Below are 42,076 nucleotides of genomic sequence, written 5' to 3'. Positions count from 1 at the left end.
ATTTAGGGTTCAGTTATAGTCTTTGAGTCTTGAAACTACTTTTGCAAGAGGTCTACTATACTCCATTTAGTATATATGGGGTTTGATCTAATATCACTCTGTATACCGATGACCTGTACTATAATAGGCTTTTAAAAGTAAATCATGGATCAAAAACGGATAGTTATATCATGAAACAAATTGCATTTATAGATATTGGGGCAGGGTTTAAAGGCGCTCATAATACAGGTTTTCTAGACTTATTATGCAAGTATAGTAAAACTCAAGAAGCCAATATAACAATAATAACTCATCAAGCACTGTCAAAAGAATGGGAAAACAAGCTTAACAATAAAAAAATTTCTTTCGTAAGAGTTTTTGATACTGATATATTTGGGCTGAGTATTGACTCATCAACATCTACTCAAGTAAATGACTATATATTGCAACTATCTCAAGAATATAAGCTTGCTTTCAAGGCTTTAGTGGATCTCTACCCAGAGGGAAAAGTACAGTTAATTTTTCATACAATGTCTTGGGAGCATTTAATGGCTTTGGGGCTAGCTATCAAAGGCTCCCTTAATGAACGCTTTATATGTAATGTATTTTTGATGTACTGGTGCGGTATCAATGAAGCTTTAGAGTATGAAAACCCGAAGCTTGCATTGAATTATAAAGTTGCATTGAAAAGACTAAAGAGTTGCGAAAATGTAAAGCTATACACTAGCAACCAAGAATATCTTTTAGCATTTCAGGAGCTTATGTCAGATAGGACTCATATAGATCTTCATCCTTTCTTCTTAGGAGATTGGCAGGCTGACGGAATTAGACAAAGACAAGACAATGATGGTTCAAAAAACAATATACTACTTTACTCTGGAGAGATTAAAAAAGAGAAAGGTTTTTATGAATTACCTGACATACTATCAAAATTAAAAAATAAATGGTATCAAGATAATATTATAACTATCCATTTAAGTAAAAAAGACCTCAATAAAAAACAAAAAGATATTGTCTCAGAAATAAATGAAATAAACCCTACTACTAAAACTATTGCTAAGTTTTTAAGTACAGAGGATATGCTTACACTTTATGATCAATGCAATTTGGTTGTATTAAACTACGATAGCACCTCTTATAAGAACAAAACATCAGGGGTGATGTGGTTAGCCATACAAGCAGGCGCTACTTGTATAGTAAGTGAGAATACATGGATGCATCGTGAGTTATTGGCCTTAAATATAGATCACTTTATTATTACGGAATCTCAAACACTAGCTTTTTCTGCAATACCCAACTTAATAGAAGATAATAAATATGCACGAAAAATCTATCAACCTTTTTGGGGTTGGATTGTTAAATTAAGATGATAACCAGACAACTAATTTACCTGAAGTTCGACTCTTCATGTCAATATTAGGGACTATCCTATATAACTATAATCTAATCCAAATAAAACCGATACAATATTTATAACAGTCTTAATTAATGAAATACACAATGACTTAATATGATTCATCTATAGTCAATTCTTTATAAATAAGATACAATCGTTTTAAAACAGATGAAATGCCAGAAGAACACATGACCTATTCAGCAGATTTTCGAGCACAAGTGATTAAAAGTGTCAAAAACAAAGATATGAGTATCCGTGAGGCTTGTACTTTCTATAATGTTAGCAAAACTGCATTACAGCGCTGGCTGAAAAACCCAAGTATCAAACAAACTCGAGATAAATCATCAACTAAAATACCTAATGAAGCACTCTTAAAAGACGTTGAACAATATCCAGACGACTATCTGTACGAGCGAGCTAGGCGCTTTGACTGTAGTAAGACCGGCATGCACACTGCTTTAAAACGTATAGGTATTAGCCAAAAAAAAGACCTTAGAGCATCCAAAAGCCTGTCCGATAAAAAGATCGATATATCAGAGTAAGCTTGATAGCTTTACACAGCAAGGTTATCCCATAGTGTATATGGATGAAAGTGGTTTCGAGGCTGAAACCATTCGTCCTTATGGCTATGCACCGATAGGCAAACCCTGTATTGACAGCTACAACTGGCAAGCAAAAAAGCGTACTAATGTCATTGGTGCTCTGTATGAAAAGATGCTGTTTGCACTTGATTACTTTGAGCAGAATATCAACAGCAGCATATTCTATGAGTGGTGCAAATACACGCTAATTCCAAGTCTCAAGACTAAATGCATGATTGTCATGGATAATGCACGCTTTCATAAAAATAAACGCATTCAAAAACTACTAAACAGAAATGGCTATCGTATTCTATGGCTGCCACCCTACAGCCCTGATCTAAATCCCATTGAAAAGAAGTGGGCACAAGCAAAGTTTCTACGCCAAGGCTGGATGGAGAATAATCTGCCTAAACTGTTTCATGATATGGGCTGTATTTCTTTTATAGTGAACTGACTATACTTTGATTTCGCCTTCGAATAAACCAGGGTCTTGGCTATTTTCGTAAATCAGCATTCGTAGCTTATGAAAGTAATAACTGGCTGTGGGTTTATTAACACTGGCTATTCTTGCTGCTATTCTTGCTGTAGAATCTGCAACAAATAACTCGATTAGTCTGTTTTGTTTATACCAACTTAGTTTACTCTTTCTCATAGTGCTATCCTAAATAGTTTTACTTATCTAGGATAGCCCCTAACTTTAGTATCAAACTGACTCCTTTATTTCAAAATCTTTATAATGTGGTTGAAAAGCAAGGCCTTTTGATTCAATCAAGTTTTTAAAATCCCTATAAAGATTAATGTATTTAGAAACAGCAAGATCTACATCATAACTTTCTAAAGATTTTAAAAGTAATGTTCTAGCAGAGTAGGATCCAATTTCTTTCATATCAAAATTGGGTAACATAAAGAAATCGGCTATCTCTTTAACTCTCACATCATTATATAACAGAACAGAAGGGACTCCAGCCTGTAGGCTAACTAAGCCACCATGAAGTCTGTCACCAATGTAAACATCATAAGAAGATGCAGCAAATCTCCACATATTTGCGTCTGTAAAAAATAGGAATTTATCGAAATTAGCAGTAATACCATAATAATCGAAAAAATAGTTACGAATAGCTATGTCATCAACTTCGTTACTAACTGGATCGTAGATGACCGTATTCTTTAGATGATAATACCCTCTAAACTCACTCTGAAAAACATAATCTGCTTTTTCGCCTTTAAACAGATTACATAAACCTTCAGCTCTCCACTTAAGCTCGGGCTTAGCTAATATAGGTCTTTCAAAATGCCCTGCAGATAAAAACTTTAAAGGGGCATTTCTAGAAATCTTTTCTGGAATATCACGGAAGGACCGGATAGCACTCAAAATTTTATGCGGATAAACATACATACTTGGACATCCAGTTACATGAAAGTTATGTATGCCTGCCTTACTTAGCCAATCAGCGGTTCTTTGTCCTCTTACGGCGAACAGTTTAGCTTTAGTATTAGCTATTTCTAAAAATTTTTTAGTTCCTGGTAGAACACTATCTAAACTAGCATTAAAATCTTCTTGTAGACCCAACCCAAACAAATAAACATCGACATCAACTTTTTCAATAAAGTTTGCTAGTCCACCATGATCTGCATCAGGGCGTAACGAGTTAGCCTGGCTAATAAGAACTACATCAAAATTATTATTTACAATTTCTATGAAAGTTTCCCAATCATCTTTACTCATTTTAGATGGTTGGAAGTAGCATGAGGTTTCCCCATCGTGATCAAATATTTTGTTTGTGGCATCCCAATGTATAAGGTTACCACTATTAGTTTTTAATCTATCAACAAAATCTTCAAAATAAAAATACTGATTCCCAAATGCATTAGAAGAACCTTTAAAGTTAATACTAGGTGCTTCAATACGTGGCCATGACCAAAATAAAATTCTCACTATAAACTTTCCTTATTTAGAATATTAATTAATGCACAAACGATTTTCCCACTCGAATCCGCTTCAAAGAGTGCATGATCATTTAAAAAATTTGAGACAGCATTTGAGTCTACCTTTGTTTCAGCTATTTTTCTAACTTCTCTATTCAAACAATCATAGCTTTTAGCATAGAAGTATGCACCATTGGGTTCTTGAAACTTATAAACACTTTCAAACCCATTATTATAATATATGACTGGTACACCAACTACAAGCGACTCAATAATACATGATGAAAACCGACTAATTAATAGGGTAGATTGCTTAAGTTCATCATAAAAAGAACTTTCAGAAACATTAAATTTTGAGTAATCTCCTTGATCTGCATTATGCAGCGAGATAATATAATCTAATCCATTGTTTACACAAGCGTTTACACAATCTTCTATCCAACTATACCTATACTCCTCTAAGACACCATAAGTAAAGTTAGCATTTATGAGAACTCTCGAATTTGATTTTACACCAATCTTATCTGGTATTATTTTACTTAGCCTAGGTATCCCAACTACATACGCCCTATCTTCGAGGTCAGAAAAATAATGTCGCCTATCAAAATCCCCAGGAATTAAAACATAAGATACTGTACGATATGCATAGCGATTACGACCCGTATCGATATCATTATAGTCATTTATACCTTCTATTAGGCCTATAGTTTTCTTACCTAGTGCATTGAATCTTTTTACTAATGGATTAGAAACTTTTGAATCCCAATCATTGAATACTATAAGGGCTAAACTATTAATTTCCAATTCTAGAAACTGTACAACCCTCATAAAAGGAATACTATTATCTAAGCAGAATTTTTCCACACCTTCATCTTGATAATCTGGTAATGGTGATAACAATATAGTCCTAAGTCCTTTCTTTTTTAATTCAGGTAACAATATTTGATACGTCCAAGCATGATAGGAATTATGTGCTAGAAAAACAACATCATATGTGTCTGTGACCATTTTATCTGAGATAGTTAAGCCTTTATTGTAGTTGCTTTTGTAAAGCAAAGGAAACTCACCCCATTTCTTTTGTATTTTAAAGTTGGAATTTAAAAGCCTATCTTCTAATAAACTCTTATTTACATCTCGATTGTCATCTCCTGTTCTAGTATTATGTGAGAAATGTATAACAAACATACCTGGACGCTGACTTATTGAATCAATAATTTTTAACCCATAAAGACTAGTCATTTTATATTGAAAATCACGATCCTCAAATCCATGACCTATATATTCTTCTGAAAATCCTCCTGCTTGCTTTGTCAGCTTAGAGTCTACCATCCACATATATCCATATGGACTACCTTTAGTATAAACCTGTGCTCCCTTAAAATGATTAGATGATTCAATACAGTTAACTACAAGTATATTTTTCTCAAATTCAAAGTTAAGAATACACTCTTCAGCTTCAAAAAAGAATTGGTCATGGAATAAAAAATCAACATCGCAAAAAGCAACTATATCTCCACTAGATCTTTTAATGCCATAATTCAATGTTCCAGACCTTGTCCAACTAAGACCTGTATTTATTACATAATGATAGATTTCACCCGAAAACTCAGATACATTAAAGTCATTTATTAAATCAATACCAAAGTCTTCAACAATAACAATTTCAATTTCAATATTCAAATTAACCTTAGAATACTGATTATAAGAATTAATCAGTGATTGTATTGATAGCATTGCTCTTCGAGACCTATTCTTAATACAGTATACGAAAGATAACTTAATGCATTTTTTTATGCTAGATGAAGGAGGTTTGCTGGAAAAATCAGACAAGTATTTATAAGGAAAAAAATCTATAGGATCTTTATTAATGTATTTATATTCTGAATTGTATCTTTTTTTGTATAAATCTAAACACTTACTTATGAACTTATAGAGCTCTATGTTTTCGTTAAGAAATTTAATCTCAAGTTCATTTATATCTTCATCGGACAGTATAGCTTCTGAGTTTATCTTCTCAATAAATTTTTTTGTATTATTTGAGAAAAGAAATCCATAAGAAGCTAAATACTTCCAGTCAGAGAATTTTCTTTCTAACCGAATTGTCGTAGAATGCCTCTCTGCATTTTTAAGCAGCTTAGAAATTGATTCATTATCATTATGGCGTCTCATTACAATATAAAAGTTAAAAAGGTGCAGGTTAGTAAAATCTGAGTCTTTAAAGTTGAAGTCAGAGAATAACGATCTTACTAACTTATAATCTGTGGACAATAAAGTTTTAACACTTAGCGATTTCATAGAATAACTCTCAATCTGGATCATGCAAGCAACTACTAATACCACCACTGATATCAATACAACTGCCATGAATAAAATGTGACTGCTCACTAGCTAAAAATACTGCCAATCGTGCAACTTCGTTTGGCTCACCAATAGTTTTGGATGGATGATAATCCTTAAGCTGCTGATACTGTTCAGGCTTACCTGAAAACCCTGCTTTTAACATATCAGTCGCAATGGCTGCAGGTTCAATAGCATTCACTCGTACACGTTCGCCTAAATCAAGAGCCATGGCTTTAGTCATACCCGACAAGGCAGCCTTACTAGTTGCATAAGCAACGAAATTTGGTTTGCTAAGCTTGGCATGGATACTACTGATATTAACTACCGAGCCTTTAGTGTTTTCTAATTGTGGTAATAATGCTTGTGTTAAAAAGAACGGAGCTTGCAAGTTTACAGCCAGTGTTGTATTCCAGTCAGCTCTAGTGAGTGAGGTTACACCACCTAATACTTGTATAGCCGCATTATTTACCAAGCAATGCAGTTGATTCTGCGATAGCACTGCTGTTATTTCTAGATTCTTATCAGCTGCATACTTTTCATTCTGTATATAATCAAACAAGTTCAGAACTATATATTTTTTATAAACTAAGTCTGAGTGCGGTGTCTCTTGTCTATCAAGAGCGATAACCTGGTATCCCTCATCGTTGAAGGCCGAGCACAAAGCTCGACCAATTCCACCATTTGCACCCGTAATAACAGCGTAACGTTGCTTATCCATTTGCATCTAACTCTTTAAAAAACCCAGATAGCTCTTCTAGCGCTTTATAACTGGCTCTTCTGACACCTTCTACCGTATTAGACCCATTATGCGAGCCAAAGATACACTGTGGCATAGCTCGTAATGGCGATGTTTCTGGTAATGGCTCTACCTCAAACACATCCAGAGCTGCTGCAGCTATATGCCCACTTTGTAAGGCAGCAACTAAAGCAGACTCATCAATTAACGGGCCACGGGCTACGTTAACAATTCGACTACCAGGCTTCATTAACGCAAGAGTATCTTCATTCAGCATATGGTAGTTATGTTTATTTAAGGCGCAAGTAAAGATTAAAAAATCCAACTCACCCAAACCCTCAGGCCAAGGCTTACGTGTGACATAACTTAGGTCGCGGTTGCCTTCGATACCTGGATCATAAGCAGTGATAGATACATCAAAGCCCATAAGTCTTTTGGCCGTGTTATAACCAATATCACCAAAGCCAACAATACCTACTTTTTTCCCACTGACACTCATACCTGCTGGCTTAGGCCAGTTAAAGTTTTGACGGATTTCACGATCTATATAAAAGGTATGTCGTGCCAAACCTAGCATTAAGCCGACAGCTAGATCTGCCACTTCAGCGCCAAATACATTAGGAGTATTGATAATAGGAATACCTAATATATCACAAGCAGAAAAGTCAACATTATCCACCCCTATACCCCATTTGACAGCAGCAGTCAGCCTGCCAGCTTTACCCGCACTGAATACTTGGTAAGTTGCTGGGTCATCTCCAATAATCCAGCCATCGTAAGCTGGTAACGACTGCATTAATTCTTTTTCTGATAATACTTGTGTTGTTTTTGCTGCCACTAATTCCAACCCTAATTGCTTTGCTGGTTCGACAAACTCGTCAAACAAACCTAACATAGGAGGACATGTGACTAATACTTTTTTCATAAGATTTTCCTATTGAGCTTTGATTAGACCTTGTTGGATTAAATACTGTACTGTGATGACGGCCTTATCCCAGTCGTCGGGAGTATCGATATCAGAGGATTCAATAGCAGGTGTCACCATCATCATTGGCTTTTTACCAATCCTAGCTTGTGTCTCACTAAAGCTTTTTTTATCAAATAGATATAAGTTAGAGTTCTCTTCATACCACGGCTCTAGATTCTGAGTAGGTATAAGATTATCAGGATCATGATTAATAGGAGAGCAGTCTTCACGATAAAAACGAGTTTGAATTTTATTTACCGTAAACAATGAATCAGCCGTACCTTTATCTTGACTTTGAGAATACTTAGCAATTGCTTCTCTTATCGTTTCTGAGCTTAAAATAGGATTAGTAGTGTGCGTCATAAGATAGATATCCGCTTCAACATTAGCGACATCGTCAGCTAACACTAAATTCATAGATACATCATCACCACATATTTCTGGCTTACGCTCACGAATCATGACACGGTCAGTATCTGTCAATCCATTTTCCGCCAAAATATCTTTTGCATCAGTATTGATAACGATCAAGTCAATTTCGTCGACTGCAAGCAAACTATCTAATATCCATCGAAATAAAGGCTTACCACAAAAGTCTCGAAAATTTTTACCTTTCACTCTCGTACTATTTGCCTTCATGGGCAGTAGGGCAACTATCTTTTTGCTCATAGAACTTTCTCTCTATATCTTTAGGATAAAAATAGTGATACTTCATTTCGGTTGATAGCTTACGTGTTTCATGATTGCCTTTATAGGTTCCCCAATAGTGCATTAAACGAAACATTACTATCTCAGGAAACTTTCTTAGAAGCTTTTTTTCTCTAATTGCAACGGCAGAGTCAGAAAACACACTTGATGTAAAGAATCGAAAGAAGTCACTAGCAGTAAAATGAATTTCAGGCATAATATGATGCAAAGCATAAGCTTCCCTTTCATATCTAGTACGCACCTGTTGCCAACTCTCATCATGAATATGATAGACAGAAGCACGGGAAGCATAAGCAATATCATTGCCTATTTCTTTAAGTTGTTTTGCTAGGTACATGTCTTCAAGCCCAGTAAGCTGCTCATCAAACTTAAATAACTGCCAAGCTTTTCTGGTTATTGCAGAGTTAGCATTATTACAGAAATAGCCTTTCTGTGGGATTTTATCGTAAGTTGGAAAGTATTTTTCGAAATGCTGATATTCAGAAAACTTAGTCGTATCTCTCCCTTCTTGCCTACCATAACTATAGCTTGCTTTACTCTCGATAAGTGGTTTTACAAGCTCATCTAACCAGCTATTGTTAACCGGTAAACAGTGACCACTAATAAACACTAAAAAGTCCCCTTTAGCAAATTCGCAGCCTATATTCAAAGACTTGCCAAAAGTAAACTCAGATTTTTTGATATGAGTAATACGGCAGGGGTATTTGTTTGCTATGTCTAAAGTAGAATCAGTAGATCCAGAATCAACGATAACCACTTCCATATCTACGAGCTCACATTTTTGTGAGAACAATAATGTCAATAATTGATCAAGATATTTTTCTTCATTATAAGTACGAATTACTATACTCGCTAACATACTAACTCCAAGCTAAAATCATTCATAGGTTCTCCTCTCACTGACAGCTTAATACAGAAAACTTTACCAGAATGCGGATACTTCTGTATCTCTGCTGAAGTAAGCCCCTCTCTTGCAGTGGTAATAAATAATATATCGTTTTCTATCCCACCAAAACAACAGCTTGAAGGCTGAGGCACTGGTAGACTTATTTCCTGAATCTCTTTACCTTCTGGTGAGTAGCAAACAACTTTACCCAATCCCCATAAGGCAATCCAGATATTCCCTTTTTCATCTACAGCACCACCATCAGGAGTTCCTAAGGTATCAGACAAGTCCAAGAAAGCATCTCCCCTATCCAAACTAGAGTTACTCTTGTAAAAATAGCTTTTTTGAATGAGTGAGTCACTTAAAAGCAAGCGGCCATCATTCAGCCAGTTAAAAGTATTGGGAATGGCTATACCCTCAAGCTCTAGCTTTATAACTCTATCCTTATCAATACTAAAGATATTTCCCTTATTAGGCTGTGGTTGGTTCATCATTGTACCAAACCAGTACTTCCCATCAGGTCCTACACTACCATCATTAGTTCTATAACCTTTCGGTAATGCTATAGAAAGAACATCCCGACACTCACCTGAAGTAATGTCAAAATAAAGCAAAGCTTCCTCTGATATAAGCCATAATACATTCGGATTGGATGAATCACTTGCCATGGAGGTGGTAGTATACGGTAACTCCCAAGAGCTAATTTCATTTGTGACAAAGCTTCTTTCGAATAGTTTCTTATTAATTATATCTAACCAATAAAGGCTCTGGCTTGAATGCTTCCATAATGGCCCTTCTGCTAGTTCACTCACTTCATTAGAACAAACTTGCAACCTATCAGACGATGGTTGCAGTATGGAAGTTACTTGTATCTCTCTAACTAAAGTTCTTTTTGAAATATTCATCATAATCCACCTTTTCAAAAATGGTACATTTACCTCCGATAGTGGCGTCTAATATACTACGCCCATCTGCCTCATAAACCCTTCGTGCCAGAGCATATGATTTTTCAGACTTCTCTAAATCAGGATTATCCCATTTTTGTCCATAGCCAAAATAAGCACTGCTAAAGTGATTTGGATCTGCCTCTTTTATCGTATGAGTTTCATTAGGATTACCAGTAAAAGCGAAGTTATGATCCATTCCGACGATAATTACGGTCTTAAAGCCTAGATAATAAGCAATTTGTAGAGCAACGTAGGTAACTGTACCGCCTTCATTGACTCCATCTTGAATATCTTTACAGAACTTTGCTGGAGGAAAGCAAGTGTTAATATGGTATGTAAGAGCATCTTCAGGTATAACTTTTGAATTACGTTTACTAATAAACTTAACACAATTCAATCGCTTTATTTCAGCTTCAGACTGCTCTATCACAAGATCATTCACTGCAGCATAGTAACGAGGATAAAACCCAAGATCATTGAACCCTAAGAAAATCTTATTCAAACCAATGATTGGATAGCTTCGAATAAGATTTAAATCTGTTTTATTCAAAGAAGGACCATTAGCCACTATGATAGCGGCTTGATTCCTATGGTAATTATGAAAACTTGCAAAGCGATTATTTAACATAGTACTCAGTTTTTAGGAAAGGCTCTAAAAGTGACGACTGTTAAGTCTTTTTCTTATTCTTATAAAACCCAACTACTTCCTTACTAAGGTTTTTTGGCAGAGTTACCATCTTTTTAGGTGATTTCGTACTATCCACCAAAACTTTACCTACTTTGTAAGATAAGTGTTCCTTCACCTTATCTGCTTCATACGCATCTTTGTATAGCTCAATAGGTGGTAGCTTTTCAACACTTAATTCATTTTTTTGAAAATCACTATACTCTTTGGCTAAAACAAAAGGCAAACTAACTATGTGTTTTGGCTGTTTTGCCTTTAAAATTTTTTCACCTAATCTGTAAGGTAAGTCTTGCTTGATTCTTTCTGCTGCTCCATAGTGAGTTGGCTGTTGCTCTAAATCTGTTATCGTTTGCTCACTTTTGCTAACTTCACTACTTTTCAACTTTTTATTTTCAATATAATATCTTTCTAACTCTTCTTGGAGCTGATGTATCTGAACAATAAGGAGTTCATTTTCTTTTTCGATATCAGCAATATTAGCTGAAGAGTTGACTTGACTATTTATTGATGTCTTTTTCTTTAGTTCAGCTTCCAAAGACTGAATATTATTTTTTGCAGTTTGTAAGCGACTCTCTATCGAGACTACTTTATCTTGCGATTCTTTTAAACTATCTTCTGTAGAAGCTACTTTCATTTTTAGGTCTTTAATTTTTTCATCAGAAACCACTTTGAGGTTATCAGATAATAAAACTAAATCAGATTTTTCTTGTTCTAGTACGTTTAGTTTCAACTCATACTGATCTAAAATAGATTGAGTATCTGACTGTAAACAGCCTAACGACTCGACTAAATCCACAAGCTTTGGGCGTTGTGTTTTATAAATAGGGCTACTACTCTTTAAGTCTGCTTTACTTAATAAGTTATTGAAAATATTAATTGCTTCTGGATAGTTTTTTAGTATTTCGTCTATAATCAGTTCTGACACAAAATTTGAGTCTTGTGCTTTTTTAATATCTAAGTCTATCGGTTGAGTGTTAACAGTTTGCCAACCACTCTTTAATTTGATATTACTACCAATTCTTACTAACTGAGTATTTACGTTAGGTATACCCTGTAAGGCACTCTGACCCTCAACTAAAATAGATCTACTATTGTCTGCTTCTAATATTTCTAATACACCTTGGTGATAAGATACCCACTCGTCAACTATTTTATTGATACTTTCAGTAGTTAGCTTTTCAGTTTCAATATTATCAAACAACCTCTTAGGATGGTCAAATACAAGAATAAATCTAACATCAGGCTCAATCTGCCCCCAATATTCTAAACTAGCTAAATTCTTATCAGACTCCCAGCCCCAGTTTTCAGAGTCCAAATTAGCCAAAAGAAAATCAATCATGACATTATCAGCCATCTTTTCATTGGCAGATGACATATCTTCTCGTACAAGCACCTTATAAAGATTCTCTGAAACTTGCTCAGGCGTCATTTTATGAGTGTAGCTATCGTTAGGTCTACTCAAGCCTCTCTCATATAGTTTTTCCATCAACTGCTTGGATTTAGAAGTTTTATGCCCAGCTTGAACGATAATACTCATGTAGTTTTCCTTTATAAGTAACGAAATTGATAGAGGTAATAAGTTTATTTATTCATAACCATTCGGATTCATGCTCTGCCAACGCCAGGTATCTTGACACATCTCAGTGATAGACAGCTTGGCTTCCCAGCCTAATAAATCTTTGGCTTTGTCCGCACTGGCATAGCAACTGGCAATATCCCCTGCACGGCGGGCAGCGAATTGATAAGGAATAGGCTGTTTAGAAACTTTGGTAAACGCTGCCACCAGATCTAAGACCGAGGTGCCTTTACCCGTTCCTAGATTAATAGGTAGAAAGCCTACGGAGCTTTTTTGATCTGAAGTGATTTTCGAGCCAGCTTGTTGCTGTAAATAATTTAGCGCGGCCACATGACCTTGCGCCAGATCAGTGACATGGATAAAGTCACGGACACCCGTACCATCGACGGTAGGATAGTCATTACCAAAGATGCTGAGCTTTTCAAGCTTACCGACTGCCACTTGCGAGATATAAGGCATGAGATTATTTGGAATGTCATTCGGGTCTTCACCGATCTGCCCTGATGGATGCGCCCCTACTGGATTGAAATATCTAAGAGGGATTAGATTCCAGCTAGCATCTGATACCGCTAAGTCTTCTAAGATATGCTCGACGGTCAGTTTGCTTTGTCCATAAGGATTGGTACAAGAGCGCTTTGATGTTTCATCGATAGGCAGGGTTTCAGGATCGCCGTAAACCGTGGCAGACGAAGAAAAGACCAGATTTTTGACGTCATATTCTGCCATGACTTCCAGTAAAGTAATGCTGCCACTGACGTTATTATTATAATATAACAAGGGCTTGGCGACGGATTCACCAACGGCTTTTAGTCCAGCGAAGTGAATGACGCCGAAGAAATGATGAGATGAAAATACTTGTCTAAGTGACTCAGCATCGCGAATATCGCCTTCGATAAACTCAATAGGCTGACCAATGAGAGTAGAGACACGATTGATTGCTTCACGGCTACTATTAGATAAGTTATCGTATACGACCATGTCGTAGCCAGCTTCATGCAGTGCGATACAGGTGTGTGTACCAATATAGCCCGCACCACCCGTAACTAGTATCTTGTTTTTCATAAATTTATTTTCGAGACAAAAAAGACACCCCATTGTAGGGGTGTCTTTGTTTCTTTGCAATGCAATTTTGGTAGTTAAACTGTAGACTTATGCCTATCTTACCAACCAGTAACTTCTTTTAGCTTTTCGCCAAGCTTAGATGGGTCACGTGTATACGCGATACCAGCATCTTCAAACGCTTTGAATTTCTCTTCAGCAGTACCTTGACCACCAGAGATAATAGCGCCAGCATGACCCATACGCTTGCCTTCTGGAGCGGTAACACCAGCGATATAACCAACAACTGGCTTAGTCACATGGTCTTTGATATAAGCAGCAGCTTCTTCTTCAGCAGTACCACCAATCTCACCGATTAAGATGATCGCTTCAGTTTGTGGATCTTCTTGGAACAGTTTCAATGCGTCAATTTGGTTCATACCAGGGATAGGGTCACCACCGATACCGATACAAGTTGATTGACCAAAACCAAGCTTAGTGGTCTGAGCAACGGCTTCATAAGTCAATGTACCAGAGCGTGAGATGATACCCACTTTACCTGGCAAATGGATATGACCTGGCATGATACCAATTTTGCACTGACCTGGCGTGATAACACCTGGGCAGTTAGGACCAACCATGCGTACGCCTTCAGCTTCTTCGATATAACGTTTTGCTTTCAGCATGTCTAAAGTAGGCACGCCTTCAGTAATAACGATAATCAATTTAACACCAGCATCTACCGCTTCAACGATAGAATCTAGTACGAATGGTGCTGGTACATAGATAACAGAAGCATCAGCTTGGGTCGCTTCCATAGCTTCTGCCATCGTGTTGAATACTGGTAGGCCTAAATGCGTTTGACCGCCTTTACCTGGGGTTACGCCGCCGACGACTTTAGTACCGTATTCGATGGCTTGTTCAGAGTGAAACGTACCATTTTTACCAGTAAAACCTTGTACCAATACTTTGGTATCTTTATCGATTAATACACTCATTATTTATTCCTTGTATTCGGTGGTCTTGCAATAGCCACTTGATGATGTGTTACCCATTAAATGTTAATGATAAATTTATACCAACAAGCTGCTATTACGCGTTGACTACTATGCTTAAGCACATATATTTAGAGGACTATGCCTCAAATATATTAAGCTTTAACAGCATCGACAATTTTTTGTGCCGCATCTGATAAGCCTTGGGCAGAAATCAATTTCAGACCAGACTCTTCTAAGATTTGCGCGCCTTTTTCAGCGTTGTTACCCTCTAGACGGACAACAACAGGTACTTTTACGTCAACTTCTTTGATAGCAGCGATAATCGCTTCTGCAATCATGTCACAACGTACGATACCACCGAAGATGTTGATTAGAACACCTTCAACGCTGCTGTCTTCAAGAATGATCTTGAATGCTTCAACAACGCGATCTTTAGTTGCGCCGCCGCCAACGTCCAAGAAGTTAGCAGGCTTGCCGCCGTACAATTTGATGATATCCATGGTCGCCATAGCAAGACCAGCACCGTTAACCATACAACCGATATTGCCTTCTAGAGCAACATAGTTTAGGTCAAACTCAGCCGCTTTAAGCTCACGCTCATTTTCTTGTGACTTGTCTTGTAGTGCTGCAATTTTAGGCAGACGATACAATGCGTTTGAATCGATACCAATTTTGCCATCAACACAAACGATTTCGCCATTTTCACGAACGGCTAATGGGTTGATTTCTAACAAGGCAAAATCGTTATCGATGAATGCTTGATAAGCGCCCGTCATTAATTTAACGAATTGATTGATTTGCTTGCCTTCTAAACCTAGTTTGAATGCCACATCACGTGCTTGGAAAGGCATCAAACCAACTAAAGGATCAACGTTTACTTTAAAGATTTTTTCTGGTGTCTCATTTGCCACTTCTTCGATATCAACGCCGCCTTCGGTTGATGCCATGAACGTTACGCGACGCGTAGAACGATCAACGACTGCACCAAGATATAGCTCAGTTTGTACTGGATACATATCTTCTGCAACCAATACGAAGTTAACTGGTTGGCCATCAGCGTCAGTTTGGAAAGTAACCAAATTGGTACCGATTAGCTCTTCAGCAACTTGCTTGGCTTCTTCACGAGTTTTAACCAGCTTTACGCCACCCGCTTTACCGCGACCACCAGCATGTACTTGCGCTTTAATAACCGCAATGTCTGTTGGCGTTTTATCAAAAGCAGCAGCAGCTTCGTCGCCGTTATAGGCAATAATGCCTTCTTGAATCGGCAAACCATAGCTTTTTAATAGCTCTTTTGCTTGATACTCATGTAAATTCATTGATTGTATCCTTTATTTTTTACAATTAATAAAAAGTGAAAACAAGTGCGCGTATATACATATTAGACAGGCATATGGCGCACTCATGACCGTGGTGGAAGCCATAACGACCCCACCGCGATCAGGTTATAAGTTGGTACTGATCAAAATAACGACTTATTTCTTACGCTTTTTACGCTGAATGGCGTGAATAGCACGGCCATCAGCAGACAGAGCAGCTTCATGCACGGCTTCTGAAATGGTTGGATGAGCAAAGGTCATCAACTGCAAATCTTCGATACTAGAGACAAATTCCATCGCAATCATACCCTGATGGACGATATCACCAGCACCAGCAGAGATAGCATGCATACCTAATAGGCGATCTGTTTTAGCATCAGCCACGACTTTGATAGAGCCTTCTGCTTCGCTTTGAGCCAATGCACGGCCGTTCGCTGCTAGGTTGAATGAACCTGTTTTAACTTCGTAGCCAGCGGCTTCAGCTTCTTGCTCAGTCAAACCAACCCATGCGATTTCTGGATGGGTATAGATGACGTTAATGATCGTGTCATAATTGACTTGAGCTTTTTCACCATGAATGCGCTCAACGGCCATCATGCCTTCTTCCATCGCTTTATGCGCAAGCATTGGACCACGAACCAAATCACCGATGGCATAAACACCATCAAGATTGGTTTTACATTGATCATTCACGTCGATAAGACCACGTTCAGTCAATTGAATGCCACTGTCATCACCAAGTAATTTTTCAGAATAAGCACGGCGACCGACACAAACGATCAGTTTGTCGAAGCTTTCTTCAGATGACTCGCCTTTGGTTTCGCTCGTGACAACAACTTGATCGCCTTTGACTTCAGCATTGGTTACTTTGGTATCGACACGGATATCAAGACCTTGCTTCTTCAGCATTTTGCCCGCTTCTTTTGCGATATCTTTGTCAGCAGCTGCTAAGAAACTTGGCAACGCTTCATAAACAACCACTTCAGCGCCTAGACGACGCCATACTGAACCCAGCTCAAGACCGATAACACCAGCACCAATCACGCCTAAACGTTTAGGTACAGCAGTGAAATCAAGGGCGCCAGTAGAGTCAACGATACGATCGCCATCAGTTTTAGCAACTGGGATATCGATCGGCACAGAACCTGCCGCAAGAATCACGTTTTTAGCAGTGATGGTCGTTTCTGCTTCATCTGCAAGCGCGGTAAATTTAACTTTTTTATCAGCGCCCTTGCCGTCTTCTAACGTACCCCAGCCTTGCAGCCAGTCAACGCCATTGCCTTTCAATAGTGCAGCAACGCCGCCCGTCAATTGCTTAACGATACCTTCTTTGCGTGCAATCATTTGCTCAATATCAATAGCAACGTCACCAGTGCTAATACCATGTTCAGCAAGGTCATGCTTCGTCGCTTCGTAACGATGCGAGCTATCAAGTAGTGCTTTTGATGGGATGCAACCAACGTTCAAGCAAGTACCGCCAAGTGCTGGCTCACCTTTATAAACACGCTTTTCGATACAAGCAACGCTCATACCTAACTGACCTGCACGGATAGCGGCTTCATAACCACCAGGACCGCCGCCGATGACGACTAAATCATAATTGTCTTTCATAGTACGTTCCTATTTCTAATTATCGTTCTAATTGTAAATATCGTTTAAACTGAGGATTGTCTCGTTAATAAATAAGCCATATTTGGTTCAAATTTTTTCACTTTACGGTAAATACACCATAAAGTAGAAACATTCTTATTTATTAATAAACAACGAGCACCACTGTTTAGACTAAAGTTAAAAAGCTTGTATCAGCAGTTGCCAATACAAGCTTAAAAGCTTACAGGTCTAGGAGCAACATGGCTGGATCTTCAACCAATTCTTTGATAGTGACTAAGAACTGTACCGCTTCTTTACCATCAATCATACGATGGTCATAAGATAATGCAAGATACATCATCGGTAGAATTTCAACTTTACCATCAACAGCCATTGGGCGGTCGTTGATCGCATGCATACCTAGGATAGCTGTTTGTGGTGGGTTCAAAATCGGTGTTGACATCAATGAGCCAAATACACCGCCATTTGAGATAGTGAAAGTACCACCAGTCATGTCATCTAGACCAAGTTTACCTTTTTGAGCCAAGCCACCAAGCTCACGGATACGGCTTTCAACATCAGCCATGCTCATGCGATCGGTATCACGTAGTACTGGAACAACCAAACCACGATCAGATGATACAGCAACACCGATATCGTAGAAACCATGATAAACAATGTCATCACCGTCTAGTGAAGCGTTTACTGCTGGGAAGCGTTTAAGTGCTTCGGTTGCCGCTTTCACGAACAATGACATAAAGCCTAAACGTACGCCATGACGTTTTTCGAACTGTTCTTTATATTTAGCGCGCATGTCCATTAATGGCTTCATGTTCACTTCGTTAAACGTCGTTAGCATCGCCGTTTCTTGTGAAGCTGCTAGCAGACGATTGGCGACTGTCTTACGTAGACGTGTCATTGGAACACGTTTCTCAGTACGCTCACCCATTGATTCAGCTACTGGACGGCCGCTATCAGATTTGATGCTGCTGTCTGCTTTCAATGTTGGGTTAGCCATATCGGTTTTGGTCACACGACCGCCGCGACCACTACCTTCCACTTCTTTAGGATCTACGCCAGACTCTTTCGCTGCTTTACGAACTGCTGGGCTTTGATCTTTATGGTCCGCTTCGTCTTTTTTATCTGTTGCTTGGACAGGCTCGCCACCATCTGCTGCTTGCTTGGCTTGTACTGGCGCTGCTGGTTGATCTGGATCTACCGCAGGAGCATTATCTGCACTGGCGCTTGCACCAGCTTCGAATTGACCAATGATCTCGTCAGACAACACGGTATCATCAACCTGCTTAACGATTTTGGTCACAACGCCGTTATCAGGCGCTACAACTTCTAATACAACTTTATCAGTTTCGATCTCAGCCAATAGGTCATCACGATTGACTTGCTGACCTTCAGTGACATGCCACTCAACGATAGTACCGTCGGCAACTGATTCTGGAAAAACGGGGGCTTTGATATCAGCCATCGATATACTCCTTAGATTGGGATATTCATATTTGTTATTAAGTCGTGATAGGCAGTCAGTGCCATCTTGCATAGCGATCTTAGATAATACTATCTAGATTTTATTACAACATACTGACTGTTATCGCCTGATTCATTTATCTTCAATAATCTGTTACTTAGCCAACTCATCGACACTGATACCAAGACCACCAGCGATCAACGCTTGCTGCTGCTGAGCATGCAGTTTCGGTGACCCTGTGGCAGGTGCTGCACTCGCAGGACGCGCCACTGGCTCCATGACTTTCGCCTTGGTTGGGTGTGGTACGACGATACGGAACATATGCGGTGCTAAATAATACCAAGCGCCTTGGTTCAGCGGCTCTTCTTGCGTCCAAACGATCTCAGCCAAGTTGCTGTATTTTTCAATCTCAGCCATCAAACGCTGCTCTGGTAATGGGTAGAGCTGCTCAATACGAACAATAGCGACATGATCTAGACCTAAGGCGCGGCGCTGCTCAAGCAAATCGTAATAAACTTTACCACCACAAAGCACCATACGAGTGACTTGGTCTGCATTTTGGTTGTCCATCTCTGGCAGTACCGTTTCAAACTTACCATTCGCCAGCTCTTCAAGATTTGAAGTGGCTAGCTTATGACGTAGTAAGCTCTTCGGCGACATGACAATCAATGGCTTACGAATTGGGCGAACTGCTTGACGACGTAGCGCATGATAGATCTGTGCAGGTGTCGTTGGCGTTATTACTTGCATATTGTCTTCAGCGCATAGCTGTAAGAAACGTTCAAGACGTGCAGATGAATGCTCAGGGCCTTGACCTTCAAAACCATGGGGTAACAACATAGTTAGACCACAAACGCGCTGCCACTTGGTTTCACCACTTGAGATAAACTGGTCAATCACCACCTGTGCGCCGTTGACGAAGTCACCAAACTGCGCTTCCCAAACGATCAAGGCATTTGGTACTGTCGTTGCATAACCATATTCGAATGCAAGTACCGCTTCTTCTGATAACAATGAGTTATAAGTGGCAAAGCGGGCTTGAGTGTCACTCATATGAGCCAATGGCACATACATGCTGCCATCATCCATATTGTAAATTTCGCTATGACGATGTGAGAAAGTACCACGTCCAACATCTTCACCAGTGATACGTACCAATACTTTATCGTTATCGACTAGTGATGCGTATGCCAATGTTTCAGCTGCACCCCAGTTCAACGGCTCTTCGCCTGTTTGCATGGCTAAGCGCTGCTCAACCACTTTTTGTACTTGGCGTTGTAACTTATAGCCTTCTGGCATTTCCGCCATACGACGTCCATAACCTTTTAGAGTCTCGATGTCGACACTGGTATCCCAATCATCTACCAATTCGTGACCTAAATAAGGTTTCCAATCGACAAATAGCTGCTCGTTAGGTTCTTGAACCAGAGAGTTGGCAACGTAATCACCACGGTCTAAAGATTCACGATAGTCATCTTCATACTGTTTTTCTTCTTCAGCACTTAAGACGCCGTCAGCAATAAGCTTCTGTGCATAGATAGTACGAGTCGTTGGTAACTTCTTAATAACGGCATACATGAGTGGCTGAGTCGCTGATGGCTCATCGGCTTCATTGTGACCGTTACGGCGATAGCAGAACAGGTCAATAATGATGTCTTTATCAAACTCATGACGATAATCTAATGCTAACTGTGCGGCAAATACCACCGACTCAGGATCATCACCGTTCACATGTAGAATAGGTGCATGTACCATTTTTGCAACGTCAGTACAGTATTCAGTCGAACGCACATCTTCTTGACGGCTCGTCGTGAAACCGACTTGGTTATTGATCACGATATGTACTGTACCACCAGTGCTATAAGCACGGGTTTGTGACATTTGGAACGTTTCTTGAACCACACCTTGACCAGCAAACGCCGCATCACCATGAATGACGATTGGCAATACTGAGTTACCATCGGTATGCTCCATTAAAGGCTCATCATTACGGCGAACTTGACGTGCGCGTACAGAACCTTGCAATACTGGCGCGACAATCTCAAGATGTGACGGGTTAAATGCCAAAGCCAAATGCGCTTCACCGCCTGGCGTCATCACATTCGATGAAAAACCATTATGGTACTTAACGTCACCTGAGCCTTTTTCTGGCTGTACTTTGCCATCAAACTCGTCAAACAAATCCGCAGGGTTTTTGCCTAAGATATTGACCAATAGGTTTAGGCGTCCACGGTGAGCCATACCAATGACCATCTCTTTAGTGCCATAACCGCCTGCACGTTGGATGATTTCATTGATAGCAGGGATAAAGCTTTCGCCGCCCTCTAGTCCGAAACGCTTCACACCCGTATATTTACGTGCCAAGTATTTTTCTAACCCTTCAGCTGCTGTTAAGCGCTCAAGTATAGATAAACGTTTTTCTTTATCGAACTTGATGTAACCTAGGTTGGTTTCTAGATACTTTTCCATCCAGCGTTTTTCGGTACTGGTGGTAACGTGCATGTATTCAGTACCAATGTAGCGGCAGTAAACACGTTCCATAATTTCGATGATTTCACGCAATGGCGCTTCATCTTTACCGATATTTAAATCGTTAGTAGGAAATACCGTATCAAGATCAGCTTCTGAAAGGTTATGATAAGCAAGCGTCAAATCTTCCACTTCAGCACGTGGATGTAAATTTAACGGATCGAGCTTGGCGCGGCGGTGACCACGGCGGCGATAAGCTGAAATTAGCTGCTGCACAGCCATTTGCTTAGGATTAGCACAATCAGTTAAATTGCCTGTATTTGTATCAGGCGCTGAAGTGCTAGGTTTGTTAGCAGTTTGGTTGCGGGCAAGCAACAAAAACTGTTCCTTAATAGCGTTGTGCTGTGCATCGTTCGGCGATTTGTATTGTTCAAAATACGTTTGCCAATCGGTATCGACGCTATCAGGGTCATTTAGGTATTGCTCATAAAGAGCTTCTATATAGCTGGCGTTGTCAGCAGCCAGTTCTGTATGTCCTAGGCTTGCTGCTTCTTTAGTTATACTATTCATAATAATCGTCTATTTGATAGATAAATGAATGGAATCGTGCTTATTATTGTGTAATCTGTTGTATGTTAGATATATACATACTTAATGCTATAAAAACTCAATCGTCTTCTATTCAGTACTGCTTTATAAACTACAGTTATCACTATAAAAGAGTAATACGTGTGCCTGTCATTTTGCTTATACAGACAATCATCCTACATAGTGATAATAAATCTCATTGCAATACCTATTATTAAAAATAGAATTATTTGTGAACGTGCAGTTTTCTTATCTTACTCGTTTCACAACATTAATTTATATATACTGAAATCAATGATAACCAACTCATTAAAGATAAACATTTAATGAATCGTTCAGCTAGCCTATCATTTGGCTACTCTCACTGACTTATATTGTTATTTCCAAGCTATCATTGCTTTTGAAGCGAACATACACTGCTGTATAGAGTAGCACGACAGCGTTTTACGCCATAGTTTGTTTGTTCAATAATAACTATTTAGGTAATGAATATCTACTATCATTTCAGGTACATCATTCCAGTTTACTACGAATTTATTAGTAAGACAGAATAGTGGCAACTGATAGCTGCTCTTCAAAACAACTAATTATTAAAATAATACGCTATTCTAACATTTTACGTGGTGAATATCTCTTGGTGAATGCTTTTTTCTAACACCAATTATTTGACATACTCCCGCCACTTTCGACAAGCTCAAGTGTGGGATTCTAAAAGCAAAAGCTCTTAGGTGACTTTCTCACGAAGGTCACAAGCTTTCTGTTTCATCGGGCGACCTTTACCGCGTCCTCCCTCCACAGACAAAACGGCATGTCCTACCGTAAGAATATTACGAGCTGCATTAACATCAGCATTCGCAATATAACCACATTCAACGCACTCAAATTTTGCTTGGGTGCGTCTATTTTCTTTGGCAACATGCTTGCACTCAAAACAGGTTTGGCTAGTAAATCTTGGGTTTACTTGGATCAATAATCCACCTTGCCACTGCTGTTTATACTCAAGCATAGTCAACGCCATACCCCAACCCTGATCAAGAATTGATTTATTCAATCCTGATTTGGCTCTGACATTGCGACCTTTGTTTTCAAGCGTACCACTTGCTGATTTCGACATATTAGCTATCTTCAAATCCTCACAGACAATCATGGCGTGGTTTTTGCTGATGTCAGTGGTGATCTTATGCAAGTAGTCATGGCGAATATTGGCGATATGATGGTGAAGCTTTTGGATTTTACGGTTTTGCTTTTTCCAATTATTACTAAATAAGACCTTGCGGCTTAATTGGCGCTGTAGCCTTGCTATCTTGACTTGATTAGCTTTGAAGCTATTTTTGGGCTGAATAATATCAGCGTTTGAGGTAGTGATAAATTTAGTAATCCCTAAATCAATACCAATGGCGGTTTTGGACGGATGGGTCGGTGTTTCAACCTCACGCTCCGTACCGAAAGACACGTACCATTGGCCGGATTTCTTACTGATGGTGATATTCTTTATGACACCTATGATCTCTTGAGATTTTTTAAACTTCACCAAGCCAATACCATTCGGTAATTTGACGCGATTGCCATTAACGCGGCAATATTTATCAAACTGAACCAAGCGGATTGAATCTCGACCATCTGATTTACGTTTAAAACGCGGCATGAGTGGGCGTAGTTGGATTTCAGTGCCGTCGGCAAGCTTGAGGCATTTAGTTTTTCTAGGTTTTCTGTTATTTTCTTTCAGCCTTGCATGAACTTTAGGGTCAAAAAAGCGCGACCAAGCAGAAGCGAGATCACGAACTTTCTGTTGTAAAGATACCGCATTGGAGCTTGTTTTTAAGAATGCAAAATCAGGATTGGCTTTAATATCCATGATTTTATTAACCAAATTCGTTGCATTAATAAACTCATTCTTAGCAAACATCTCAAACGATATGGCCAGCATTTGATTCCAAACAAAGCGCGCAGAACCAACAAGGTTATTTAAGATAACCTCTTGCTCTGCGTTAGGCTCAAGCCTAAACTTATACGCTTTACTGATTTTCATAACACCAATTCATTTTCGTCTGACATGTTATCAATACTAAAGATTAACACGATTTATTTCAGTAACTAATCTGTATAAAAATATAAGGCGGTGTTCTAAAAAGTATGGTGACGAAAAAATTTAATACGAAGTCTATGCTAATTTCTCTGATTCCATAGAGCTTTCAAGGCTTCAAAAATTGTTCAAATTTTAGTCAACATATTTTTTGACACACCACCGAATATAATAAATACTAAGTGACATTCCCCTCCGCCCTAATGCCGGGTGGAGTCCTATTTCGCTTTTTTGATAGATTGCTGACGTATATATCATGCCTTCTTACATACAACCAACGTATTGATAGCCCAGCCTTACCTTTAACCATGTCGAATAATCGTCTCTATAAGCCCTATCTGGCACTGAAAGACAATCAAAGAATCTCAGATTATTGTTCATAAAAAACACCACCTAATGATTAGGTGGTGTTTTTCGTACGCTATCTGCAAAAAAATAGACAATTATAAACGATTAACCTGCTTGGTCAATGAGCATATTACGTAAATGACCGATTGCTTTGGTTGGGTTCAAGCCTTTTGGACAAACTGATACACAGTTCATGATACCGCGGCAACGGAATAGGCTAAATGGATCATCTAAGCGCGCCAAACGTGCTTGCGTATCACCATCACGGCTATCAGCCACGAAGCGATAAGCGTGCAGTAGTGCTGATGGACCTAAGAATTTATCAGGGTTCCACCAGAACGATGGGCAGCTGGTTGAACAGCATGCACATAGAATACATTCGTACAGACCGTTTAGCTTTTCGCGTTGCTCAGGTGACTGCAAACGCTCTGTCGGCGGTGCTGGCTGATCATTTATCAAGTACGGATGTACTTTCTCATATTGCTCATAGAATTGGTTCATATCAACAACCAAATCGCGAACAACAGGTAGACCTGGTAATGGACGAACCGTGACTTTTTCTGGCAGAGTGTTCATGTTAATGAGACACGCTAGACCATTCTTGCCATTGATGTTCATGCCATCAGAGCCACAAATACCTTCACGGCAAGAGCGACGGAAGGTCAGTGTTTCGTCTTCCTTTTTCAGGCGTAATAACACGTCAAGCAACATACGATCTGAGTCTAGCAACTCAATCGTATACGTTTGCATGCGCGGCGCTGCGTCCAGATCAGGATCGTAGCGATAGATTTCGATGGTGCGAGTACCTCGGCTCATAATGCTAAACTCCACACGTAGGTGATGGCGGGCATACAAAGGTTGCAGCATATCAGCGCTATTGATTAGCCCATATTGACAGTAATTATCAAATATCAACTAATCATATTGTCACGCTGGCATGAGCATGTAGCTGGCGGTCACCTTTTAATAAATGAATAAAAAATAAAACTTTTACGCTGTTCGTATCGCTAAATTGCGCAGTCTAAAATTAATAGACGCGAACTTTCGGTTCGATATAATCAACCGTTAGTGGTACTTTACGAACTGGCTTATAAATGATGCGATTGCCTTCAGAATACCATAAGGTATGCTTCATCCACTCGTGGTCATTACGGCCATTTGGTGCGTAATCATCATCTTCTGGACGGTCATAGTCAGACACGCTATGAGCACCGCGGCTTTCGTGACGCATTGCCGCTGATACCATCGTCGCTTTGGCCACTTCATACAAGTTAGCCACTTCGAATGCTTCAATGCGCGCTGTGTTAAATACTTGTGATTTATCAGCCAAATGGATTTTTTCAATCTTGTCACCAAGCGCTAAAATCTTGTCAACGCCTTCGTCCATCATCGCTTGCGTACGGAACACACTCGCATGCGCTTGCATGGTTGCACGAATCTCGTCAGCCACGTCTTGGGCATTGTAGCCTTCAGTCGACTGTTGTAGCTTGTCTAAACGACCGACCGTATAATCTAGCACGCGTGGATCTAGAGGCTTATAGTTATGATCGGCATGATGGAATTCATCAACGATATGCTTACCAGCAGCACGACCAAATACCAATAGATCAAGCAAAGAGTTGGTACCTAAACGGTTGGCACCGTGAACACTGACACAAGCACATTCACCGATAGCATAAAGACCTTTAACCACGTTGCCTTTTGCATATAGACCGTCTTCGTCCGTACCTGCTTCTAGATCAGGCTTAATGACTTGACCATGGATAGTGGTTGGAATACCGCCCATCATATAGTGAATGGTTGGAATAACGGGAATTGGCTCTTTGGTGATATCAACGTTAGCGAAGTTTTTACCAATCTCAAATACCGATGGCAAACGCTTCATGATGGTTTCTACACCCAAATGCGTCATATCCATTACGATATGGTCAGCGTTTGGACCACAGCCGCGACCTTCTTTGATCTCTTGATCCATAGAACGAGAAACCAAATCACGTGGTGCCAAGTCTTTCACGGTTGGCGCATAGCGCTCCATGAACGCTTCGCCATCTTTATTACGTAAGATAGCGCCTTCACCGCGGCAACCTTCAGTTAACAGTACGCCTGCACCGTGGACACCTGTTGGGTGGAATTGCCAAAACTCCATGTCTTGTAATGGAATACCAGCACGAACGGCCATGCCAATACCGTCACCAGTATTGATATAAGCGTTAGTAGAAGCGGCGAAGATACGACCTGCACCCCCTGTCGCTAGGACAGTAATTGGTGATTGGAATACGGCAACTGTACCTGTCTCTTGCTCAAGCGCGATAACACCGTTGATATTACCCGCTTCGTCTTTGATCAAATCAAGCGCAATCCACTCGATAAAGAACTCAGTGCCTTGCTGCAAATTCTTCTGATATAACGTATGTAATAGCGCGTGACCCGTACGGTCAGCTGCAGCACATGCACGTTGTACGGCTTTTTCACCATAGTTTGAGGTATGACCACCAAATGGGCGCTGATAAATTGTGCCGTCTTCGTTACGGTCAAACGGCATGCCCATGTGCTCAAGCTCATAAACGACCTTTGGCGCTTCACGGCACATGTATTCAATCGCGTCTTGGTCACCCAACCAATCTGACCCTTTAACGGTGTCATAAAAGTGGAAATGCCAGTTATCGTTGCTCATGTTGCCTAAACTTGCGCCGATACCGCCCTGAGCCGCAACCGTGTGCGAACGGGTTGGGAATACTTTGGTCAAAACGGCAACTTTCATGCCTGCTTCTGCCAAATGTAGTGAAGCGCGCATACCTGAGCCGCCGCCACCAACGATGACTGCATCGTAGTTTAGCGTCTTAATATTACTAATGGTATTATCTTGTCTAGTTGCCATTACGGTTTTCCTAATGCCTATTAATGCTTAGAAGTAAATAAAAAGGCTGTCTCAAAATCATCCTATTGCTGGACAAAACACTTTATTGTCTTGCCACTATTTGCAATTATCAAAGTGGATGACGCTCACAACCTTTAACCACCTAATTTGCATATCTATCGTTATATTGGGTTCGCTCACTGACTAAACCATAGCGCACCTATTATATAAGTGACTGACTAAGTCAATGATGTCCAACGCTATGATTGGCTATGACTATTTTTGGCTACTAACGGATGACTTTGACATTTGCTAGTCGCGTCCGTTATTGTTTATAGATAAATCAAGTTACAGATAAATAAATATTATCAATACATAGTCTGTTCAATATAATATGGATACAAGGAAGGCATGTCACCAGAACTACAAATAGTAGACTAAGCGAGCCTGACACCGTATCCAGATTATAGGGGATTGGCTATCGTTAAACAGCAACCACACCGAAACCAGTACCCCAAAAAATCATAATGCCCCAAAATAGAAACACTAAAATAGCGATAATCATCAATGACTGTAGCACTAAGCGTAGACCTGCTGCGCTTGAGCCCAATTTGCCCGTGGTAATATAGTCGGTAAACACGGTCCACATACCAACCCAAGCATGACCAGCTAGGGCAAGTACCGCCACCAAGCTAAATAGGCGCATAGGCAAACTGGTCATGAATGATGACCATTCAAGATAAGTAACATCGCCGTGCGTCAAAAAGAAGCCCAGCAGTACCACACTATAAACGGCTAAAACGACAGCGCTAATACGCTGGATAATCCAATCGCGTGAGCCTGAACCTGTCAGACCAGTCGCACTTTTGATTCCTGAATCATTTTTTATCATTAGAACATCACCCATACAAATGACGCGACAATTAGAATCGCTGCAATCACAAAACTAACCATAGACGCAGTGCGACCAGATTTTAGCTCTTCGTTCATGCCCATATCAGCGAATAAGTGCTTAATACCCATCACAAAGTGATAAGCAATCGCAGCAACAAATATCCATGCTAAAAAGCGCACAAGTACGTTGTCAAATACGGTCTCAAAACTCTCAGCCGAAGCCAATGAGTTCTGTAGTAACCACAGCATGACAGGAATCAATAAAAATAAAATAATGCCAGAGATACGATGCAAGATAGAGGCGATCGCAATCGGTGAGCGATTAACGCTAATCACTTGGCTTAAAGGCAGATCAATAGGTCGGTTGCTTTTCACAGCGGGCATCCTTTTTGCGGTTATACTCCTGTATCTGCTATCAACGCTTGATATCACTGATGTCGATTAAGCATTGAGCAACACACGAGACGAATAAAGTAAGGAAGAGCTAGCTGACTTCGTTTAGTTTGCGCTAAATATGAAGAAAGGATCATGGAGTTCAAAGTATTGATAAATTGTTTAATACCGCTCGTCAAATCGACAGGTCTGTCAAACAACCCATCTATTATACAACAAAGAAAATAAACATGAGTAAGATCGATTAACTAGTCTATTTTTACTGGTCATATCAATAAAAATAACGCTATTCCGTCATCGATATCAATACAGCCCTTTTACTAAAAACTTAAAAATAGAACAGTTAACAAGAACATTCAAACCATGGATCGAAGATATTGTTTATCAAAACGCTGGTGCGTCGTTGCTCTTGTGCTACTCAGCCGAGACCGAGTATGAATAGAAAAACGACACTATATCATGACCACTTATCAATTCGCACAAAGCGAGCGCCAGTTAAGTCCCTACAATTATAAAATGACTGGACGATAATTACAAATTTATCCCCTAAGCAGTAAAAGATAAACGCTGTGTTAACAAATAAACAGACAGAGGACATACGCATTTTTTAAAATTGCACAATTTTGGCGGAATTTTTACCCAACTCAATTCGTCTACTACTCATACTCTGTCTGTTTTTACCCCAAATATTAATAAAATCTGCTACATTATTATCGTAAATTTCTTTAGAAATTATGCGGATAATGTAGCTCTACTTACTGTCATAAAAACAAGCTTTCTAAGCAAAATAACCAATCAGACATATTTTGATACAAAAATTACAGTGAACAAACACGACTAAACCGTGCCAATTGGTGGCATTGATGGTAAAAGTCTTTTCAAATCATAAGGAATTACTGCTAATATACCCTGCGTATTAAATGAGTTAAATGCATTTTGATCATTTGACTACCGATAGCGCGAGGGTGTGCGTCTGTCGTAATTTTATTCTAACAAGCTAAAAACAATGGAGAGCAATTTATGGCTGACACTAATGCCAAACTAACCGTCAATGGTAAAGAATACGAGTTTCCTATTATCGAAGGTACTTTAGGGCGTCCAGTTCTAGATATTGCTGCTCTACAAGAATCAGGATTTTGGTCTTATGACCCTGGTTTTAAAGTAACCGCGCCTGTTGAATCAAAGATTACTTATATTGATGGCGGTAAAGGTGAGCTACTACACCGCGGCTACCCTATCGATCAATTAGCAAACAATGCTGAATACTTAGAAGTGGCTTATGCATTGATTCATGGCGACTTGCCTAATGCTGAGCAAAAAGCAGACTTCTTTGAAAAAATCCGTAAGCATACGGGTGTTCATGATCAATTGCGCAAGTTCTTTGAAGGCTTCCGCCGTGACGCACATCCAATGGCCATTATGGTTGGTGTCGTTGGTGCTTTATCCGCGTTTTATCATGAAGCATTAGATGTCAGTAACGAAGAGCATCGTGAAATCACGGCTATCCGTCTAATCGCTAAAATGCCAACGCTTGCTGCGATGAGTTATAAATACTCGCAAGGCGAACCGTTCATGTACCCACGCAATGACTTTAGCTATGCTGAAAACTTCTTATACATGATGTTTGCCACGCCTGCTGATGTTGATTATAAAACCAATGACGTCATCACTCGTGCCATGGACAAAATCTTTACTTTGCATGCTGACCATGAGCAAAACGCGTCAACGTCTACGGTACGTCTAGCTGGTTCTACTGGCGCCAACCCTTATGCGTGTATCGCTGCTGGTATCGCCGCCCTTTGGGGACCATCACATGGCGGCGCGAACGAAGCCGTGCTTGAGATGTTAGATGAGATCGGTTCAGTTGAAAATGTGCCTGAATTCATGGAAAAAGTGAAGAGCCGTGAAGTGAAACTGATGGGCTTTGGTCATCGCGTTTATAAAAACTTTGATCCACGCGCACAAGTAATGAAAGAAACTTGTGACGAAGTATTAGGCGCATTGGGCATCAATGATCCTAAGCTTGAGCTTGCCATGGCACTTGAGAAAATCGCTTTAGAAGACCCGTTCTTCGTTGAGCGTAACTTGTATCCAAACGTTGATTTTTACTCGGGCATTATCCTTAAAGCCATCGGTATCCCAACGTCAATGTTTACCGTTATTTTCTCATTGGCTCGTACCTCTGGTTGGATAAGCCATTGGTTAGAGATGCACAGCACACCGTTCAAAATCGGTCGTCCACGTCAGTTATACACGGGTGAAACGCATCGCGACTTCGTTAAAGTTGAAGACCGCAAATAGTCACTTATATTTTAGTTTTTAGAACCATAAAAAATCCCGCCATCGTGCGGGATTTTTTATGGTTCACTTTTTATCATCAAACGCCGTAAAACCACGTCCTTCTAGGGCGTGGATATCAGGCGTCAACCGTTGTCACCTAAGATTGAACATACCTTGATAACCAAATACATTGAGATCATAATTACCCCATGAAAACGCTCAAACTACGCATCAAAGACAAACATGCCACTCAGCTAAATATCTTAGCGGGGTCGGTTAACTTTGTCTGGAATTACGTCAATGAGCTAAGTTTTAAACACCTCAAGCGTACTGGTCAATTCTTTTCGGCTTATGATTTGGCTACTTACACCAAAGGTGCGGGTGAATATCTAAACCTACACAGCCAAACCTTACAAGCAGTGACCGAAACCCATGCCAAGGCTCGTAAACAGTTTAAAAAAGCCAAACTCAACTGGCGCACCAATAACCCTAAAGCCAAACGTAGTTCTCTTGGTTGGATTCCGTTTAAAAAGACCGCTATTAAGCATATTAGCACCCGCCAAAGTGGTAAAAAGTGTCTAAAAAGCACCCTACAATTCAGCTTAGCTAAAGGTAAAAAACTCACTATTGACCTATGGGACAGCTATAACTTAGCGCTCTACACCATCAATACTTGCGAATTGGTACAGGACCATCGCGGTCACTGGTACGTCTGTGTGACGGTTAAAGAATTTCCAAAAACAGCGTGTGGCACTGGTCAGGTCGGTATTGATTTAGGCTGCAAAGATTCAGCAGTCAATAGTGATGGCGACAAACTACAAACCAAAGTCACTCATCAATATGCTGAAAAACTGGCCATTGCTCAAAGAGCTAAGAATAAAAAGCGGGTCAAGGCCATTCACGCCAAGATTAAAAATACCCGTCAAGACCTTATTCATAAATTCACATCAAAGCTTGTCAAAGCCAACAGCCTAATTGTTGTTGGTAAAATAAAATCAACATCATTCACTAAGGGCAAACTTGCCAAATCCGTCTATGATGCAGGTTGGTTTGAAATTAAGCGGCAACTGGATTATAAATGCGCGAACGCAGGTTGCCACTATATCGAAGTGAATGAAGCGTACACCACCCAAACCTGCTCGTGTTGCGGCTCTCGCCAAGACAGTCCGAAAGGTAGATCAGCGCTTGGTATAAGAGTATGGTTTTGTCGTTCTTGTAAAACGACCCATAACAGAGACGTTAATGGAGCAAAAAACATTCTCGCGGTCGGGCTTGGCCGTCTTTAGTAGGAATCCCCGTCCTTTGAGGGCGGGGAGGAAGTCAAAGAAACCCTATCCGTTACTGAATGAATAACTGAGTGAGTGACAGAATTGCGGCTACTGGAATTCTTTTAGTGTCTGCTCATATTTGGCAATTTGCTCATCATAACCTTTAATGGTGTCATTAAACTTAGTCATAAGCGTCTCAAACTCTTTTTGTTGATTCAGTTTCATCTGCTGCATATCAATCACTTGCTGAGCTTCTATCTGCTCCCAAACCTGATGCTGAATAATCAAACGCGCTAATGCTGGGCTCTTGGCACTGAGCCTACCGGCAATTTCTGCATGCTCAAATAATTGCGGTACTAACGTTGCGATATTGATTAACGTATCCACATCTTCTGCGCTAAGAGGCGTCGTCACAGGCTGATAAAGCGCTTCCATCGCTTGCTGGTAGCTTTCGATGATTTGATCTTCTGTTAGCATGACAGGCTTACGCGGCTCAAGGCTAATTCGCTTTAACACCGTTAAATCACGCTCGCCAACTTCCGTACTGGTATTGATATCAGCCTCAGCGGGGATATCCACCTCATCATCTGTGGTGTCAGCAGATAGTGTGTTGCTATCAGCTGTATCGCTGTTATTCTTCATCACGTTATTAGTATTAGTATCGCTAGCAGTATCATCATTCAGCAGCAATGAATCCTCACTATCTGAGCTATCAGCGGCTTGCAGGGATTCATACTCTGCTTGTAAACGACGCTGTAGCCTTTGTGCTTGCGCGACATATATAGGCTGAAACTGCTTTATACGGGCAGCAGCAAAATCACTTGGGCGCATAGGCTGACTGTCTTCTGTGCTCGTTTTTTCAACGCTCTGACTGTCTTCTGGCGCAGGTCGAGTCTCTGCTTGCTGCTGACAGCCACTTAACAGCAATACGCCGCTGAGTGTTGCCGCAAGCAAGGTTGACGAGTGCTGTAAAAGGGTGTTTTTTTGATTGATAGACTCATCAACCACACCTTTATTCATTTTATAATTAGGCTTTTTTGGCAAAAATTTAAACATAAGGGTACGTGTCCTTGTTAAGGCAAAATAATAAAAACCAAAGTCGTCATGGCAATCCATTGCCAATGGATATCACTTCATATTGTCGTCAGACTTTACGATTAAAAATGGAATACAAGTTTCTAATGCTTGACAGTCTTGTCCACGCTGACGACGAATAAAATAATCCTGAACCATACGCGCCTGCTGTTCGATACCGTAGTTAAAGAAGGATTTGCCTGTCTTGATTACATAATCATAACGGCGATCAATAAGTGCACCGCGCACCACTTTTAAGCCTTGCTGTAATTGCCATACATGGGTCAATTCATGTATCAACCAACTTTTTTTACTCAATGAAGCATCGCTAAAATCTATTGTCCAATCTGCTCGGTTAAAATAAATATTGCCATTAGGACTAACGGCATAATGTTTCAACACCCACCAAGCAGTCTTGAGCTGAACCTCATCGAGATTGATACTGTCGCCAAATACTGACCGCGCCAGCGCTATCTCACCTGTAGTAAGCAAACGTGATTGCTGCTTGGCACTGCGATATAAATACCGAGCAAACAAACGCTGCAATATCGGTGGAGACATCATGACGGTAATACCTTATGCCTAATGAATGGATGATCACAAATGATAGGTCGTAAATCGGGCGTGATATCTGCGATCTATCAATGCTGTTGAACCGTTAATAGGGATAAAAGCATAAAAATCAAAGTATTTGGGACATAAGCTGTACACTTGATTGACTTTTATTAACGTAAATCTGCGTTAGCCTATTGTGTATGCCACATACCAAGACACATACCAAATAGCATCTTTATAAATTAGCCTACTTTTACTACTCATGTCTAATATTCATTAGTGCGAAAATCATGCCAAATAGACAGATATGGTCTTTTTCCATAGCAATGATGAATGTAATCTAGGATGTAGTCATTTAGATGCAGCAATAAAAACCCATTAATCACTGTCGTTATGAACTAATTGATAGCTGTTTAAATTGATAATAGAGATTTCTATGCCGCCTAATTTTCATGCCGATACACCCCTTGCCCAGCGTATGCGCCCAACGACACTTGATGCAATCATTGGTCAAGAACATCTACTGGCGGCAGGTGCGCCCTTGCGGCGTTTGGTCGAACAAGGACATCTGCCATCGATTATTTTGCATGGTGAAGCTGGCATCGGCAAAACGACTATTGCCATGCTGTTGGCTGATGCTGTTGGCAGGCCTTTTCATGCCTTGTCTGCCTTGAATACTGGGGTCAAACAGCTGCGAGAAGTGTTAGACAATAAGGACTCATTGGCATTTGAATCGCCAGTGGTTTTTATCGATGAGATACACCGCTTTAACAAGGCTCAGCAGGATGCCTTACTGGGCGCGGTCGAATCTGGTGATATTACCTTGATTGGTGCGACAACTGAAAACCCCTCCTTTAGTGTCAATAATGCGCTGCTATCACGTTGCCAAGTGTATCGTTTAGAGCCACTGACGCCTGAGCAAATCAGTGCGGTATTGCAAAGGGCAATTTCAGAAGATTCAGTGCTGAAAAATTTGACGGTTGATTTACAAGCACAGGACACTATCAGCCAACTGGCGCATGGCGATGCTAGGAAGGCGCTAAACTTATTAGAGCTGGCTATTCAAACGGCGGACACCAAGCAATCACCGCTCGTCATTAACGATGAATTGGTCGCTCGTGTCGCTCAGACCGCGCTGGTACGCTATGACAAAGATGGCGAGCAGCATTATGATATTATCTCGGCGATGATAAAGTCCGTACGTGGCTCAGACCCTGATGCCGCGCTTTATTGGATGGCGCGGATGTTAGTTGGCGGTGAGCCTGCTGATTTTATCGCGCGGCGTTTGGTCATCTTGGCCAGTGAAGATATTGGTAATGCCAACCCTAATGCTTTACTGCTTGCCGATGCAGCATTGCGTAGTGTGCAATCAATTGGTATGCCAGAAGCGCGTATTATCTTGGGGCAAGTAGTGGTTTATCTGGCGACCAGTGCCAAAAGTAACAGCACTTATAAAGCCATCAATGCTGCGATGGCGTTGGCAGAAAAAGATGCCTCTCCTGTGCCGCTACACCTACGTAATGGCGTGACCAAACTGATGCGTAATCAAGGCTATGGTCAAGGTTACGCCTACCCGCACGATTACCCCAATCACTATTATCCGCAGTCTTATTTACCAGATAATTTAGTTGATACCAGCTTTTATGAATTTGCTGACAACCAGCGCGAGCAACACAGTAAACAGTTTATGGATTGGCTAAAAAGCCAAGCAGCCAGTAATGACTGATGGCTCACATGGTCGATTAGCCCTTTGCTTAATATGTCATTGAATACATGAATCGTCGTGACCATTAGTAATACTTATCACTATATTTGACAGACTGGCCCATATAGTTTCGAGATGAAGCAGCACAGTGGGCTGAAAAGCGTTAAAATGTCCTCATATTGATATATAAGCAATGATTCCATAATGTCTACGGTGGATCAATTTGATCCGATGCACTTTGCCTAACCGCAACAGCGCTCTGTAGCATCTACTGTTACAATAGACAGATAATGCTTTATATTCCACATCACAACTATCTATAAATAATAAAATATTGAGACTTACTATGAGTTTAAATACGATTCCTGAGATTATCGAAGACATTCGTGCTGGCAAGATGGTCATCTTAATGGATGATGAAGACCGTGAAAATGAAGGTGATATCATCATGGCAGCGACCCATGTGCGCCCTGAAGATATTAACTTTATGATTACTCATGCACGTGGTTTGGTCTGCTTGACCTTATCACAAGCACGCTGCCAACAGTTGGCATTGCCGCTGATGTCTGATCGTAACGAAGCAAAATTTAGCACCAACTTTACGGTTTCTATCGAAGCCGCTGAAGGCGTTACAACGGGTATCTCTGCTGCTGACCGTGCACGTACGATTCAAGCCGCGGTTTCTTCTTCGGCAAAACCTGAAGACATCGTCCAGCCTGGACATATCTTCCCAATCATGGCTCAAAATGGTGGCGTCTTACACCGCGCTGGACATACCGAAGCTGGTTGTGATTTAGCACGCCTAGCAGGGCTTGAGCCCGCAGCAGTGATTGTCGAAATCATCAATGCCGATGGTACGATGGCTCGCCGTGATGATCTAGAGATATTTGCCGAAGAGCATGGCATCAAGATGGGTACAATTGCTGACCTCATCAACTACCGCATCGCGAACGAGCAAACGGTAGAAGAAATTGAGTCGCGTCCTTTTGAAACGGAATACGGCACCTTTACGCTACATCGCTTCCGCGAATTTGGCGCTGATGAAACGCATTTGGCTTTGGTAAAAGGCGATGTGAGCGAAGGCGTCAGCACTGTCCGTGTCCATGGTTTTCACCCACTACGCGACTTGTTTGCTGCCAAAAATGATATGACGGGTCGTAGTGGCTGGAGCGTACGCTCAGCGCTGGAGGAAATAAGCAACTCTGATCGCGGCGTATTAGTTTGGATTGGTAGCAACCAGCCAATAGATTTAGGAGAGGCGTTAGACAAAGCGGCAGACAATGAATCGCAATCGACCATTACCCAGCAGCCGTATCGCAGCATTGGTGTTGGCGCACAGATTTTGCGTCATTTAGGCGTTCGTGATATGCGTTTATTATCATCACCCATGAAGTTTTACGCATTATCAGGCTTTGACTTGAACGTCATCGATTTCGTACATGCGCCAAAGCAAGATTAATGTTTGACTGTTTGACTGTTTGACTGTTTGACTGTTTGACTGGCTGATTCGATATCAGCCACATAGCAAAAGGCACGCTAACATAACGTTAGCGTGCCTTTTTTTTCATTTATTTAATATTCAGTGCTAAAGCTTAGGTATATGACCAACTTTTGCTTCTAATGCCAATAGCCGAGCGCGCTCTTCCTCTGTCCAAGCTAATTTACGCTTTCCCTCACTATCGAGACGTACCACAACTGCCTCAGCCGTCGCGACGATGGCTGCTTGCGCGGTGCTATAGTAGCTATATTCCATCACGATACTCGTATTCCCTAAACGCTGACAGCGCACTCCTAATAGCAAAGTATCAGGATAAGTCACTGGGCGTAAATACTGGCAGCTAGATTGTGCCAATACCGTCACCATACTGCCATCAAACATACCTAGCGCCTGCAAATAGCCAATTCGCGCTGATTCAGCATAACGGTAATAAATCACATTATTTAAATGGTTAAACGCATCCATCTCGCCCCAGTGAATGGGCTGATGATGAATAATGGGATAATGAGACAATTCGTCAGGATGATTATCTGCAATATTGGAGGCTACATGTGCTGCTTGATTCAAACTGTCCATAAGGTCATTTCTCTTATTTTTATATTCATAAATCTATCAATCAACATCCACTGAACCACTAACGCTGAGATTTATCCAAAATCTGAGTGGTCAACAATGGCGTTGGTTTCGGTGCATTGGCAATCAATTTATCTAACCAATCTATAACTTCTGCGATATTTGTCGGAGAGGATCTGGTTTGTAGGTTCTTGTCGGTAGAGGTTTGCTTTTTGCCTGCGGACGCATCATTAGAGGCGTTTTCAGTATTAGTCATGGCTGCCTTTGGCGCTGACTCTTGAGGAATAGCAGACTTCGGCACCAAGGTTTGTAGTTGATTTCGTGCTTGACGCAGATAACCAACCAGCTGCTCTTGTTCGCGCATATTACTGGCTTGACTGGCCAGATTTAAGGTCATAATCACTTCGTGAATAGTCAGTTGTTTGCGCGAGAGGCTCATATTATTATCAGCGCTATTGTGCGGTGTCGCCTCACTACTCACACGCTCATAGCGGTGCAAAAACTCTTGAATATTTTGGATGGCGAGGTTTTGCAGCTGCCAAGGACTGGGCTGAGTGCTGCTCGCCTGCAAACGTTCGATGTCTTTCATCAAGCTTTGTTTGATCACAACCGTTAGCGCTGGAGCAATCTCATTGCTACTTTGCGAAAGCTGCCAATGCAGACCACGCAACAAATCAATCGCTGCACTGTCGTTATTGTCTGCCAACAATCTATCAGCGGCTTGTATTTGAATACGCAATAAATCTAACTGGTTTTGCGCTTGGCTACTGGCGGCAGATCGAGGCTCTGGCAGCGTCTGCTGACTCATCGCAAATAGACGGTCATCCATCTCATTCAGACGGCTGACGACTTGCTCGTTGCTTTGCAAACGCTCATTAACACTATGCTGGAAACGCTGCTGGCTGATGTAGAGCCACAATAGGGCCGCCATAAGCAACAAGATAACCAGCCACTGCAGGCGCAACAAAAACACATTTGCTTGTCGGCGCTGCTGAGTAGCAGAAGGTTCCTGAGATAACGATTCAGAATTGATTGACATAAGGCAGCACCGTTATTTTGGCTAAAACAGGTTTAAAGCGAATAAATAAAAAGTGAAACATAATAGATAAGGACAGATCATCGGTTGGTACATTTATACATTCAACAGGCTTTAGCATGGATAGCAGCAAGAATGGTTTCTGGTGCCAAATCTTCCACACGCCAATAGCTTAACTGCTGATCAGCGACCATATTGGCTAAACGCTCACCCAACACCACATAAGAAAAGTCTGACAATTCATAGGGCAAAATAGCGGGATTTTCTCTGGCTGTTTCTTGATTTAATGCCTTTTCTGCTACAGCCCGAACGATGCTTTCCCAATGCTCAAAGGCTGTACCGCTACTGACGACAACGATTGGCTTTAGCTGACTAGCTGATGTATCTTGCATACCATTGCGAGCTAAAAACCCTTGTAGCCACTGCTCGTATTGAGCCATTGCATCGACCGGCATTATGCGCTCATACCAAGCAATGCTATCGATATGCACACCGCGTGCCAGCAACGTATCGACCAATAATCGCCTACCACCCAATCCGCGCCACACGAGCAACTTGTCACCTGCTTGCAAACGCTCAATTTCAGGCATCGCTAGCATACCTTCGTTATTGGCAATGTGAGGCTGAAGCACTTGGTAATTCGATGCCTCGATTTTGGCATTGTTTAATACCGACGCAGTCGCTTCACCCACGGCAATCAAGTAGCTCGGCGCTTGCAGAGCATTAATTGCTATATTTTTTCGCTCATTGTCATGGTTTTGAGCTTGACGCTCATCTTCAAGCGCTTGCCAAACAGCCAGTCCTGAAGCGGCCGCCGTTGGGCTAACGATCACAAGCGCCTTATAATCGCCTGCTAGCCACTGGCGCATCAGCGTCATGTCTTGCTCAGTCGTTGGGCGCGATTGTAACGTCAACATCGGTATCTCTACCACCGTCAGCCCTGCTGCTTGTAGATTATCCGTCAATGCAGCGGCACGCTCTACTGGGCGAGTATTGATGACTACTTGCGTGAGTGATGACTCATTATTTGATTGATTGTTAGCAATAAGCTGGGCGTGATTTAATGTTGATGACATAGACGTACCATGACAAAAGACTGATAGAATTGGCTTAACGATAGCCCTAGCATCAATAATACTGGGGCTATGACTAAGATAATCAAAATACTGGCCTGTTATTCAGGATGATAAATCGCGGATAAGATATCACCCGCACCATCGGCAAGCAGTATATTGGCAACATCAATACCAAGCTGATTAGCCTGTACTTCTTGCTCTTCTTGTGTGCCAATCAACGTGACACGTTTTTCTGCTTTTAGCAGCTCACTGCCATCCGCTTGACCGACGCGGCCACGTAGCCATAACACATTGCCGTTGTCGTTATTGCCATTGTCACCGTTATCATCATTGTTGCTGCTTGTTTCATCCGCCATTTGTAACACAGCATAAGCAGCAATGGGTACTTGGCAGCCACCCTCTAAATGACGGTTTAGCGCGCGTTCAGCAATGAGGCGGATACGAGCTTTATCATCATTCAGTGGTGCCAGTAATTTTAGCACCTCATCATCACCTTCACGGCATTCAATCGCTAAGGCGCCCTGACCAACCGCAGGCAGGCAGGCATTGATATCAAGCTCGCCGCGTATGCGCTCATCCAGCTCGATACGCTGCAAACCACTGGTCGCTAAAATAATCGCATCATACTCGCCAGCATCCAGCTTGCCCAAACGTGTACCGACGTTACCGCGTAAGGTTTTAATTTGTAGGTCTGGACGATAGGCTTTAAGCTGACACTGACGACGCAAACTTGACGTGCCAACGACTGCCCCTTGCGGCAATTCATCAATACTATTATAGGTGTTAGACACAAAAGCATCAGTCGGTGAGGCGCGTTTGCAATAGACGCCCAGCATCAAGCCTTCAGGAAGCTGCATCGGTACGTCCTTTAATGAATGTACCGCGATGTCCGCTTGTTTGTCATATAGCGCTTGCTCAAGCTCTTTGACAAACAAACCTTTACCGCCAATTTTAGCCAAAGGTGTGTCCAAAATCTTGTCACCCTTAGTGACAATTTTTAGCAAGTTAATCGTCATCTCAGGATACAGCTCTAGCAGACGAGCACGGATATGCTCAGCTTGCCATAGTGCCAAAGGGCTCTGACGCGTGGCGATATTCAAGGTAGTCAAAGCAGTTTGCTGTGGATTGCTCATAAAGGGCCTCAATAAATTCGATACTGTTCACGTCAGTACTATGCAGGTCAGTATTAGACAATACTGCAAATTTTCCACAAAAAATGGGCGATATAAACCATATATAGTCAATGCTGACGCAAAAAAAATACCCCTATTTAAGCATAAATAAGGGTTTGATGATATGGGATGATTATTTCACTATTAAAACAGTAAGTTACATGCTTTGAATCTTGTCACGCAACGCTGGTAAGTGACGACGGCTAACTGCTAGCGTCTCATCAATACCTTTAAAGCGTATCTGATATTGTCCTGCATCCAACGTTTCTAAAAAGTCCAAAAAGCTAAGATTGATGATGGCATTGCGGTGCACCCGAAAGAGCCGATCGTCAAACTCTTGCTCAAGCTCTTTTAACGTTTCATCAATCAGTACAATACCATCTTTATGACGGACTTTGACGTACTTTTGATCGGCGGTAAAATAATAGATATCTTTGAGCTTGATTAGCTCAACACCTCGGTGGGTACGAGCAGCGATATGCTCACGTACTGGCCGTGCTGTTGGGTCTTCAAGTTTACGAATCTCATTTAACTGCGCCGCGTTTAAATTTTTCGCTTTATCTAGTGACTCTAGCAACTCATCTTTATTAGCCGGCTTTAATAAATAACCAATCGCATTGGCTTTTAGCGCGGCAATGGCATAATGGTCGTAAGCGGTGACAAATATAATAGCGGGCGGATGCTCAAGCTTAGCAAGCTCTTGAGCGCAGTGTACCCCATCCATCTCAGGCATACGAATATCTAATAATATGATATCTGGCTGCTGAGTTTTGACCGCGATAATAGCTGCTGCACCCGTGGTTGCTTGGGCAACTACCTGATGACCTGACTCCTGTACAATTCTAACCAAACGCTCACGTGCTAGTGGCTCATCATCACAAACTACGATACGCATGCAAACTCCCATCCCAGGATAAACTTAGTTTTTTTCAATGGCCTTACAAACATATTAGCACTCATTACCAATCACTTAGCATAAAAACATTTAATTATTTCATAGAACAATAGCTGACTATATTAATGCTGATAGCCGCCAATATTGCCCAACTATT

33 protein-coding genes and 2 pseudogenes are annotated in these 42,076 nt (G+C 41.0%); 7 read left to right on the top strand and 28 right to left on the bottom strand.

All coding sequences use genetic code 11. From position 1 onward, the window contains the following. The first annotated feature begins 170 nt into the window (after window positions 1-170). The 3 genes from JFC10_RS10525 to JFC10_RS10515 all read left to right on the top strand — a co-directional run bounded on the left by JFC10_RS10525 (window position 171) and on the right by JFC10_RS10515 (window position 2,410). The gene (locus JFC10_RS10525; protein WP_198332772.1) at window positions 171-1,349 is read left to right on the top strand and encodes a hypothetical protein; all 1,179 of its coding nucleotides are present in this window, start codon (window positions 171-173) and stop codon (window positions 1,347-1,349) included. 199 nt (window positions 1,350-1,548) lie between these two features. Further along, window positions 1,549-1,917: an IS630 transposase-related protein gene (locus tag JFC10_RS10520; protein WP_320157968.1), complete on the top strand. Its 369-nt coding sequence runs from the start codon at window positions 1,549-1,551 to the stop codon at window positions 1,915-1,917. Further along, window positions 1,892-2,410 (top strand): IS630 family transposase, encoded by a 519-nt coding sequence (locus JFC10_RS10515; protein WP_198332779.1) that lies wholly within the window; start codon window positions 1,892-1,894, stop codon window positions 2,408-2,410. Before JFC10_RS10520 ends, JFC10_RS10515 begins: the two co-directional genes overlap by 26 nt. 3 nt (window positions 2,411-2,413) lie before the next feature. On the opposite strand, the pseudogene JFC10_RS10510 reads toward JFC10_RS10515, so the two are convergent. From JFC10_RS10510 to sdhC, 21 genes and pseudogenes are all read right to left on the bottom strand, one after another. Beyond that, window positions 2,414-2,608 (bottom strand): annotated as a pseudogene (locus JFC10_RS10510) (IS1595 family transposase); the annotation flags it as partial. 51 nt (window positions 2,609-2,659) lie between these two features. Continuing rightward, window positions 2,660-3,892: a polysaccharide pyruvyl transferase family protein gene (locus JFC10_RS10505; RefSeq protein WP_198332771.1), complete on the bottom strand. Its 1,233-nt coding sequence runs from the start codon at window positions 3,890-3,892 to the stop codon at window positions 2,660-2,662. Further along, the gene (locus tag JFC10_RS10500) at window positions 3,892-6,177 is read right to left on the bottom strand and encodes a glycosyltransferase (RefSeq protein WP_198332770.1); all 2,286 of its coding nucleotides are present in this window, start codon (window positions 6,175-6,177) and stop codon (window positions 3,892-3,894) included. Before JFC10_RS10500 ends, JFC10_RS10505 begins: the two co-directional genes overlap by 1 nt. A 10-nt stretch (window positions 6,178-6,187) precedes the next feature. Next, window positions 6,188-6,940 (bottom strand): SDR family NAD(P)-dependent oxidoreductase, encoded by a 753-nt coding sequence (locus JFC10_RS10495; RefSeq protein WP_198332769.1) that lies wholly within the window; start codon window positions 6,938-6,940, stop codon window positions 6,188-6,190. Then, window positions 6,933-7,883 (bottom strand): phosphoglycerate dehydrogenase, encoded by a 951-nt coding sequence (locus JFC10_RS10490; RefSeq protein WP_198332768.1) that lies wholly within the window; start codon window positions 7,881-7,883, stop codon window positions 6,933-6,935. The genes JFC10_RS10495 and JFC10_RS10490 overlap by 8 nt, the downstream gene beginning before the upstream one ends. Before the next feature lie 9 nt (window positions 7,884-7,892). Further along, window positions 7,893-8,594: an acylneuraminate cytidylyltransferase family protein gene (locus JFC10_RS10485; RefSeq protein WP_198332767.1), complete on the bottom strand. Its 702-nt coding sequence runs from the start codon at window positions 8,592-8,594 to the stop codon at window positions 7,893-7,895. Next, on the bottom strand, window positions 8,551-9,492 hold the full coding sequence (locus JFC10_RS10480) for a glycosyltransferase (protein WP_198332766.1): 942 nt from the start codon (window positions 9,490-9,492) through the stop codon (window positions 8,551-8,553). Before JFC10_RS10480 ends, JFC10_RS10485 begins: the two co-directional genes overlap by 44 nt. Beyond that, window positions 9,486-10,427 (bottom strand): SMP-30/gluconolactonase/LRE family protein, encoded by a 942-nt coding sequence (locus JFC10_RS10475; RefSeq protein ID WP_198332765.1) that lies wholly within the window; start codon window positions 10,425-10,427, stop codon window positions 9,486-9,488. Before JFC10_RS10475 ends, JFC10_RS10480 begins: the two co-directional genes overlap by 7 nt. Next, on the bottom strand, window positions 10,396-11,094 hold the full coding sequence (locus JFC10_RS10470) for a 6-hydroxymethylpterin diphosphokinase MptE-like protein (RefSeq protein WP_198332764.1): 699 nt from the start codon (window positions 11,092-11,094) through the stop codon (window positions 10,396-10,398). Before JFC10_RS10470 ends, JFC10_RS10475 begins: the two co-directional genes overlap by 32 nt. 40 nt (window positions 11,095-11,134) lie before the next feature. Continuing rightward, on the bottom strand, window positions 11,135-12,688 hold the full coding sequence (locus JFC10_RS10465) for a hypothetical protein (RefSeq protein WP_198332763.1): 1,554 nt from the start codon (window positions 12,686-12,688) through the stop codon (window positions 11,135-11,137). A gap of 48 nt (window positions 12,689-12,736) precedes the next feature. After that, the gene (gene galE, locus JFC10_RS10460; RefSeq protein WP_198332762.1) at window positions 12,737-13,789 is read right to left on the bottom strand and encodes a UDP-glucose 4-epimerase GalE; all 1,053 of its coding nucleotides are present in this window, start codon (window positions 13,787-13,789) and stop codon (window positions 12,737-12,739) included. A gap of 98 nt (window positions 13,790-13,887) precedes the next feature. Further along, window positions 13,888-14,763, bottom strand: a complete 876-nt coding sequence (sucD, locus tag JFC10_RS10455; protein ID WP_045455414.1) for a succinate--CoA ligase subunit alpha — start codon at window positions 14,761-14,763, stop codon at window positions 13,888-13,890. 152 nt (window positions 14,764-14,915) lie between these two features. Then, window positions 14,916-16,082, bottom strand: a complete 1,167-nt coding sequence (gene sucC, locus JFC10_RS10450) for an ADP-forming succinate--CoA ligase subunit beta (protein ID WP_055123662.1) — start codon at window positions 16,080-16,082, stop codon at window positions 14,916-14,918. Between the two features lie 156 nt (window positions 16,083-16,238). After that, a complete protein-coding gene (gene lpdA, locus JFC10_RS10445; RefSeq protein WP_109590629.1) occupies window positions 16,239-17,693 on the bottom strand; it encodes a dihydrolipoyl dehydrogenase in 1,455 nt (484 codons plus the stop codon). Window positions 17,694-17,913: 220 nt separating this feature from the next. After that, window positions 17,914-19,155 carry a 2-oxoglutarate dehydrogenase complex dihydrolipoyllysine-residue succinyltransferase gene (gene odhB, locus JFC10_RS10440; RefSeq protein WP_198330627.1) on the bottom strand — a complete coding sequence of 414 codons (1,242 nt, stop codon included), beginning with the start codon at window positions 19,153-19,155 and terminating at the stop codon, window positions 17,914-17,916. 153 nt (window positions 19,156-19,308) lie between these two features. Beyond that, the gene (locus JFC10_RS10435; protein WP_198332761.1) at window positions 19,309-22,194 is read right to left on the bottom strand and encodes a 2-oxoglutarate dehydrogenase E1 component; all 2,886 of its coding nucleotides are present in this window, start codon (window positions 22,192-22,194) and stop codon (window positions 19,309-19,311) included. Between the two features lie 742 nt (window positions 22,195-22,936). Then, window positions 22,937-24,241, bottom strand: a complete 1,305-nt coding sequence (locus tag JFC10_RS10430; RefSeq protein ID WP_087813902.1) for an RNA-guided endonuclease InsQ/TnpB family protein — start codon at window positions 24,239-24,241, stop codon at window positions 22,937-22,939. A 507-nt stretch (window positions 24,242-24,748) separates the two neighbouring features. Beyond that, window positions 24,749-25,459, bottom strand: a complete 711-nt coding sequence (locus JFC10_RS10425) for a succinate dehydrogenase iron-sulfur subunit (RefSeq protein WP_055123743.1) — start codon at window positions 25,457-25,459, stop codon at window positions 24,749-24,751. A gap of 211 nt (window positions 25,460-25,670) precedes the next feature. Then, on the bottom strand, window positions 25,671-27,521 hold the full coding sequence (gene sdhA, locus JFC10_RS10420) for a succinate dehydrogenase flavoprotein subunit (RefSeq protein WP_087813903.1): 1,851 nt from the start codon (window positions 27,519-27,521) through the stop codon (window positions 25,671-25,673). A gap of 463 nt (window positions 27,522-27,984) precedes the next feature. Continuing rightward, entirely contained in the window at window positions 27,985-28,371 is a 387-nt protein-coding gene (gene sdhD, locus JFC10_RS10415; protein WP_227500963.1) for a succinate dehydrogenase, hydrophobic membrane anchor protein, read from the bottom strand. Between the two features lie 20 nt (window positions 28,372-28,391). Continuing rightward, window positions 28,392-28,778 carry a succinate dehydrogenase, cytochrome b556 subunit gene (sdhC, locus tag JFC10_RS10410; protein ID WP_083475612.1) on the bottom strand — a complete coding sequence of 129 codons (387 nt, stop codon included), beginning with the start codon at window positions 28,776-28,778 and terminating at the stop codon, window positions 28,392-28,394. Between the two features lie 1,029 nt (window positions 28,779-29,807). On the opposite strand from sdhC, the gene gltA reads away from it, so the two are divergent. Then, complete coding sequence (gene gltA / locus JFC10_RS10405) at window positions 29,808-31,088, top strand: citrate synthase (protein ID WP_045455400.1); 1,281 nt, start codon at window positions 29,808-29,810, stop codon at window positions 31,086-31,088. A 188-nt stretch (window positions 31,089-31,276) separates the two neighbouring features. After that, a pseudogene (locus JFC10_RS10400) lies at window positions 31,277-32,373 on the top strand (RNA-guided endonuclease InsQ/TnpB family protein). Window positions 32,374-32,443: 70 nt separating this feature from the next. Here the strand turns inward: JFC10_RS10400 and JFC10_RS10395 are convergent. After that, complete coding sequence (locus JFC10_RS10395) at window positions 32,444-33,391, bottom strand: hypothetical protein (protein WP_198332759.1); 948 nt, start codon at window positions 33,389-33,391, stop codon at window positions 32,444-32,446. A gap of 72 nt (window positions 33,392-33,463) precedes the next feature. Then, window positions 33,464-33,970: a type IV secretion protein Rhs gene (locus tag JFC10_RS10390; RefSeq protein WP_198332777.1), complete on the bottom strand. Its 507-nt coding sequence runs from the start codon at window positions 33,968-33,970 to the stop codon at window positions 33,464-33,466. Window positions 33,971-34,400: 430 nt separating this feature from the next. Here JFC10_RS10390 and JFC10_RS10385 point away from each other — a divergent pair, with 430 nt between their 5' ends. After that, window positions 34,401-35,690, top strand: coding sequence for a replication-associated recombination protein A (locus JFC10_RS10385; RefSeq protein WP_198332758.1), 1,290 nt, complete (start codon window positions 34,401-34,403; stop codon window positions 35,688-35,690). A gap of 325 nt (window positions 35,691-36,015) precedes the next feature. Beyond that, the gene (gene ribBA / locus JFC10_RS10380) at window positions 36,016-37,128 is read left to right on the top strand and encodes a bifunctional 3,4-dihydroxy-2-butanone-4-phosphate synthase/GTP cyclohydrolase II (RefSeq protein ID WP_055123670.1); all 1,113 of its coding nucleotides are present in this window, start codon (window positions 36,016-36,018) and stop codon (window positions 37,126-37,128) included. Window positions 37,129-37,254: 126 nt separating this feature from the next. Here ribBA and JFC10_RS10375 read toward each other — a convergent pair whose 3' ends face one another. From JFC10_RS10375 to JFC10_RS10355, 5 genes are all read right to left on the bottom strand, one after another. Next, the gene (locus JFC10_RS10375) at window positions 37,255-37,743 is read right to left on the bottom strand and encodes an acyl-CoA thioesterase (protein WP_060490199.1); all 489 of its coding nucleotides are present in this window, start codon (window positions 37,741-37,743) and stop codon (window positions 37,255-37,257) included. A 58-nt stretch (window positions 37,744-37,801) separates the two neighbouring features. Continuing rightward, window positions 37,802-38,779: a hypothetical protein gene (locus JFC10_RS10370; RefSeq protein WP_198332757.1), complete on the bottom strand. Its 978-nt coding sequence runs from the start codon at window positions 38,777-38,779 to the stop codon at window positions 37,802-37,804. Window positions 38,780-38,880: 101 nt separating this feature from the next. After that, on the bottom strand, window positions 38,881-39,852 hold the full coding sequence (locus tag JFC10_RS10365) for a uroporphyrinogen-III synthase (RefSeq protein ID WP_198332756.1): 972 nt from the start codon (window positions 39,850-39,852) through the stop codon (window positions 38,881-38,883). Window positions 39,853-39,950: 98 nt separating this feature from the next. Next, window positions 39,951-40,985, bottom strand: coding sequence for a hydroxymethylbilane synthase (gene hemC / locus JFC10_RS10360; protein ID WP_198332755.1), 1,035 nt, complete (start codon window positions 40,983-40,985; stop codon window positions 39,951-39,953). A 196-nt stretch (window positions 40,986-41,181) separates the two neighbouring features. Continuing rightward, entirely contained in the window at window positions 41,182-41,919 is a 738-nt protein-coding gene (locus JFC10_RS10355) for a LytR/AlgR family response regulator transcription factor (protein ID WP_198332754.1), read from the bottom strand. Window positions 41,920-42,076: the final 157 nt, after the last annotated feature.

Origin of the sequence: Psychrobacter aquimaris (assembly GCF_016107525.1) — a bacterium.
GTDB classification, from domain to species: domain Bacteria; phylum Pseudomonadota; class Gammaproteobacteria; order Pseudomonadales; family Moraxellaceae; genus Psychrobacter; species Psychrobacter aquimaris.
This window is presented reverse-complemented; position numbering and strand designations above follow the sequence as displayed.

Excerpts from the sequence above, each read along its gene's own strand:
- JFC10_RS10525 (WP_198332772.1), top strand. The coding sequence starts at position 171 with ATGAAACAAATTGCATTTATAGATATTGGGGCAGGGTTTAAAGGCGCT.
- JFC10_RS10520 (WP_320157968.1), top strand. The coding sequence starts at position 1,549 with ATGCCAGAAGAACACATGACCTATTCAGCAGATTTTCGAGCACAAGTG.
- JFC10_RS10500 (WP_198332770.1), bottom strand. The coding sequence starts at position 6,177 with ATGAAATCGCTAAGTGTTAAAACTTTATTGTCCACAGATTATAAGTTA.
- JFC10_RS10495 (WP_198332769.1), bottom strand. The coding sequence starts at position 6,940 with ATGGATAAGCAACGTTACGCTGTTATTACGGGTGCAAATGGTGGAATT.
- JFC10_RS10490 (WP_198332768.1), bottom strand. The coding sequence starts at position 7,883 with ATGAAAAAAGTATTAGTCACATGTCCTCCTATGTTAGGTTTGTTTGAC.
- JFC10_RS10485 (WP_198332767.1), bottom strand. The coding sequence starts at position 8,594 with ATGAGCAAAAAGATAGTTGCCCTACTGCCCATGAAGGCAAATAGTACG.
- JFC10_RS10480 (WP_198332766.1), bottom strand. The coding sequence starts at position 9,492 with ATGTTAGCGAGTATAGTAATTCGTACTTATAATGAAGAAAAATATCTT.
- JFC10_RS10475 (WP_198332765.1), bottom strand. The coding sequence starts at position 10,427 with ATGATGAATATTTCAAAAAGAACTTTAGTTAGAGAGATACAAGTAACT.
- JFC10_RS10470 (WP_198332764.1), bottom strand. The coding sequence starts at position 11,094 with ATGTTAAATAATCGCTTTGCAAGTTTTCATAATTACCATAGGAATCAA.
- JFC10_RS10465 (WP_198332763.1), bottom strand. The coding sequence starts at position 12,688 with ATGAGTATTATCGTTCAAGCTGGGCATAAAACTTCTAAATCCAAGCAG.
- galE (WP_198332762.1), bottom strand. The coding sequence starts at position 13,789 with ATGAAAAACAAGATACTAGTTACGGGTGGTGCGGGCTATATTGGTACA.
- sucD (WP_045455414.1), bottom strand. The coding sequence starts at position 14,763 with ATGAGTGTATTAATCGATAAAGATACCAAAGTATTGGTACAAGGTTTT.
- sucC (WP_055123662.1), bottom strand. The coding sequence starts at position 16,082 with ATGAATTTACATGAGTATCAAGCAAAAGAGCTATTAAAAAGCTATGGT.
- lpdA (WP_109590629.1), bottom strand. The coding sequence starts at position 17,693 with ATGAAAGACAATTATGATTTAGTCGTCATCGGCGGCGGTCCTGGTGGT.
- odhB (WP_198330627.1), bottom strand. The coding sequence starts at position 19,155 with ATGGCTGATATCAAAGCCCCCGTTTTTCCAGAATCAGTTGCCGACGGT.
- JFC10_RS10435 (WP_198332761.1), bottom strand. The coding sequence starts at position 22,194 with ATGAATAGTATAACTAAAGAAGCAGCAAGCCTAGGACATACAGAACTG.
- JFC10_RS10430 (WP_087813902.1), bottom strand. The coding sequence starts at position 24,241 with ATGAAAATCAGTAAAGCGTATAAGTTTAGGCTTGAGCCTAACGCAGAG.
- JFC10_RS10425 (WP_055123743.1), bottom strand. The coding sequence starts at position 25,459 with ATGAGCCGAGGTACTCGCACCATCGAAATCTATCGCTACGATCCTGAT.
- sdhA (WP_087813903.1), bottom strand. The coding sequence starts at position 27,521 with ATGGCAACTAGACAAGATAATACCATTAGTAATATTAAGACGCTAAAC.
- sdhC (WP_083475612.1), bottom strand. The coding sequence starts at position 28,778 with ATGCCCGCTGTGAAAAGCAACCGACCTATTGATCTGCCTTTAAGCCAA.
- gltA (WP_045455400.1), top strand. The coding sequence starts at position 29,808 with ATGGCTGACACTAATGCCAAACTAACCGTCAATGGTAAAGAATACGAG.
- JFC10_RS10395 (WP_198332759.1), bottom strand. The coding sequence starts at position 33,391 with ATGTTTAAATTTTTGCCAAAAAAGCCTAATTATAAAATGAATAAAGGT.
- JFC10_RS10390 (WP_198332777.1), bottom strand. The coding sequence starts at position 33,970 with ATGTCTCCACCGATATTGCAGCGTTTGTTTGCTCGGTATTTATATCGC.
- JFC10_RS10385 (WP_198332758.1), top strand. The coding sequence starts at position 34,401 with ATGCCGCCTAATTTTCATGCCGATACACCCCTTGCCCAGCGTATGCGC.
- ribBA (WP_055123670.1), top strand. The coding sequence starts at position 36,016 with ATGAGTTTAAATACGATTCCTGAGATTATCGAAGACATTCGTGCTGGC.
- JFC10_RS10375 (WP_060490199.1), bottom strand. The coding sequence starts at position 37,743 with ATGGACAGTTTGAATCAAGCAGCACATGTAGCCTCCAATATTGCAGAT.
- JFC10_RS10370 (WP_198332757.1), bottom strand. The coding sequence starts at position 38,779 with ATGTCAATCAATTCTGAATCGTTATCTCAGGAACCTTCTGCTACTCAG.
- JFC10_RS10365 (WP_198332756.1), bottom strand. The coding sequence starts at position 39,852 with ATGTCATCAACATTAAATCACGCCCAGCTTATTGCTAACAATCAATCA.
- hemC (WP_198332755.1), bottom strand. The coding sequence starts at position 40,985 with ATGAGCAATCCACAGCAAACTGCTTTGACTACCTTGAATATCGCCACG.
- JFC10_RS10355 (WP_198332754.1), bottom strand. The coding sequence starts at position 41,919 with ATGCGTATCGTAGTTTGTGATGATGAGCCACTAGCACGTGAGCGTTTG.